At 61.7% G+C, this 55,575-nt stretch carries 55 protein-coding genes and 1 tRNA gene (2 of these 56 cut by a window edge); 31 read left to right on the top strand and 25 right to left on the bottom strand.

Going from position 1 to position 55,575, the window contains the following annotated elements:
• Nucleotides 1-650: the 3' portion of a formate dehydrogenase accessory sulfurtransferase FdhD gene (gene fdhD, locus NE852_RS20315; RefSeq protein ID WP_008527929.1), read on the top strand. 175 nt of this gene lie to the left of the window's left edge; the window shows 650 of its 825 coding nt (coding positions 176-825); the start codon falls outside the window, past its left edge; the stop codon is at nucleotides 648-650.
• A complete protein-coding gene (locus tag NE852_RS20310) occupies nucleotides 640-885 on the top strand; it encodes a formate dehydrogenase subunit delta (RefSeq protein ID WP_008527927.1) in 246 nt (81 codons plus the stop codon). Before fdhD ends, NE852_RS20310 begins: the two co-directional genes overlap by 11 nt.
• A 73-nt stretch (nucleotides 886-958) precedes the next feature.
• On the opposite strand, the gene NE852_RS20305 is transcribed toward NE852_RS20310, so the two are convergent.
• From NE852_RS20305 to rocF, 4 genes are all read right to left on the bottom strand, one after another.
• Entirely contained in the window at nucleotides 959-2,704 is a 1,746-nt protein-coding gene (locus NE852_RS20305) for a PAS domain-containing methyl-accepting chemotaxis protein (protein WP_008527925.1), read from the bottom strand.
• A gap of 301 nt (nucleotides 2,705-3,005) precedes the next feature.
• Nucleotides 3,006-3,482, bottom strand: coding sequence for a chemotaxis protein CheW (locus tag NE852_RS20300; protein WP_007632607.1), 477 nt, complete (start codon nucleotides 3,480-3,482; stop codon nucleotides 3,006-3,008).
• 197 nt (nucleotides 3,483-3,679) lie between these two features.
• The gene (gene rocD, locus NE852_RS20295) at nucleotides 3,680-4,879 is read right to left on the bottom strand and encodes an ornithine--oxo-acid transaminase (protein ID WP_008527919.1); all 1,200 of its coding nucleotides are present in this window, start codon (nucleotides 4,877-4,879) and stop codon (nucleotides 3,680-3,682) included.
• A 42-nt stretch (nucleotides 4,880-4,921) separates the two neighbouring features.
• Nucleotides 4,922-5,857, bottom strand: coding sequence for an arginase (rocF, locus tag NE852_RS20290; RefSeq protein WP_258156005.1), 936 nt, complete (start codon nucleotides 5,855-5,857; stop codon nucleotides 4,922-4,924).
• A gap of 121 nt (nucleotides 5,858-5,978) precedes the next feature.
• Here rocF and NE852_RS20285 point away from each other — a divergent pair, with 121 nt between their 5' ends.
• A complete protein-coding gene (locus tag NE852_RS20285; protein WP_008527906.1) occupies nucleotides 5,979-6,416 on the top strand; it encodes an Lrp/AsnC family transcriptional regulator in 438 nt (145 codons plus the stop codon).
• 6 nt (nucleotides 6,417-6,422) lie between these two features.
• On the opposite strand, the gene NE852_RS20280 is transcribed toward NE852_RS20285, so the two are convergent.
• The 3 genes from NE852_RS20280 to NE852_RS20270 all read right to left on the bottom strand — a co-directional run bounded on the left by NE852_RS20280 (nucleotide 6,423) and on the right by NE852_RS20270 (nucleotide 15,267).
• Nucleotides 6,423-12,845: a translocation/assembly module TamB domain-containing protein gene (locus tag NE852_RS20280; protein ID WP_258156716.1), complete on the bottom strand. Its 6,423-nt coding sequence runs from the start codon at nucleotides 12,843-12,845 to the stop codon at nucleotides 6,423-6,425.
• 66 nt (nucleotides 12,846-12,911) lie between these two features.
• The gene (locus tag NE852_RS20275) at nucleotides 12,912-14,840 is read right to left on the bottom strand and encodes an autotransporter assembly complex family protein (protein ID WP_258156003.1); all 1,929 of its coding nucleotides are present in this window, start codon (nucleotides 14,838-14,840) and stop codon (nucleotides 12,912-12,914) included.
• Between the two features lie 169 nt (nucleotides 14,841-15,009).
• A complete protein-coding gene (locus NE852_RS20270; RefSeq protein ID WP_003582726.1) occupies nucleotides 15,010-15,267 on the bottom strand; it encodes a YMGG-like glycine zipper-containing protein in 258 nt (85 codons plus the stop codon).
• A gap of 90 nt (nucleotides 15,268-15,357) precedes the next feature.
• Between NE852_RS20270 and NE852_RS20265 the strand changes: the two genes are divergently transcribed.
• The 8 genes from NE852_RS20265 (at nucleotide 15,358) to NE852_RS20230 (ending at nucleotide 24,331) form a co-directional block, all read left to right on the top strand.
• Nucleotides 15,358-15,543, top strand: a complete 186-nt coding sequence (locus NE852_RS20265) for a hypothetical protein (RefSeq protein WP_008527892.1) — start codon at nucleotides 15,358-15,360, stop codon at nucleotides 15,541-15,543.
• Nucleotides 15,544-15,593: 50 nt separating this feature from the next.
• Nucleotides 15,594-16,808, top strand: a complete 1,215-nt coding sequence (gene hemA / locus NE852_RS20260; protein WP_258156715.1) for a 5-aminolevulinate synthase — start codon at nucleotides 15,594-15,596, stop codon at nucleotides 16,806-16,808.
• A 358-nt stretch (nucleotides 16,809-17,166) separates the two neighbouring features.
• Nucleotides 17,167-18,129, top strand: coding sequence for a LacI family DNA-binding transcriptional regulator (locus NE852_RS20255; RefSeq protein WP_008527879.1), 963 nt, complete (start codon nucleotides 17,167-17,169; stop codon nucleotides 18,127-18,129).
• Between the two features lie 70 nt (nucleotides 18,130-18,199).
• On the top strand, nucleotides 18,200-19,438 hold the full coding sequence (locus NE852_RS20250; protein WP_008527877.1) for a sugar ABC transporter substrate-binding protein: 1,239 nt from the start codon (nucleotides 18,200-18,202) through the stop codon (nucleotides 19,436-19,438).
• Between the two features lie 75 nt (nucleotides 19,439-19,513).
• Nucleotides 19,514-20,431 (top strand): carbohydrate ABC transporter permease, encoded by a 918-nt coding sequence (locus NE852_RS20245; RefSeq protein WP_008527875.1) that lies wholly within the window; start codon nucleotides 19,514-19,516, stop codon nucleotides 20,429-20,431.
• Nucleotides 20,428-21,291: a carbohydrate ABC transporter permease gene (locus NE852_RS20240; RefSeq protein ID WP_008527872.1), complete on the top strand. Its 864-nt coding sequence runs from the start codon at nucleotides 20,428-20,430 to the stop codon at nucleotides 21,289-21,291. Before NE852_RS20245 ends, NE852_RS20240 begins: the two co-directional genes overlap by 4 nt.
• Nucleotides 21,292-21,311: 20 nt before the next feature.
• Nucleotides 21,312-23,234 (top strand): glycoside hydrolase family 127 protein, encoded by a 1,923-nt coding sequence (locus tag NE852_RS20235; RefSeq protein WP_258156002.1) that lies wholly within the window; start codon nucleotides 21,312-21,314, stop codon nucleotides 23,232-23,234.
• Nucleotides 23,235-23,245: 11 nt separating this feature from the next.
• Nucleotides 23,246-24,331 (top strand): ABC transporter ATP-binding protein, encoded by a 1,086-nt coding sequence (locus NE852_RS20230; protein WP_258156000.1) that lies wholly within the window; start codon nucleotides 23,246-23,248, stop codon nucleotides 24,329-24,331.
• A 20-nt stretch (nucleotides 24,332-24,351) separates the two neighbouring features.
• Here NE852_RS20230 and dxr read toward each other — a convergent pair whose 3' ends face one another.
• The gene (gene dxr / locus NE852_RS20225; protein ID WP_008527847.1) at nucleotides 24,352-25,542 is read right to left on the bottom strand and encodes a 1-deoxy-D-xylulose-5-phosphate reductoisomerase; all 1,191 of its coding nucleotides are present in this window, start codon (nucleotides 25,540-25,542) and stop codon (nucleotides 24,352-24,354) included.
• A gap of 372 nt (nucleotides 25,543-25,914) precedes the next feature.
• Between dxr and NE852_RS20220 the strand changes: the two genes are divergently transcribed.
• The gene (locus NE852_RS20220) at nucleotides 25,915-26,565 is read left to right on the top strand and encodes a hypothetical protein (protein WP_008527845.1); all 651 of its coding nucleotides are present in this window, start codon (nucleotides 25,915-25,917) and stop codon (nucleotides 26,563-26,565) included.
• A 63-nt stretch (nucleotides 26,566-26,628) separates the two neighbouring features.
• Entirely contained in the window at nucleotides 26,629-26,919 is a 291-nt protein-coding gene (locus NE852_RS20215) for a BON domain-containing protein (RefSeq protein ID WP_037171747.1), read from the top strand.
• A gap of 45 nt (nucleotides 26,920-26,964) precedes the next feature.
• Here NE852_RS20215 and NE852_RS20210 read toward each other — a convergent pair whose 3' ends face one another.
• On the bottom strand, nucleotides 26,965-27,117 hold the full coding sequence (locus tag NE852_RS20210) for a hypothetical protein (RefSeq protein ID WP_164841425.1): 153 nt from the start codon (nucleotides 27,115-27,117) through the stop codon (nucleotides 26,965-26,967).
• A gap of 117 nt (nucleotides 27,118-27,234) precedes the next feature.
• A complete protein-coding gene (locus NE852_RS20205; protein WP_008527815.1) occupies nucleotides 27,235-27,519 on the bottom strand; it encodes a hypothetical protein in 285 nt (94 codons plus the stop codon).
• Between the two features lie 248 nt (nucleotides 27,520-27,767).
• Here NE852_RS20205 and NE852_RS20200 point away from each other — a divergent pair, with 248 nt between their 5' ends.
• Both NE852_RS20200 and NE852_RS20195 read left to right on the top strand, forming a co-directional pair.
• A complete protein-coding gene (locus tag NE852_RS20200) occupies nucleotides 27,768-28,286 on the top strand; it encodes a DUF2937 family protein (RefSeq protein WP_008527814.1) in 519 nt (172 codons plus the stop codon).
• Nucleotides 28,287-28,380: 94 nt separating this feature from the next.
• Nucleotides 28,381-28,626, top strand: coding sequence for a DUF982 domain-containing protein (locus NE852_RS20195; protein WP_088689246.1), 246 nt, complete (start codon nucleotides 28,381-28,383; stop codon nucleotides 28,624-28,626).
• A 91-nt stretch (nucleotides 28,627-28,717) separates the two neighbouring features.
• On the opposite strand, the gene NE852_RS20190 is transcribed toward NE852_RS20195, so the two are convergent.
• Both NE852_RS20190 and NE852_RS20185 read right to left on the bottom strand, forming a co-directional pair.
• Nucleotides 28,718-28,794, bottom strand: a tRNA-Arg gene (locus NE852_RS20190).
• 53 nt (nucleotides 28,795-28,847) lie between these two features.
• Nucleotides 28,848-30,011, bottom strand: a complete 1,164-nt coding sequence (locus NE852_RS20185) for a M20 aminoacylase family protein (RefSeq protein ID WP_008527812.1) — start codon at nucleotides 30,009-30,011, stop codon at nucleotides 28,848-28,850.
• Between the two features lie 175 nt (nucleotides 30,012-30,186).
• On the opposite strand from NE852_RS20185, the gene NE852_RS20180 reads away from it, so the two are divergent.
• A complete protein-coding gene (locus NE852_RS20180; RefSeq protein WP_008527811.1) occupies nucleotides 30,187-31,320 on the top strand; it encodes a D-alanyl-D-alanine carboxypeptidase family protein in 1,134 nt (377 codons plus the stop codon).
• Between the two features lie 12 nt (nucleotides 31,321-31,332).
• Nucleotides 31,333-32,496, top strand: coding sequence for a GTP-binding protein (locus NE852_RS20175; protein WP_258155997.1), 1,164 nt, complete (start codon nucleotides 31,333-31,335; stop codon nucleotides 32,494-32,496).
• Here NE852_RS20175 and NE852_RS20170 read toward each other — a convergent pair.
• The 5 genes from NE852_RS20170 to NE852_RS20150 form a co-directional block, all read right to left on the bottom strand.
• Nucleotides 32,493-32,717 (bottom strand): sulfurtransferase TusA family protein, encoded by a 225-nt coding sequence (locus NE852_RS20170; RefSeq protein WP_008527809.1) that lies wholly within the window; start codon nucleotides 32,715-32,717, stop codon nucleotides 32,493-32,495. The two genes, NE852_RS20175 and NE852_RS20170, sit on opposite strands and share 4 nt — an antisense overlap.
• 5 nt (nucleotides 32,718-32,722) lie before the next feature.
• On the bottom strand, nucleotides 32,723-33,949 hold the full coding sequence (locus NE852_RS20165; protein ID WP_258155996.1) for a murein L,D-transpeptidase family protein: 1,227 nt from the start codon (nucleotides 33,947-33,949) through the stop codon (nucleotides 32,723-32,725).
• Between the two features lie 198 nt (nucleotides 33,950-34,147).
• The gene (locus NE852_RS20160) at nucleotides 34,148-35,101 is read right to left on the bottom strand and encodes an acetyl-CoA carboxylase carboxyltransferase subunit alpha (RefSeq protein ID WP_008527808.1); all 954 of its coding nucleotides are present in this window, start codon (nucleotides 35,099-35,101) and stop codon (nucleotides 34,148-34,150) included.
• A gap of 62 nt (nucleotides 35,102-35,163) precedes the next feature.
• Entirely contained in the window at nucleotides 35,164-36,117 is a 954-nt protein-coding gene (xerD, locus tag NE852_RS20155) for a site-specific tyrosine recombinase XerD (protein WP_008527807.1), read from the bottom strand.
• 4 nt (nucleotides 36,118-36,121) lie between these two features.
• Nucleotides 36,122-36,298, bottom strand: a complete 177-nt coding sequence (locus NE852_RS20150; RefSeq protein ID WP_008527806.1) for a hypothetical protein — start codon at nucleotides 36,296-36,298, stop codon at nucleotides 36,122-36,124.
• Nucleotides 36,299-36,446: 148 nt separating this feature from the next.
• Here NE852_RS20150 and NE852_RS20145 point away from each other — a divergent pair, with 148 nt between their 5' ends.
• The 3 genes from NE852_RS20145 to NE852_RS20135 are packed head-to-tail and all read left to right on the top strand — an operon-like array spanning nucleotide 36,447 to nucleotide 39,474.
• The gene (locus NE852_RS20145; protein ID WP_008527805.1) at nucleotides 36,447-37,037 is read left to right on the top strand and encodes a shikimate kinase; all 591 of its coding nucleotides are present in this window, start codon (nucleotides 36,447-36,449) and stop codon (nucleotides 37,035-37,037) included.
• Entirely contained in the window at nucleotides 37,034-38,164 is a 1,131-nt protein-coding gene (gene aroB, locus NE852_RS20140) for a 3-dehydroquinate synthase (RefSeq protein WP_008527804.1), read from the top strand. Before NE852_RS20145 ends, aroB begins: the two co-directional genes overlap by 4 nt.
• On the top strand, nucleotides 38,161-39,474 hold the full coding sequence (locus NE852_RS20135; RefSeq protein ID WP_008527803.1) for an HlyC/CorC family transporter: 1,314 nt from the start codon (nucleotides 38,161-38,163) through the stop codon (nucleotides 39,472-39,474). The genes aroB and NE852_RS20135 overlap by 4 nt, the downstream gene beginning before the upstream one ends.
• A gap of 45 nt (nucleotides 39,475-39,519) precedes the next feature.
• Here NE852_RS20135 and NE852_RS20130 read toward each other — a convergent pair whose 3' ends face one another.
• Complete coding sequence (locus tag NE852_RS20130; protein ID WP_205621944.1) at nucleotides 39,520-39,804, bottom strand: BolA family transcriptional regulator; 285 nt, start codon at nucleotides 39,802-39,804, stop codon at nucleotides 39,520-39,522.
• A gap of 102 nt (nucleotides 39,805-39,906) precedes the next feature.
• On the opposite strand from NE852_RS20130, the gene NE852_RS20125 reads away from it, so the two are divergent.
• From NE852_RS20125 to NE852_RS20105, 5 genes are all read left to right on the top strand, one after another.
• Nucleotides 39,907-40,527 (top strand): J domain-containing protein, encoded by a 621-nt coding sequence (locus tag NE852_RS20125; protein WP_008527800.1) that lies wholly within the window; start codon nucleotides 39,907-39,909, stop codon nucleotides 40,525-40,527.
• A gap of 307 nt (nucleotides 40,528-40,834) precedes the next feature.
• Nucleotides 40,835-41,827, top strand: coding sequence for a cobaltochelatase subunit CobS (gene cobS / locus NE852_RS20120; protein WP_008527798.1), 993 nt, complete (start codon nucleotides 40,835-40,837; stop codon nucleotides 41,825-41,827).
• A 13-nt stretch (nucleotides 41,828-41,840) separates the two neighbouring features.
• Entirely contained in the window at nucleotides 41,841-43,742 is a 1,902-nt protein-coding gene (gene cobT, locus NE852_RS20115; RefSeq protein ID WP_258155994.1) for a cobaltochelatase subunit CobT, read from the top strand.
• 24 nt (nucleotides 43,743-43,766) lie between these two features.
• Complete coding sequence (locus tag NE852_RS20110; protein WP_008527783.1) at nucleotides 43,767-44,765, top strand: esterase-like activity of phytase family protein; 999 nt, start codon at nucleotides 43,767-43,769, stop codon at nucleotides 44,763-44,765.
• Between the two features lie 88 nt (nucleotides 44,766-44,853).
• Nucleotides 44,854-45,420 carry an adenylate kinase gene (locus NE852_RS20105; RefSeq protein ID WP_008527781.1) on the top strand — a complete coding sequence of 189 codons (567 nt, stop codon included), beginning with the start codon at nucleotides 44,854-44,856 and terminating at the stop codon, nucleotides 45,418-45,420.
• 1 nt (nucleotide 45,421) lies between these two features.
• Here the strand turns inward: NE852_RS20105 and NE852_RS20100 are convergent, their stop codons facing one another.
• Together NE852_RS20100 and rpmB are read right to left on the bottom strand one after the other, a co-directional pair.
• Nucleotides 45,422-46,057 (bottom strand): VUT family protein, encoded by a 636-nt coding sequence (locus NE852_RS20100; RefSeq protein ID WP_008527779.1) that lies wholly within the window; start codon nucleotides 46,055-46,057, stop codon nucleotides 45,422-45,424.
• A gap of 109 nt (nucleotides 46,058-46,166) precedes the next feature.
• Entirely contained in the window at nucleotides 46,167-46,463 is a 297-nt protein-coding gene (gene rpmB, locus NE852_RS20095) for a 50S ribosomal protein L28 (RefSeq protein ID WP_008527777.1), read from the bottom strand.
• Nucleotides 46,464-46,704: 241 nt separating this feature from the next.
• On the opposite strand from rpmB, the gene NE852_RS20090 reads away from it, so the two are divergent.
• On the top strand, nucleotides 46,705-47,484 hold the full coding sequence (locus NE852_RS20090) for a DUF3108 domain-containing protein (protein ID WP_008527775.1): 780 nt from the start codon (nucleotides 46,705-46,707) through the stop codon (nucleotides 47,482-47,484).
• 30 nt (nucleotides 47,485-47,514) lie between these two features.
• Nucleotides 47,515-48,402 (top strand): DMT family transporter, encoded by an 888-nt coding sequence (locus NE852_RS20085; RefSeq protein WP_008527773.1) that lies wholly within the window; start codon nucleotides 47,515-47,517, stop codon nucleotides 48,400-48,402.
• Nucleotides 48,403-48,405: 3 nt separating this feature from the next.
• Here the strand turns inward: NE852_RS20085 and NE852_RS20080 are convergent, their stop codons facing one another.
• Nucleotides 48,406-48,828, bottom strand: coding sequence for a cupin domain-containing protein (locus NE852_RS20080; protein ID WP_008527771.1), 423 nt, complete (start codon nucleotides 48,826-48,828; stop codon nucleotides 48,406-48,408).
• Entirely contained in the window at nucleotides 48,828-49,598 is a 771-nt protein-coding gene (gloB, locus tag NE852_RS20075; RefSeq protein WP_258155992.1) for a hydroxyacylglutathione hydrolase, read from the bottom strand. Before gloB ends, NE852_RS20080 begins: the two co-directional genes overlap by 1 nt.
• 53 nt (nucleotides 49,599-49,651) lie before the next feature.
• On the opposite strand from gloB, the gene NE852_RS20070 reads away from it, so the two are divergent.
• The 3 genes from NE852_RS20070 (at nucleotide 49,652) to NE852_RS20060 (ending at nucleotide 52,541) form a co-directional block, all read left to right on the top strand.
• Nucleotides 49,652-50,428, top strand: coding sequence for a class I SAM-dependent methyltransferase (locus NE852_RS20070; protein WP_008527764.1), 777 nt, complete (start codon nucleotides 49,652-49,654; stop codon nucleotides 50,426-50,428).
• A gap of 92 nt (nucleotides 50,429-50,520) precedes the next feature.
• The gene (gene hisC / locus NE852_RS20065; RefSeq protein ID WP_258155991.1) at nucleotides 50,521-51,618 is read left to right on the top strand and encodes a histidinol-phosphate transaminase; all 1,098 of its coding nucleotides are present in this window, start codon (nucleotides 50,521-50,523) and stop codon (nucleotides 51,616-51,618) included.
• Nucleotides 51,615-52,541 (top strand): prephenate/arogenate dehydrogenase family protein, encoded by a 927-nt coding sequence (locus NE852_RS20060; protein WP_258155990.1) that lies wholly within the window; start codon nucleotides 51,615-51,617, stop codon nucleotides 52,539-52,541. The genes hisC and NE852_RS20060 overlap by 4 nt, the downstream gene beginning before the upstream one ends.
• 27 nt (nucleotides 52,542-52,568) lie before the next feature.
• Here NE852_RS20060 and NE852_RS20055 read toward each other — a convergent pair whose 3' ends face one another.
• On the bottom strand, nucleotides 52,569-53,585 hold the full coding sequence (locus NE852_RS20055) for a DUF2125 domain-containing protein (protein ID WP_008527746.1): 1,017 nt from the start codon (nucleotides 53,583-53,585) through the stop codon (nucleotides 52,569-52,571).
• 50 nt (nucleotides 53,586-53,635) lie between these two features.
• On the opposite strand from NE852_RS20055, the gene NE852_RS20050 reads away from it, so the two are divergent.
• Nucleotides 53,636-54,166, top strand: coding sequence for a gamma-glutamylcyclotransferase (locus NE852_RS20050; RefSeq protein ID WP_008527744.1), 531 nt, complete (start codon nucleotides 53,636-53,638; stop codon nucleotides 54,164-54,166).
• Nucleotides 54,167-54,168: 2 nt separating this feature from the next.
• On the opposite strand, the gene NE852_RS20045 is transcribed toward NE852_RS20050, so the two are convergent.
• Complete coding sequence (locus NE852_RS20045; protein ID WP_258155989.1) at nucleotides 54,169-54,969, bottom strand: 1-acyl-sn-glycerol-3-phosphate acyltransferase; 801 nt, start codon at nucleotides 54,967-54,969, stop codon at nucleotides 54,169-54,171.
• Between the two features lie 198 nt (nucleotides 54,970-55,167).
• On the bottom strand, nucleotides 55,168-55,575 hold the 3' portion of the coding sequence (locus NE852_RS20040) for a YdcF family protein (protein WP_008527722.1). Its footprint extends 309 nt past the window's final position; 408 of the gene's 717 nt are visible here — the last part of the coding sequence; its start codon lies beyond the right edge, outside the window; the stop codon is at nucleotides 55,168-55,170.

The raw sequence follows: 55,575 nt of genomic DNA, 5'->3' as shown, positions 1-55,575 counted from the left end.
GTCTGACCGAAGGCATCATCACCGAGCGGGCGGAGGTTTCGGGTGTCGAGATTGTCGAGGGCGAGCAGGGCATCGACGTGCAGGTGAGCCTTGCCGACGACGTCGCCGACAGGCTGCGGGCACGCCGCCGCAGCATGGCCGGGCCAGTCGGCTGCGGGCTCTGCGGCATCGAATCGATCGAGCAGGCGGTGCGGCTGGTGCCCGACGTCTCGGCATCTCTGTTGGCGCTATCGCATGCGGAAATCGTGCGCGCCGTTGCGCTTCTCAACGAAGCACAGCCGTTGCATCGGGAGACACGAGCGGTGCACGGCGCCGGTTTCTATCGACCCGACAAGGGACTGACTGCGGTGCGCGAAGATGTCGGCCGGCACAATGCGCTGGACAAGCTTTGCGGCGCGGTCATCCGCGCCGATGAAAGAGGCGCGGAAGGCGCCGTCGTCGTCACCAGCCGGCTCTCCGTCGAAATGGTGCAGAAGGCGGCGATCCTCGGCAGCCCGGTGCTCATTGCCATTTCAGCGCCGACAGCGCTTGCCATCCGTACGGCCGAAGAGGCCGGCATGACCCTCGTCGCGCTGGTGCGCGGCGAGGACTTCGAGATTTTTACTCACCCCCACCGCATCTCGCCCGGAAGTATCGCCGATGTCGCATGATACCAAGACCAAGCTCGTCTATATGGCGAACCAGATCGCCACCTTCTTCAAAAGCCAGCCGGCCAGCGAGGCTGTGGAGGGTGTTGCCACCCATATCAACAAATTCTGGGAGCCGCGCATGCGGCGGCAATTGTTCGAAATTCTGGAAAAGGACGAAAACGGCCTGGATGCGCTGGTGCTTCAGGCCGCGCCCCTGATCCGCAAACCGGAGGCTGAAGCAAGCCAGGTCCGGTAATCAACCACAAAAGCGCGCCGCTGGTTTTCCGCGGCGCGCTTCATACCGTGCGAATAGACGGGCAGAGTTTAAATCAGAATTCTTCCCAGCTCCCATTGACCGCGGCAGCGCCGCGCATGCCTGTGACACGCGGAACGATATGCAGCGCCGGTGAACTTGACTGCTGCCTCACGGCGGCGACCGCGCCCGGCAGGCGGAATCTCGCCAGCAGGACACGCAGCGTTTCGGCTTCCCTCGCAAGGCTGTGGCTGGCGGCGGTGCTCTCTTCGACCATCGCGGCATTCTGCTGGGTTGCCTGATCAAGCGTGTTGACCGCCTGATTGATTTCCTTGAGCCCGGTTGCCTGTTCTTTCGATGCCTCGACGATCGCCTCGACATTGACGTTGATATCGCCGACCTGCGTGACGATCTCCTCGAGCGCCCTACCGGTCTCGCCGACGAGGCTGACGCCGTTCTTGACGAGGTCGCTCGAGGTGTTGATGAGCGCCTTGATCTCCTTGGCGGCCTTGGCGGAGCGCTGGGCGAGTTCACGGACCTCTTGGGCGACGACTGCAAAGCCCTTGCCGGCCTCACCGGCACGGGCCGCTTCGACGCCGGCGTTCAGCGCCAGGAGATTGGTCTGGAAGGCGATGTCGTCGATGACGCCGATGATGTTGTTGATTTCACGCGAGGACTGCTCGATCTGGTCCATGGCGGCGACCGCATTGCGGACCACGGTGCCGGAATGCTCGGCGCCCTGCTTTGTCTTGGCCACGAGGCGACCGGCTTCGCCGGCCCGGCGGCTGGAATCGTTGACCGTCGTGGTGATCTCTTCCAGCGCGGCCGCCGTCTCTTCGATCGATGCGGCCTGCTGTTCCGTCCGTTTGGAGAAGGAATCAGCCGATGCGCCGATCTCACTCGAGCCTGTGGCGATCGCACTGGCATTCTCGCCAATCGTTCTCATCGTCTCGGCAAGGTCGCCGATGGCGGTGTTGAAATCGTGGCGCAGCTGTTCCATCGACGGGACGAAAGGCGTATCCACCGTCCTTGTCAGATCGCCTTCGGAGAGAAGGCGGAGCGCCGTGCCGAGCATGGAAATGGCGCTCATGCGCTCCGTGACGTCGGTGGCAAATTTCACGACCTTGTAAACCTTGCCGTCGGCATCAAGGATCGGGTTATAGGCAGCCTGGATCCAGATCTGTCGGCCGCCCTTGCCGAAGCGGACAAATTCGTTGGCGATGAATTCGCCCTGCGCCAGCCGCTTCCAGAAGTTGGCGTAGTCCTCCGTCTTGGCATAGGCAGGATCGCAGAACATGCTGTGGTGCCTGCCGGTCACCTCGGCAAGCGAATATCCCATGGCGCTGCAGAAATTGGTGTTTGCGGTCAGGATCTCGCCTGTCGGGGTAAACTCGATGACCGCCTGCGACCGCGAGATCGCTTCCAGCTTGCCGGAATCCTCCACCGCCTTCTTTTTCGCCGCGGTGATGTCAGCCGCAAACTTGACGACCTTGAACGGCTTTCCGCCCTTGAATACAGGATTATAGGACGCCTGGATCCAGATTTCCCTGCTGCCCTTGGCAAAACGCTTGTAGGAACCGGCGTCATATTCGCCGCGTCCGAGGCGGGCCCAGAATTCACGATACTCCTGCGTTGCCGTATAGGCCGGTTCGCAGAACATGCTGTGATGCTTGCCGATGATCTCGCTCAGGTTGTAACCGAGCACTTTGCAGAAATTCTCGTTCGCCGTCAGGATGTTTCCCTTGAGATCGAATTCGATGATTGCCTGCGATCTGGAGATGGCGTCAAGAATATATTTCGAATCGGAAGATAGACTAAACATTTCCTGTCCCTCTGAAATGTTGAGCTTTCGCTGCTTCGGTCTTGCCTCGAGGCAATTCGGGCGAGGAACGTCGGCGCTCGGATACAAACCGTTAATCGTTTGTCGTATCCTGCCTACCAGAAGGCGTATCACCCTCATGCTTCGCAATCATGTTGATAGGCTGGTGGTTAATTTTTGATATAAAAGACATCGCTTATATTCGCGATTGTTGAAAAAAGTGAAGGTTGGCAAGTAAGAGGCGTGTAATGCACAATAAAAAACCGCCCGAAGGCGGCTTTTCGAAATTCAAACCAGCATCGAATCACGCTGCCAATTCATCCGTCTCGTTTTCCTTGAACATCTTGGCGAGGTTCAGGAAGCAGATCATACCATTTTCCGAAGCGATAATGCCTTCGCAATAAGCGCGGTCGAAGGAAGCGGTTACTTCGGGCACCGGCTGGACCTGGCTGGAGGAGATGGTGAGAATATCAGAGACGCGGTCCACGAGCATGCCGATGACCATGCTGTGGACTTCGGCGACGACGATGGCACTGCGCTCGTTGGCAACAGTGCTCTTCATCCCGAGTTTGTAGGCGAGATCGATGATCGGGATGACCGAGCCGCGCAGGTTCATGACGCCGATCACATCGGCCGGCGCATGGGGGATCGGCGTCGAAGGCGCCCAGCCACGGATTTCGCGGATGGTCGTGGTCTTGACGCAGAATTCCTGATCATGCAGGCGGAAGGCAATGATCTCGAGCGTATCGCCGCTGAAGCTAGTGGAATTGATCGTGGCCATAAAATTCTTCCCAACTGTCGTAAGCCAGGGCAGAAGCGGATGCGCCACCATTGGCGCGGACGAGCTTTGCCTTCACACCACGCGATGGCTTTGCGCTCGGCGAAGCATCGTTACGGTTATCGACGACATTAGCGGAAGAGTGTTGCCCAAATCTAAATCGGGAACCGGATTGCGAAGGTTTTCGATCTCGATTTACTTCAGCTGATCGTCTTTTCGATCTGCGAGACGGCCCAATCGACCTGCTCCCTCGTTATGACCAATGGCGGAGCGAGGCGAATCGTGTTGTCATGGGTATCCTTGGCGAGAAGGCCGCGCTCTTTCAACGCATGGCAATATTGCCGCGCGCCGCCGGCCTCGGGCTCCAGTTCGATCGCCATCATCAGGCCGCGGCCGCGCACGTCGCGGACGATGTTCGAGCGGATCGACCTCAGGCCTTCGAGGAAATAGTCGCCCATAACGGCGGCGTTCTCGATCATGCCTTCTTCCACGAGTACCTTGAGGGCGGTGCGCGCCACCGCGCAGGCGAGCGGATTGCCGCCGAAGGTCGAGCCGTGCTGGCCTGGTTTCAGCACGCCCAGCACTTCGGAATTCGAAAGCACGGCCGATACGGGATAGAAGCCGCCTGATAGTGCCTTGCCGATCAGCGTCACGTCGGCCTCGATGCCTTCATGCTCCTCGGCCAGCAGCTTGCCGGTGCGGCCGAGGCCGGTCTGGATTTCGTCGAGGATGAGCGTGACGTTGTTATCGGTGCAGAGTTGACGGATGCGGGTGAAATAACCGGCCGGCGGAATGATGACGCCGGCTTCGCCCTGGATCGGTTCGATCAGGGCAGCCACGGTATTGCCGTTGATCGCGGCCTCGAATGCCTCGGCATCGCCGAAGGGGACGGTGCGGAAGCCCGGCGTATAGGGGCCGAAGCCGGTGCGGGCATCGGGATCGGTGGAGAAACTGACGATGCTCAGCGTCCGGCCGTGGAAATTGTCGGCGCAGACGATGATTTCCGCCTTGCCTTCCGGCACGCCTTTGACCTCGTATCCCCATTTGCGCACCGCCTTGATGGCGGTTTCCACCGCTTCGGCGCCTGAGTTCATCGGCAGGATCTTGTGAGAGCCGGTCAGCGCCGCCAGCTCTTCATAGAGATAGGCGAGTTGGTCGTTGCGGAAGGCGCGGGAGGTGAGCGTCAATCTCCCCGCCTGCTCGACCATGGCGGCGAGGATCTTCGGGTGGCAATGGCCCTGGTTGACGGCCGAATAGGCCGAAAGGCAATCGAGATAGCGATTGCCGTCGGTATCCCAGACATGAACGCCTTCGCCGCGCGTCAGCACCACGTCGAGCGGCTTGTAATTGTGGGCACCGAGCCGCTGTTCCGTGGCGATCAGTTTTTCCGAAGTGTTCATGACCTTCTCCTCCTCAGGCCGGTCGGCCTCAAATCGAATGTTCTAGGCTGCGCGTGTCGGACGATCGAAGATGCGGCGGCCGAAGAGGCTTGCCGTCAGTTCCACCAGAATGCGGGCGCTCTTGCCGCGATCGTCGAGAAACGGATTGAGTTCGACGAGATCGAGCGACGAGACGAGGCCGCTGTCGGAAAGCATTTCCATGACGAGATGCGCCTCGCGGAAGGTCGCGCCGCCGGGCACCGTCGTGCCGACGCCGGGGGCGATATCGGGATCGAGGAAATCGAGGTCAAGGCTGACATGCAGCAGGCCGTTCGTCTTGGCGACGACATCGAGAATATGGCGCATGATCGCGCCGATACCCTGCTCGTCGATCGCGCGCATGTCGAAGACGTTGACGCCGTGTTCGTGGATTTCCTCGCGCTCGCGCGCATCGACCGAACGGATGCCGACTTGAAAGACATTCTTCGGGTCGACGAACGGACGGTCCTTCGGGAGAATCTCCGCGAACTCCGCCTCGCCGCAGAAGAAGGCGACGGGCATGCCGTGAATATTGCCCGAGGGCGACGTGGCGGGAGAGTTAAAATCGGCATGGGCATCGAGCCAAAGCACGAAGAGCGGGCGGCCCTTGCTGGCGGCATAGCGGGCCATGCCGGAGACGCTACCCATGGAAAGGCTATGGTCGCCGCCGAGAATTAGCGGGAAACGACCGGAAGCGGCAACATCGTAGACACTGCTTTCGAGCGCGCGCGTGAAGGCACCGACGATCCTCAGATTATGAGCTTTCGGATGAACCGGCAGGTCCATCGCCGGCACGATGTTGAGATCGCCATTATCGGCAACGTCATGGCCGAGTTCGATCAGTGTCTGGTCGATGCCGGCAATGCGTAGCGCAGCAGGGCCCATGGCCGCACCTCTGCGGCCGGAGCCTTCTTCCAAGGGTGCACCGATGAGGGTGACGGATCGCGATTGAGCGTTCATTCGAGGGCTCCTGTTGAGGCCTGTTTCGGCCGATAGTGTGATAAAGGGCTGGCAGCAAAAAGATGGAAAAATGCCAGAAATGGAATATGATTGCGCAGATTGATAAAGCTATTTTGACAAAGTGATCAGCGTGGACGATCTCGACATCGAACTTTTGAGCGCGCTTCGCCACAATGCCCGGATTTCCGTCTCCTCGCTGGCCGCGATGACTGGCGCATCGCGGGCGACGGTTGCCGCCCGAATCGACCGGCTTGTCGCCAGCGGCACCATCGTCGGTTTTACCGTTCGCACCAGTCATGAGACGCGCTCCGCCGGCGTGCGCGCGATCGTCATGATCGAGGTGCTCGGCAAGCTCGCAGACAGAGTGGCCGATCAGCTCAGGGGCTTGCCGCAGGTGCGTGCGCTCCACAGCACCAACGGCAAATGGGATTTCGTCGCCGAACTCGAGGATCGCGATCTTGCCTCTTTCGACGAGACGCTGCGCCGTATCCGGCTGATCAATGGCATCAATTCGACCGAGACGAATATCCTTCTCAAGACGAGCAAGACAGGTTTCTAAGCCGCCTTAATATTCCCGTTCGTAGACGATGCCCGCTTCACCCTCGCCGTTGCCGCCGGCTCCGCCGCGCAGTTTGACGCCGCGGCCGACATCGAGGTTGATGATGGCCTTGGCGCCTGCCGATCCGCCCTGCTGGAGTTCGAAATAGGTGCGGTCGTTGAGATAGCGGCCGACACTGACGCTCGTCTGGCCCTTGGAATCGGTGCTGACATCGAAATCGTCGACGCCGAGCTGGTTGCGCAGGCCTTCGAACAACGAGGTGGAGCGGTTGCCGGCCAGTTGGCTGACGGCGTCGGCGAGCTGGGCGATCTGTACCGGCGAGAGCTTCGACATCGACTGGCCAAAGATCAGCTGTGCCAGCACCTCGTCCTGCGGCAGTTCGGGCGAGGAGGAGAAGGTGATCGACGGATCGGTAGCGAGGCCCGCAACATCGACGGTCAGCGTCGTCGTGCCGGAGGCCGAGGTCGCTTCCATGTCGAGTGCCGGCGTCAGGTCGCCGGCAAAGGTGATCCTGCTCTTGTCGGAGAAATCCAGACGGCGGTTGAGAATGGTCAGCCGGCCGCGACGCATGGTGAAGCCGCCGGTCACGACAGGGACTGCCGCCGTTCCACGGATCGTCACGCGGCCGCCGAGTTCGGCATCGATGCCGCGGCCGCGCACGAAGATGTGCGAGGGTGCATCGATCTCGAGATCGAGGGTCATCACCGAGGATTTCTCGCCCGGCTTCCGCTCGCCCTCATCGCGCAACTGCGCAAGCACCGCCCGCGGCGCATTCTTATGTTTGATGTCGAGTTCCCGTAGCGAGGTCGGCAATTTTTCCGGAACGGTGATCGAGGTCTTTTCCAGCTGAAGCTTGCCGTTCAGCGTGGCACTCATGATCGGCCCGCGCAGGCCGAGCGTGCCGCTGACTGTGGAGACGACGAGGGTTCCATCGACATAAACCGCCTTGTCGAGCTTGATCGAAATATCGGCGGGAAAGCCGCCGGCCGGCTGAATGCCGATCGTGCCGCTTGCCGAGATCGTACCGCCGCCGCCGAGGTTGCCGCTGAGGCGCGAGATCACCGCCTGGCTGCCGTTGAAGGTCACCGTCGCCGCCAGATTGTTGACCGCAAGATTGCGCCGGACATCGACGAGTTTGGCGCCATTGGTGGCGACCGTGCCATTGATGACGGGCGCGGCGGCCGTTCCACCGATCCTCAGATCGACGGTTGCGACACCATCGGCGACGAAGCCCTGTTCAGCCAGTGGCGCGCCGAGCACGGCGAAGGGAAGATTGCCGTTGAAGTGCATGTCGATGGCGCGATTGCCTGAAATCACGATGCTGCCGCCGCCTTTCAACGACATGCCGGCGTCCCCGGCGAGGCTGGTGTCGACCGTCAGCCTGTTTTCGGCAAGCTTGCCTGAAGCGTCGATGCTAAACGGCGACAGTCCCGCGCCTTTCGTCTGGCTGGTCGCCGCGTTCTTCCAGTCGACCTTGAAGTCGACGGAGGGCGCCGATAACGCGCCGGTGGCCTTCGCGGTCGCCGAGACGGCGCCTTCGGCTGCAAGACCGGGAACGAAGCCGTTGGCGATGGCGGCCGGAACATTGGTGGCGTTCGCCGTAACATCGACCGAGCGGATCGAGGTGCCTGCGATGGCGAGATTGCCGGCGGCTTTCAGGGCAATGCCGCCGCTGCCGCTCAGATCGGCATCGAAATCGAGTCTGTCGCCGGCATATTTTCCCGTCGCCGCCAGCGCGAGGCGGGGGATGCCGGCGGCCTTGGTATGGCTGGTCGCGGCGTCCTTCCAGTCGAACTTGAAATCGACGATCGGATTGGTTGGTGTGCCGGAGGTGACGGCGCTTGCCGAAAGCGTGCCTTCGGCGCCGAGACCGGGGACGAAGGCATTTGCTATATTTGCCGGCAGGGCAGGGATATTTGCATCGACCGAAAGATCGCGGATCGCCGTTCCGGCAATCGTCACGCCGCCCGTCGCCTTGGCCAGCACGCCGTCCTTACCGGCAAGGTTGGCATCGAAATCGACCCTGTCATTGGCGAATTTGCCGGATGCCGCAGCGCTGAGGCCAGAGAGGCCGCTGCTTCTGGTCTGCGCGGTTGCGGCATTCTTCCAGTCAAGCTTGAAATCGACGGCGGGTTTCGGAAGCGCGCCGGAGGCGGATGCCGTTCCCGACACTGTGCCTTCCGCCGCAAGGCCCGGCACGAAACCATTGGCGAGTGCTGCGGGCAGATTGGCGAGATCGGCCTTGACGTCGAGGTTGCGCACCGACGTGCCTTCTATCGCGACATCGCCCACGGCCTTGAGGGAGAGACCGGCTTCGCCGCCGAGATTGGCATCGAAATCGAGACGGTTGCCGGCGAAACGCCCCGATGCAGCAAGAGCGAGGCCCGAGAGATGAGCGCTTCTGGTGTGGCTGGTTGCGGCATCCTTCCAGTCGAGCTTGAAGTCGGCTGTCGGTGCGGCGGGTTTTCCAGCCGCCGATAAGGTGCCCGATATCGTACCGCCGGCGGCAAGATCCAGAACAAAGGCGTTTGCGAGACTGGCCGGAAGATTGGCGATTTCGGCATCGACCTTCATGTTGTCGATCGCCGTGCCGGCAAGAGCGACATTGCCCGTGGTCTTTAGGGAGAGCCCCTTGTCGCCGCCGACCGCCACGTTGAAATCCAGCTTGTTGTCGGCGAATTTTCCTGACGCGTTCACGCCGAGGCCGGCGATGCCTGCGCGTCTCGTGTGGCCTACCGCGGCGTTTTTCCAATCAAGTTCGAAATTGGCAGCGGGCGCGGAAAGGGAGCCCATGGCCGAGAGCTTGCCTGAGACCACGCCTTCGGCGGCGAGATCGGGAACGAAACTGTTTGCGATGCTTGCCGGAACATTGGCCAGCGCCGCGTCGACCTTGACGTTATCGATCGTCGTGCCTGTCACGGCGAGATTGCCGGTTGCTTTCAGCGAAAGGTCGCGTGCGCCTGATACAGCCGCGTCGAAATCGAGCTTGTTGTCAGCGAACTTTCCCGAGGCCTTCACTGCGATATCCGCGAGCCCGGCGCGCTTGGTATGGCTTGTTGCGGCATTCTTCCAATCGATATCGAAATCAGCGGTCGGAGCGGAAAGAGAGCCGCTGGCCGAGAGCTTTCCCGAGATCATGCCTTCGGCGGCGAGATCGGGAACGAAGCTGTTTGCGATGCTTGCCGGGACGTTTGCCAGTGCTGCATCGACCTTGACGTTGCCGATCGTCGTACCGGTCACCGCGACATTGCCGTTTGCCTTCAATGAGAAATTATCGGCGCCGGCGATTCCCGCGTCGAAATTAAGCTTGCTGTCGGCGAACCTTCCCGAGGCCTTTACGGCGAGATCGGCAAGACCGGCGCGCCGGGTGTGGCTTGTCGCAGCGCCCTTCCAATCGAGATCAAAAACGGCGGTTGGCGCACCAAGGGAGCCGGAGGCGGCCACTCTTCCCGTTATCGCACCTTCGGCGGCGAGGTCAGGAACGAAGCCATTGGCGATACGGGCGGGCAGGTTAAGGATCTCGGCCCTGACATCAACCATTGGCGCCTTCGGATCGGCGAGCCCGACATTGCCGGCTGCCTTGAGCGAGAGGCCATCACCGCTGTTGACCGTCGTGTCGAAATCGAGCCTCTTGTCGGCGAATTTGCCGCCGGCGGTGATACCGAGCGGCGCGAGGCCTGCTCCTTTGGTCTGCCCCGTCGTCGCATCCTTCCAGTCGAGCTTGAAGTCGGCGATGGGCGCGGCCGGCGTTCCCGTTACGGCAATCTTTCCGGAAATCGTGCCGCCTGCCGAAAGGTTCGGTACGAAGCCGTTCGCGAGGGCCGCAGGCAGCTCGTGGATATCGGCATCGAGCTTTAATGTCTCACCAGCAGAGCCGGTGACGGAGACCGAACCGGTGCCGGTCTTCAGCGTCAGTCCGTTCAGGTTGGCGACACCGCCGGTGACCGTGACCCGCGTCGGTGCTGCGAGCTCGATAGGAATGTTGCGGGGGCTAGCCGAGAGCCGATCGAGGTTCAGGTCGACCTCACCGTCAGCCGTCTCGATGCTGCCGTTCGCCAGCACGGGATTGCCGTCATAGGCGGCATAGAAATCGAAGTGGGTATTGTTGTGCTGCTTGGCGAAGCCGAGCGAAAGGCCGCCAAGCTTGTTCGTTCCGGCATTCAGCTCGTCAGCCTTGATCGTGCCGTTTGCCGCGAGCGCGCCGAGATCGCTGATAGTAACATCGATAACCGGCTTGACGATCGCAATCGTGTCGCGGCGGATCGCGCCACCTGATGCCAGCAGCTTCAACGCGATTTTGCCGCCGTCGCCGCTGATGCCGAGCGATCCCTTCAGATCACCTTCGGCTTTCTGCCCGCCGAGGGCGGCGAGCAGGCCGATATTGGGGAAATCGAAGGTCAGCGCGCCTGTCGGCTCCAGGGACGGCGACAATTCGAGATTGCCGGTCAGCCGGTTGCCGCCGATATCGGCGGTCAGCGCCGGAATGCTCGTTTTGCCGTCCAGTGAAAGGATATCGCCATTGATGCCGATCGGCTGGCCGTCGATGGTCCCGGTGGCGGCGACCTTGCCCTGCGGTGCCTTGGGATCGGCGATGCCGGACAGGTCGATATTCACATTGGCGAGCGCGCGATCGGCCACCTCAAGGCTGGCAGCCTTGAGATTGGCCGTCACGGAGATTGCCGGCAGTTCGCCCCCGACCCTCACTGCATAACCGGCCCCGCCGCTGGCGCCCGCTATGAGCTTGCCGACATCGGGAAGCCGGCCGGAGAGATCGGCGTTCAACATCGAGCCGTCGAGCGCCACATTACCGGCGGCTTCGAGCGTGCCCGATGTCAGGACGATATTGCTGAATGCGAATTTCGACGGGATGGTCCCGGCCACCTGGCTTTCGAGGGAGATCGGCCCGTCGAACTTGCCTGTCACAGCAACCGGCAGGGCAGCCGGCTCAACGGTGAGCTTGACGTTGCCAGTCAGCGCCTGGTCCGCCATCCGATAGGAGCCGTTGAGGCTGCCGTTGATATTGGCGCTTTCGACGGTGGTGCCGTTGAAGCCGATTCCGGCGGGCGAAATCTGCAGCGGCGAGGCGATCGTCACCGGACCTTTGACGGCGCGATTGAGGTTCGGTTCGGTAAAGGTCACTTCGCCCGCAACGAGGCGCAGCTGGACGTTGCCGGAACGGCCGGCGAGATTGAAGGCGTCGCTCTTTGCCGTCAGCTTGGCGTTGCCGATATCGGCTTGGGGCAGGGTCGCGGAATCGAGCGAACCGCTGACATTCAGCCGGGCAGCCTGCGCATCGCCTGTCAGAGCAAGGTTGAGGCCCGATATCAGGAAGCGCGCTTCGCCGTCGGCAAGCGGCCAGCGGAAATCGACCGGACCGGATGTGCCGAGCAGATTGGCGTTCAGGCTGTTGTTGCCGGCTGGATCGAGCGTGCCCGACGCGGCGATCACGACGCTGCCGGTGGCGAGATTGCCGGTCTGGATGTCGATCTTGCCGCGATTGTCGAAGGTCGCGGCAAGGTCGATATTGGTCTGGCCGGCAAAAAGCGGCCGGAATGCCGATGGGAGAAGCGAGCTCAGGTCGCCGCCGCCTTTGAGGTCGAGATGGTGCACCCCATCCGCGGTGATCGCATGCCGGCCTTCGATCGCGGCGCGCTGCTGTCCGTCGAGGGCGGCCTGCAACTTGCCTTTCCAGTCGGAGATCGGCCCTTCTCCATCGAGATCGATATTGACGGCGGGACTGTCGGGCAGGCCGAGAAGGCCGGCGAGCAGCCCGCCTTTCGGCTCGGAAAGCTCAGCTTTCAGCCGCAGTCGGTTTTCGGCCGGCCTATAGGCGATGTCGGCGGTGAGCCGGGCATCGGGAACCTCGTGACGGCTGACATTGACGACGGCTTCGCCGCCGTTGCTGTTTGCCGACAGATTTCCTTGGGCGGCCAGTGTAAAAGCGCGCCCGGCAAAGGGTGCGGCAAGTTCAATGTCGGGCAGCTCGATGCGGTCTACATCGACCTTGATCGGAAGGCTGAAACCGCCGGAATTTTCGGCTCCGGGCCGCGACGGCAGAGTGCGCACCGGCTTGCGCAGCACGTCTATCGCAGCGATCTCGAAGCGTTTGGCGTGGAAGGTCCCCGTCAGCAGCGCAAGCGGGTTCCAGTCGATCGCAATGCCGTGAATTTCGGCGAAGATGCCTCTGGTATCGGAAAGCGATATTTCGGCGGCGCGAAGCCCGCCGGTCAGCAGGCCTTCCGGTTCGCGCACCGTGATCGTCATGTCCCGGTTGGAAAGGGTGGAAGCGATCCTTTCCGTGACGATGCGGGCGCCGAAAGTCGTGAAGCCGAAGATCGCAAGTGCAATGACGGCGAGAATCAAAATGGCGCCCAGGGCATAGCCGGTGAGCCGTATGATCCAGTTGACGATTTTTGCCAGCATTTGCATCGGCGCGGACACTACCCCGTTTTTATGACGGCTTACAGATCGGACAATATGGCGGTATCGACGACTCTAGAAGGATTGGCCGATACCGGCATAGATTCCATAATCTGTGCCATTTTCGTACTTGTTCAGCGGCACGGCAAAATCAAGTCGCAGCGGGCCGAACGGCGTGGCATATCGTATCCCGGCGCCGGCGCCGGCGCGGATATCGGAAAAACCGGGAAAGGTGCTGTCCGATACCGTACCGACGTCGATAAAGGGCACGATGCCGATCGTATCGGTGATCTTGATGCGCGCCTCCAGCGAACTGGTCACATAAGAGCGGCCACCGGTCGCATCGCCGGCGTCGTTATAGGGCGAGATTTCCTGAAAGCCGTATCCGCGCACCGAGCCGCCGCCGCCAGCAAAGAAACGCTGCGTGGCGGGAATATCCTCGATGCCATCGCCGCCGATCAGGACGCCGGCTGCGAGCTTGCCGGCAAGCACCAGGCCGTCCTCGGCACCGAACGGCAGATAGCCGGAGATCGACCCCTCGAATGCCGCATAGGGCGTGGCGTTGAAAATCTCGTAGCCGGGCTTTGCCGAGAGGGTCGCGCGATAACCTTCCGTCGGGTTGAACTTGTCGTCGCGCGCGTCGCGGTCATATTGGATCGGCAGGGTGAAGGTCAGGTGGTCATTTTGGCCAAAGGCGTCGTCGTCACGCTCCCAACTGATTTCGCCGCTCGCCGAGATGGTGTCCTGGTCGGTCAGTTCGTAGGAAAGACCGAGCGAGGCGGTGACGAGCTTCGCATTATAGGCATCCGGATTTTCGGTCTTGGCGATGATGCCGGCTTTCAGCGTGGCGGCAGGGAAGAAGGCGCCGGGCTTGGTGAAGAGGATGCCGGCGGAATAATCGAGGCTGCCGACGTCCGTCGTCTCGCCGAGCCGCGAGACCGAACCCTCGATCCTCAGCGTCTCGGCTTCACCGAACAGGTTGCGGTGGCCCCAATAACCCTGAATGCCGAGGCCGTCCGTGGTGGAATATTGCGCGCCGACACCGAAATAGCGCCTCTTGCCTTCCGAGACCTCTATCGTCATCGGCAGCGTACCATCAGGCGCCAGCGTATCGCCCTGGTGAATGGTGACGCTCGAAAAGACGCCGAGGGCGCGAAGCCGTTCGCCGGCCTTCTTCAGCGCCTCCGGGGAATAGGCCTCGCCCTTGTTCAGCCGGGAATAGCGCTGGATGAACCCAGGTTTGACGGTTTTTTCGCCGGTGACGCCGACATCGCCGATCGGGGCGACAGGACCGCCTTCGGCAGCAAGCACGATGTCGACCGTATTGCTCTTGTGATCGGCGACAACCTTGCGCTCGGTCAGTTTGGCGAAGGGCCGGCCTTGGCTCTTCAGCTGCTCGACGATCTTGTCGCCGGCCTTGATGATGGCGAGCGAGCCGGCCTCAGCGCCTGGGGCGAGATCGTAGTCGGCCGGGTTGCGATCCGCGGCATCGCCGCCGAACTGGACCTCGTGAACTTTGAAAACCGGGCCTAGAGTGACCTCGACGGTAACGGGGATCGGACCCGAGCGATCGAATGTCGGGTTGGGCGGCAGGTCGTCGATATTCTTGCCGTCGATGGTGATCGCAACCACGCCGCCATAGCGGGCCTTTTCGTACAAGGCGGCGATCAGCCGTTCACGGTCGTCACGCGCCTTGACGACGATGCCGAGATCGCCGGAGACCGGCTGTTTCTGGTCGCTGACAAGGCGGGAGCTGTTCTCCAGCGCTTCTTTCAGGTCGGGATCGGCGGTATCCGCTTTGAGATCGACCTGATAGCGCACAGGATCGGGTACCTGTTCGCCTTCGTCTTTATCCTTGCCGAAGATGGTGATGCCGAAAAGCTTGAAGGCGTAAGCGTCGCCGATCAGGACCGGTGAGAACGCAGCCGCCGCTGCGACCACCATCATGGTGCCTGTTCGCCGATACGCAGTACCTGTTTTCGGGCCTGTCCCTCTGATCCGCATCCGCCGCTTTTGGTTTACGCCTACATGAAGCTTCGTTGCCCAGCCATGAACAGTTTAGCGGCAAAATCGTGCGGGGTGTACCATTTTAAATTGCCAACGCACTAATTTAGCACAAAAAATCCCGGACGTGTGTCCGGGATTCCCTGATCTTACCGGTTTGCGAGTACTCTCAGCGCGGGCAAGTGTCGATGTAGCGGCGGCCGTAGCGGTCACGGTAGTAGCACTGGCCGGGCTGTTCGGCGACGCTGCCGATGAGGGCGCCGGACACGCCGCCGATAGCGGCACCGACCGCCGCGCCACGGACATTGCCGGTAACCGCACCGCCGATCACGGCGCCGGATGCAGCGCCGATGCCTGCACCCTGCTGGGTCGGCGTGCAGCTTGCAATCGACAGACCGATCAATGCGAGTATGACAGCTTTCTTCATTCCATTTCTCCTGGGTTATCGCCCATTGGGCTTAGGCCGTCCCTATCGTTTTTTGTCAGGCTAGCTCGAAAACTATGTCGGAAGAAAGGGTTGTCCACTATCGACACGATTTTTTTGCAGGACTGGCGCGAGGGTGTGGCATGCGGTTCCGCGAATTTCGATCGCCTTCCGTCCATCAAACTTATGGATTATCACGCGCATATTTTTTATCTGGAATCATTCAAAAATCTGGGCCTTTTGCCGCAGTTGATGTTAAAGCAAAGGGGTAAGCATTGACGCGCGGACGTTCGATCAGCAAGAACGATCGCGTGATACTGGAGCATATGATGGATTTCGAAGCGTTTTTCAAAAACGAGCTGGACGGGCTTCATGCCGAGGGCCGTTACCGCGTTTTTGCCGATCTCGAACGTCACCGCGGCCACTTCCCGCGCGCGACGCGCCATACGGCCGATGGCGAAAAGGAAGTCACGGTCTGGTGCTCCAACGACTATCTCGGCATGGGTCAGAACCCGAAGGTGATCGAGGCGATGAAGAACGCCATCGATCACTGTGGCGCCGGTGCGGGAGGCACCCGGAATATTTCTGGCACCAACCATTACCACGTCCTGCTCGAGCGTGAGCTCGCCGACCTGCACGGCAAGGAAGCAGCGCTGATCTTCACCTCGGGCTATGTCTCCAACTGGGCAGCACTCGGCACGCTCGGTGCGAAGATCCCCGGCCTGATCATCTTCTCCGATGCGCTGAACCATGCCTCGATGATCGAGGGCATTCGTTACGCCAAGTGCGACAAGGTGATCTGGAAGCACAATGACATCGCCGATCTCGAAGCCAAGCTTGCCGCCGCCGATCCGAAGGCGCCGAAGCTGATCGCCTTTGAGAGTGTCTATTCGATGGACGGCGATATCGCCCCGATCAAGGAGATCTGCGATCTCGCCGACAAATACGGCGCGATGACCTATCTCGACGAGGTGCATGCCGTCGGCATGTACGGCCCGCGCGGCGGCGGCATTGCCGAGCGCGAGGGGCTGATGGACCGGTTGACGGTCATCGAGGGCACGCTCGGCAAGGCCTTCGGGGTGATGGGCGGCTATATCGCCGCGTCGACGGCGCTTTGCGACTTCATCCGTTCGTTTGCCTCCGGCTTCATCTTCACCACGGCACTGCCGCCGGCGCTGGCCGCCGGTGCGGTCGCCTCGATCCAGCATCTGAAGGTCAGCCAGTTCGAGCGCGCCCGCCATCAGGACCGGGTGCGCAAGCTGCGCTCGCTGCTCGATCAGAACGGCATTCCGCATGTGCCCAATCCGAGCCATATCGTGCCGGTGCTGGTCGGCGATGCGGCGAAGTGCAAGTGGATCTCCGACCTGCTGCTCGATAATTGCGGCGTCTATGTCCAGCCGATCAACTATCCGACAGTGCCGAAGAAGACCGAGCGGCTGCGCATCACGCCGACGCCGCTGCATTCCGACGCCGATATCGCCAATCTGGTCGAGGCGCTGCATTCCCTCTGGTCGCGCTGCGCGCTGGCACGGCATGTCGCCTGATTTTCCCGCAATCGCCTGGGTTTGAATCCAGGAATCGGGACCTCCATCAGAGGTCCCGAGCATCATCGTTTGTTTCCTCGTTCTTTTAGCCGAGTAAGGTTATCCAGTGCGTCGCGCAGGCATCTGTGTCGGCTCCACGGAGAGATGACGCATTGCAATTCGGTCTGAACGATTTGGATCGGTCTTCTCCCACGCCTCCTTCCCGCAGCCCACACATCCTTTGATGTCTGCCGAATTGCATGAGAAAACCTTTTCTCACTTGACAGAAAGCTTGGTAAAAGCTTTTCTCAGACCACTTCAAAAGGAGGAAGGTCTGAACATATCGGGAGGAAAAAGAGGCAGGATCACCATACATGAGGTGGCGTCGGCTGCCGGGGTGAGCATCTCGACGGCGTCGAAGGCGCTCAACGATACCGGCCGAATGGGAGCGGAAACGCGCGAGCGGGTGAAGCGGATCGCCGGCGAAATCGGATATCGGCCGAATGCGCTGGCGAGGGGTCTTCTCAGCAAGCGCAGCTTCACCGTCGGGCTGCTGACGAACGACACCTACGGGCGTTTCACCCTACCTGTGATGGCGGGTATTTCGGACGCTCTCGTCGATCACGGGGTTTCGGTTTTCCTGTGCGCCATCGAAGACGATCCGGCGCTCGCCCAGACCCATGTCGATGCGATGCTGGACAAGCAGGTCGACGGCATCATCGCGACGGGAAAGCGCCTGGACAGGCGTCTGCCCGTCGACCTGTCGAACTTGAATGTGCCCGTCGTCTACGCCTTTACGGAGGGGACGCAGGACAGCGTGACGTTTCGTTCGGACGACGAACAGGGTGCGAGACTGGCCGTCGAATGGCTCATGAAGATCGGGCGGCGGCGGATTGCGCATATCACCGGGCCGGAGGACTTCTTTTCGGTGCGGGAGCGTGCCGGCGCCTATCATCAGGTAGCAGGTCACCGTGAGCCGGTGCTCTACGGCGTCTGGTCGGAAAGCTGGGGCCATGAAGCGATCGAGCAGCTTTGGAAGCGGCCCGGAGAAAAACCGGACGCGATCTTCTGCGGCAACGACCAGATCGCGCGCGGCGCGGTGGATGCCTTGCGCGAGCGCGGCGTCAAGGTGCCGCAGGACGTCTCCGTGATCGGTTTCGACAATTGGGAGATTGTCGCGGCCCAGACGCGGCCGCCGCTGACGACGGTGGATATGGAGTTGAAAGAGCTCGGGCGGCAGGCCGGATTGACGGTTCTGGCGCTCGCGGAAGGCCGGCCTGTCGAACCGGGTGTGCGGAAATTGCCCTGCCGGCTGATCGTCCGGCAGTCATGCGGGGGGTGAGGCCCCCAAGGAATGGGAATAAGGGAATGAACAAAGGCGCAGGGAGATGCGCCATATCGGGAGGAATGTCATGATCAAGCGTCTATTGGCGGCGACCGGCATCGCTACCTTGTGTCTGGTGTCGGCCGCATCAGCCGCCGAAAACGTCGAAATGTGGGTTCGCACGGGCATCGGCGACGCTTTCAAGAAGGTCGTCGAAGCCTATAATACCAGCCACGACAACAAGGTCGTGGTGACCGAAGTGCCGTTCTCCGAACTCGTGCAGAAATATGCGACGGCGATTGCCGGCGGGCAGGCGCCGGACGCACTGTCGATGGACCTGATCTACAATCCCGCTTTTGCCGCGGCCGGCCAGCTGGAAGACCTGACGGACTGGGCGAAATCGCTTCCCTATTTCAATTCGCTTTCGCCCTCGCATGTTCGCCTCGGCACCTACCAGGATCGGGTCTACGGCCTGCCGCTTTCTGTGGAAACGTCAGTCTTCGCCTGGAACAAGGATCTCTACAAAAAGGCCGGCCTCGACCCGGAGAAGGCGCCGGCGAGCTGGGACGAAATCACCGCCAATGCCGAGAAGATCCGCGCATTGGGTGACGATACCTACGGTTTCTATTTCTCCGGCGGCGGCTGCGGCGGCTGCATGATCTTCACTTTCACGCCGCTCGTCTGGGGCGCGGGCGCCGACATCCTGTCGGCCGACAGCAAGACGGCGACGCTCGATACGCCTCAGATGCGCAAGGCCGTCGACATCTACCGCAACATGGTCAAAAAGGACCTCGTGCCGGCGGGTGCGGCCAGCGACACCGGCGCCAACTTCCTGACCTTCACCAACGGCAAGATCGGCCAGCAGAGCCTCGGTGCGTTCGCCATCGGAACGCTGGTCACCCAGCATCCGGACATCAATTTCGGCGTGACGCTCATCCCGGGTGTCGACGGGAAGCCTTCGTCGTTCGCCGGCGGCGACAATTTCGTCATCACCAAGGGCACGAAGAGGATCGACGCGGTGAAGGAGTTCCTCGAATATATCTATTCGATGGACGGCCAGAAGATCATGGCGAAATACGGTAGCCTGCCGACGCGCGGCGATATCGCCGACAAGGTGCTGGATGGCCTCGATCCGCGCTTGCAGGTCGGTCTCAAGGCGATCAGTGTGGCCAAGACGCCCTATACGCTGCAGTTCAACGACCTGATCAACAGCGCCAACGGCCCGTGGGCAAGCTTCACCAACGCAGCGATCTTCGGCGACGATGTCGGTGGTGCGTTTTCGAGCGCCCAGTCGGAAATGCAATCGATCATCGACAGCGGCCAATAACTCTCCCAAGGCCGCGGCCGGGGAGCGGTGGCAGCTTCCCGGCCTATTTCAATTTGACAGATGCGGAGCGTTTCGATGACCGGTTCCGGTTCGAACACCCTATTGCCTCGACGCGAGCGACGGCGCAGATCGAACTGGCGCGGCCCTCTCTACATCGCACCGGCCATGGCGCTGGTCATCGTCTTCTTCGTCATGCCGGTTCTCTTCACGGGATGGATGAGCCTTCATAACTGGCCGCTGATGGGGGCATCGCGCTGGATCGGCTTCAACAACTATTTCCGCATGGTGAACGATAGCCGCTTCATGGCGGCACTGAATTTCACGGCCTATTACACCGTGATCGTTACCATCGCGATCTTCGCCGTCGCCTTTCCGCTGGCGATCTTCGTCGAAAAGGAACGGCAGTTCGTCAGCGCCTACCGCACGATCATCTTCCTGCCCGTGGTCGTCGGTCTTGCCACGGCCTCACTGCTCTGGGTCTGGCTCGCCAATGTCGACAGCGGCTTTATCGGTCCGGCCTTGAAAGCGCTCGGTCTTCTGGAAAAGAGCCCCAACCTGCTTGCAACCTTCGACACCGCGTTTCTGACGATCATTGTGATGGTCGTCTGGAAGATCGCCGGTTTCACCATGATCATTCTTCTGACCGGACTTCAGGCCATTCCGTCCGAGCTGACGGAGGCCGCCCGCATCGACGGCGCCGGCCGCTGGCAGCGCTTCCGGCATCTGACGCTGCCGCTGATGCGCAAGACGATCGCGCTGGCGCTGATCGTCTCCGTCACCGGCTCGATCCTCGCTTTCGACCAGTTCTACATCATGACGTCGGGCGGGCCGCAGAACAAAATGATCTCGGTGGTCTATTACATCTTCAACCAGTCCTTCGTTTCCTTCAACCTTGGCTACGGCGCAGCGCTCTCGATCGCCCTTCTCGCCATCCTTGTCGCCATCAGCATCGTGCAGCTCTGGCTGCTTCGCGTCGGAGAGGAGCGCCCATGACCACCTCAAGGGAGCGCCGCACACGCAAGGCCATCCGCGCGAAATCGGCCTATCATCTCACCGGCATGGCGATCTCGATCTTCTTCCTTGCGCCCTTCGCGGTGACACTGCTCGCCTCGTTCCGGCGGGGGACCGAAGCCAGCCAGCCGCCCCTGCCCCCATGGCCAACATCCGGCGTCAGCTTCGATGCCTATGCCTTGCTCGACACGTTCGGTGCCGGCATCTGGCAGCACATGATCAATTCACTGTTCGTCTCGGTCGCCACGGTGGTGCTGACCGTCGTCGTCAGCCTGCTCGCCGGTTACGGCTTCTCACGTTACCGGTTCCCGATGAAGAATGCGCTTTTCGTGCTGATCATCGCGACGCTGATGATCCCGTTCCAGTCGATCCTGACGCCGCTCTTCATCATCCTGGCAAAGCTCGGCCTCAACAATTCGCTGCTCGGCCTGACGCTCGTCTATGTGACGCTGCAGCTGCCCTTCTCCGTCTTCATGATGCGCAACGCCTTTGACGCCGTGCCGAAGGAAATCGAGGAGGCGGCGCGCATCGACGGGGCGCGCGATCTGAGGCTTCTCGCGCGCGTTCTCCTGCCGCTGGTGCTTCCAGGCGTGGCGACGGTCGCGATCTTTGCCTTCCTCAATGCCTGGAACGAGTTTCTCGCCGCACTCGTCCTGCTCTCCAGCAATGAGAAATACACCCTGCCAGTGCTGATGACGGCGGTTCGCGCCGGACGGCTCGGCGCCATCAACTGGGGAGCGGTGCAGGCCGGCGTCGTCGTCATGACGATCCCCTGCCTGATCGTCTTCCTACTCTTGCAACGCTACTATATGCGCGGGCTGATGGCCGGCGCCGTGAAATGATCTTAGGGAAAGTGGAGCCCATGACCATGCCAAGCAATGACCGCCAGTTCCGTCCCGTCGCCGTTCCCGATGTCGAACTCGGCGGGTTCTGGGGCAAATGGCAGGATGCCGTCTGCAATTCGACCGCCGAGACCCTGCTCGACCGCTGCGTCGAGGCCGGCATGCTCAAGGCGATCGACGTCAGCCAGCCAAGCCCCGGCGTCGTCATTCCCATTCAGCCATGGGGCGGGACGACGCAGATGTTCTGGGATTCCGACCTCGGCAAATCGATCGAGACCATCGCCTATTCGCTCTATCGCCGGCCGAACCCGAAGCTGGAGGCGCGGGCCGATGAGATCATCGACATGTATGAGAAGATGCAGGACGAGGACGGCTATCTGAACGCCTGGTTCCAGCGCGTGGAGCCAAGCCGCCGCTGGACCAACCTGCGCGACCATCACGAACTCTATTGCGCCGGCCATCTGATGGAAGCGGCCGTCGCCTATTATCAGGCGACCGGCAAGCGCAAGCTGCTCGATATCATGTGCCGCTTTGCCGATTACTTGATCAAGATTTTCGGACACAGCGAAGGCCAGATCCCAGGCTATTGCGGCCATGAGGAAGTCGAGCTTGCGCTGGTCAAGCTTGCCCGCGTCACCGGGGAGAAGAAATATCTCGAACTTTCGAAATATTTCATCGACGAACGCGGCACCGAGCCTCATTTCTTCACGGCGGAGGCCGCGCGCGACGGCCGCGCGCTCTCGGAGTATCATCAGAAGACCTATGAATATGCGCAGGCGCATCAGCCGGTGCGCGAGCAGACAAAGGTCGTCGGCCATGCCGTGCGGGCGATGTATCTCTATTCTGGGATGGCCGACATCGCCACCGAATACAAGGACGACAGCCTGACGGCAGCGCTGGAAACGCTCTGGGACGATCTGACGACCAAGCAGATGTATATCACCGGCGGCATCGGGCCGGCTGCATCCAATGAAGGTTTCACCGATTATTACGACCTGCCAAACGCCACCGCCTATGCCGAGACCTGCGCTTCGGTGGGCCTGGTTTTCTGGGCGAGCCGCATGCTCGGACGCGGGCCGGACCGACGCTACGCCGACATCATGGAGCAGGCGCTTTACAATGGCGCGCTGCCTGGCCTTTCCACCGATGGCAAGACCTTCTTCTATGACAACCCGCTCGAAAGTGCCGGCAAGCACCACCGGTGGAAATGGCACCATTGCCCCTGCTGCCCGCCCAACATCGCCCGGCTGGTGACGTCAATCGGCTCCTATATGTACGCCGTTGCCGACGATGAGATCGCCGTGCATCTCTACGGCGAAAGCACCGCCCGGCTGAAGCTTGCCAACGGTGCCGAGGTGGAGCTGGAGCAGGCCACCAACTATCCGTGGGACGGCGCTGTCGCCTTCACCACCAGGCTGACGAAGCCAGCTCGATTCGCGCTGTCGCTGCGCATTCCGGATTGGGCGGAAGGTGCGACGCTCAGCGTCAACGGGGCGATGCTCGACCTCGGTGCGCATGTTCGCGACGGCTATGCGAGGATCAATCGCGAGTGGGCGGATGGCGACCGCGTCGCCCTCTACCTGCCGCTTGCGCTTCGCCCGCAATATGCAAACCCGAAGGTGCGCCAGGATGCCGGCCGCGTCGCCTTGATGCGCGGCCCGCTCGTCTATTGCGTGGAAACAACGGACAATGGCGCAGATCTCAACGCCATCGTGCTACCCCGTGAACTGCCGGCCGCCGAAACGGTCGTGCTGAAGGACCTTAACGATGCCGTCGCTCTCGATCTCAAGGTCGAGCGCGAAGAAACATCCGATTGGGGCAGGCCGCTTTATCGCAAGGCTCCGGCCGAAAGGCAGGTCGCCACGGCGCGTTTCGTGCCCTATCATCTCTGGGACAACCGCGCGCCCGGAGAGATGCTCGTCTGGGTCCAGTCGGGCAAATAGGTCGCTTGGGGATGACGAACGGTATGGGTAACAAGAGCGTCGTGCTCCAGGACGTGCGGAAAAGCTATGGCAGTCTTCAGGTGGTCCACGGGATCGATCTGACGATTGCGGAAGGCGAATTCGTCGTCTTCGTCGGCCCGTCCGGCTGCGGAAAATCGACGCTGCTTCGTATGATCGCGGGCCTCGAGGACGTCACCGACGGAGAGATAGAGATCAAGGGGCGCCTCGTCACCGATCTCGATCCATCCGAGCGCGGCATCGCCATGGTCTTCCAGTCCTACGCGCTCTACCCGCATATGAGCGTGCGCGACAACCTGGCCTTCGGGCTGAAGATGGCGCGCACCAGTCCCGCCGACATAGAGACCCGCGTCAAGGCCGCTTCCGCAATCCTGAAGATCGACCATCTTATCGACCGGCGGCCCGGACAGCTCTCCGGCGGCCAGCGCCAGCGCGTGGCGATCGGCCGGGCGATCGTGCGCAAGCCTGACGTCTTCCTGTTCGACGAGCCACTCTCCAATCTCGATGCGGAACTGCGCGTTTCCATGCGCATCGAGATCGCCCGTCTTCACCGCGAACTCGGCAACACGATGATCTATGTCACTCATGACCAGACGGAAGCGATGACGCTCGCCGACAAGATCGTGGTGCTGCGCGACGGACGCGTCGAGCAGGCCGGAACGCCGCGGGAAATCTACGAGGACCCAGCCAATACTTTCGTGGCGGGCTTCATCGGCTCACCTCGGATGAACCTCCTGAACGCCCGCTGGGGCGAGAGAGGCCTCGTGGACGTCGCCGGCTCTCGTATCGAGAGCGGCTTAAGCAGGACAGACGGGCCGGCCGGAAACGCGTTGACGCTCGGCCTGCGGCCGGAGCATCTGAAGGTGGCGTCCGACCGTTCGGGTAAACTGACGGCGACCGTCGATTTCTCGGAATATCTCGGGGGAACGCAATATCTCTATTGCCAGCTGGCCGATGGTCAGTCGCTGACTGTCGAGCACCGTTCACCGGTCAGCATCGCCGCAGGAGAAGAGGTCAGCCTGCTGTTCGAGCCATCGGATTGCAGGTTGTTCGATGAGGGCGGCAAACGGCTGCGGTAATCATCGCGCGTCCGAAAGCTTCAGCTGGCGGCATCGAGCCTCATTAGCTCGGCGGCCCTGTGCCGGGCCTGCCTGTCGGCAGCGAAGACATCGTCCATGCCGGATGCCGCCGGCAGGTGGGCGAGATCATCCATGACCTTTTCGGTGATGTCGGCCATGGCAAGGAAGGATAGCCGCCTCTCGATGAAGGCCTCGAGCGCCACTTCCTTCGCGCCGTTCAGAACCGCGCCCTGAACGCCGCCGCGTGTCATTGCAAGCCGTGCAAGCCGCAGAGCCGGAAAGCGCCGCTCGTCCGGCGCCTCGAAATCGAGCCGCGCAAGCTTGGCAAAATCCAGCCGCTCGACCGGCAGGTTCGGCCGGCGCGGAAAGGAGAGCGCATAACCGATGGCTGTGCGCATGTCGGGGGCGCCGAGCTGCGCCAGAACCGAGCCGTCGGTATAGCCGACCATGGAATGAATGATCGACTGCGGGTGGAAAATCACCTCGATCTGTTCGGGCTTGAGCCCGAAAAGGTGCCGGGCCTCGATCATCTCAAGCGCCTTATTGAACATCGAGGCGCTGTCGATCGAGATCTTCAATCCCATCGACCAGTTCGGATGGGCGCGCGCCGTTTCCACCGTCACGCCGGCCATCTCCTCCAGAGATGCGGTGCGGAAGGGGCCGCCCGATGCGGTCAGGATCACGCGCTCGATGGCGGGGCGTTGGTTTTCTTCCAGCACCTGGAAAATCGCATTGTGCTCGCTATCGACAGGAAGCAGCCTGCCGCCGCCTTGATGGATCGCCTTGATGAAGAGATCGCCCGCCGAGACCAGGCATTCCTTGTTGGCAAGGGCGATATCGGCGCCGCGGCGCGCGGCCGCGAGGGTCGGCGCCAGACCCGCCGTGCCGACGATTGCCGCCATCACCCAGTCCGCTTCGCGGTCAGCCGCTTCCATGAGGCCGGATTTTCCGGATGCGACGGCAATGCCGCTGCCTGAGAGTTCATATTTCAGGGATTCGTAATGCCGGTCGTTCGCGGTAACCGCCAGCCCTGCGCCGAAGGATCTGGCCTGGCGGGCAAGCAGCTCCACGTTGCCGTTGCCGGTCAGCACGGAGATTTCGAATTTCTCCCGTCCGCCCAGATGTTCGACGACATTGAGGGTGTTGCGGCCAATCGAGCCGGTCGAGCCGAAGATGCTGAGGCGCCGCGGCGCGGTGTTGCCGGTCATCATTTAGAATTTCGCGAAAAATTGCTCTCGTAGGCTCAGGCTCTACTAGGCTTTGGAGGGAGCGGCAAGTGTGCGGTGCAGCAGATTTCAACCGCCAAGGGGTTTACAGAGCGCCGGCTGGATGTGATCCTTACAGCATTCCCAAGGGAATCGAGCTTCCCAGCGGTCGTCACGGCCGTCAGGATATCGGGGGCGCTGCGGCGTCCGTCAAAGGCACGTCAGTGTCATAGGCCTCCGGCCAACATTAAATCGAGGATGAAACCGGGATGGACGGCTTGGCCGCAATCCCGCCCGTGCGCGTTGCGAGCGCTTTCCCATAAACCGCGCGCCGGTTTCGGCGCCGCCGTCAGTGTCAGGTCAAAACGATCGGATCTCATGAAGATATTCAAAACAGCATGCATTCTTTTCGCCATCCTGCCTTCGGCGGTGCCGGACGCAAAGGCGGACGACCTGTTGATCTGGTCTCCGGCCAAGCTTTCGGAGCGGTCCTACAAGGCGACGATGGGTTTTCGCCTGCCGGCAGAGTGGGAAACGAGCGCCGGCGCCGATATCGGTCTTGCCTCGACCAAAGGCGGGGCGCCGCTGCCCGAATCCGGACAAGCCATGCTTTGGGGCAAGATCAGTAAGACGACCGTCACCCCGGCAGGCCAATCGCAGGAGGGCGCGAGTGTCAGGGTCGATACGTTGCGCGGCAGCGGCGCGCTGATCCTCAGCCGCTCACGCAGCTGGATCCTCTCGGAGTCGCTCGACATGCAGTCGAGCCGGTCCATCAGTGTCCAATATGACACCGTCGATGCGCGGCAGGCTTCGGTAACGGCGTCGCAGGCGCTGAAGCTCATCCATCCCTGGACGGGAACTTCGCTTTCGGCGGGAACGGGCGTCAGCAACGCCGGCGGCGACTTCTCGAGTACGGTGGCGGTCAGCCAGGCCATTTTGCCGAACCTCAATCTCGATGCCTCGGTGAATAATCCGTTTTCGGGAGGCGAGGCCGGCAGCGTCAATCTGCGTTATCGCGTGCAGTGGTAGCGGCACTGAAACCAAACTCCGTCGAACGGCGTTTGCTAAGCAGATTTCACGGAGAAGCGGATCATGGTTTTCAAGGAACAGACATTTCACGGGCTCGAGCCTGAGATAGACGCGGAAATCGCCAATCGTGCATCGCTCGAGGCTGCCGTTGCCAATGCGCTGGCGATCGCCGGCGGTATCGATGCCTCGGATGTGGAGGTGACGATGGAGGAAAGCCAGATCGTGCTGACCGGCACCGTCGGCACGGTGGGCGAAATCGAGCGGGCAACTGTCGTCGCCAGGGCTGTCGAAGGCGTGCAATCGGTGCACAACCGGATTCTGCTTGGCGGAGCTGGGATCAGCGACGCGCATTGACCGCCGAAGCACACGCCCGAGATGTGCGTGCGGAATGCGCGTTCATCAACCGGCGAAGCGCTCGACCAGGAAGGAAGAGCCCGCCAGGCGATCCGTCTTCCCGGTGGTAACCGGCCCCTGCGGCTGATGGGCTATGGCAAGCAGCAGGGCGCTGACGGCGACATAGGCGATCGCCAAAAGAGTCATCTTGATACGCATGATGAATCCTCCTGTTTCGCGGGTAAACGCGGCTGATATTGCGAAGTTCCTCATGGCGAAATCAGACGGAAAGCCCGGCCGGGGAGGATCGGCCGAGCGTTTCATATGTGCATTCCCTTATCGGCAGATTCGGGTTTCCTTGATGACCGTATGGCCATGGCGGCGGATCCTTTCCGTCTTGGTGAAGCACTCCTCCGAGACGCGGCGCGACATCATGTGATGACGGTAATAGGGGCTGTAGCGGTAATAGGGACGTTCCGAATCGCGGTAGTAGGAACGTTCCGGATCGCCGTAATAAGGACGTGCGTTATCCGTGGTGATGGTGACGCTCGCCGCCTGGGACGGCATTGTGGAAAAGACGGACGCTGCGGCGAGCGTGCAGGCGAGGATAAACTGTTTCATGACGGCTCTCTCTTTCTGAGTTGGTCATAGTCTCAACTCGACCGAAGCCTTGTCGTTCAATCACATAGCGTTACCGATTGTGTCGAAGGTGGAAACCTTTGCCGCGCCTGCTCGTTAGAGCGCCATGGGTTCTTTCGGACGCACAAAGGACGCTCTAACACTTTGAAACTGCGCATCGAGCTTTCCGAAAATCGATTCCGCTTTCGGGCCGATGCGCTAGCGCAGGTGGACAGCCGGAGGCATCGATCATGAGACCGATTGCAAGGATCATCGCCGTCGCAGCCGGAGTTGTGGGCGGGATGGTCTTCTCGCAGGCGCCGGAATTTGCCCAGCAATACCGCCAGCGCATCGGCGGGGCGATCGACGAACTGCGCGTCATCGTCGAGGATTTCAGCCAGCAGGCCGCCACACACCATCTCGACCGCCAGGAGGCGCTGAACGCCTATGCGCAATCCTCGGACGACTTCCTGCGCGACCGCGGCGTCTCGATGCAGAGCACGATTACTCGCTACGAGACGCTGCTGTCGCAGCAGCAGAAACTCGGCACAGCGGCTCCCGTCGCCAAGCCTTTCGTGCTGGTGGGGAATGCGGACGATGTGGTGTTCGCCAATACCTGGCGCGATTTCGTGCCCGGTGTGCCGGTGAGCTTTGCGGGTCTTGTCTGGGGTGCGATCGGCTTTATCGGTGGATGGGTTGTCGCAGCGGTGCTGGGATTGGGAACGCGGTGGGTTGTGAGAGGACGACGAGCCCTTCGTCAGGTGCTGTAAGTCAACACGAAAGACAATGTGGCTCGGTGCCGATTTGCAAAACGAGACTGGTCATTCTAACTACTCCCGCAGCACGCGAGGAAGGCCAAGGACAATGCAAACCATTTGGAAAAAGCCGGTGACGATCGCCCTTGAAGGGCCGGATCAATGGGTGGTGATTCAGACCACCCAGGCTGCGACCTGGGCGCTGATTGAAGACTGGCCGACAGATGAAGGTCCCGCCCTGGATCGAGCTTGCGCCGTCTGCGCGGATGTCATGTCTGGAAAGCGAAGCCGAGAGGAGGCGCGGCAGGCATTCATAGAGGCTGCGATTGAAGCAGGAATTCCGATCAAGGAATGAGAGAAGACGCCTCGACTGGCTTCTGCCGCCTGGTTTGCGCGGCGCACGCCGACGTCGAGTTCCCATCTGCTCAGGTGAGGCGCTGAAAAAATGGTGATCCCGGCGCGATTCGAACGCGCGACCCCCAGATTAGGAATCTGGTGCTCTATCCTGCTGAGCTACGGGACCACTGGACGCCATGCATACAAAAGGCTTGGCGCGAAGCCAAGCCTTAATTCTTGTCAGAGGCCGAGGCGTTGTTCGGCGAGGCGGACCCAGTAGGAGATGCCGTGCGCGATGACGTCGTCGTTGAAGTCGTAGGCCGGGTTGTGCAGGCCGGCGCTATCGCCATTGCCGATGAAGATGAAGGCGCCGGGACGGGCGTTCAGCATGTAGGAGAAATCCTCGCCGCCCATCATCGGATCGATCTCGGGATTGACGTTGCCCTCGCCGGCGATGGCGCTTGCGACGGCGACCGCATGTTCGGTCTCGTCGGGATGGTTGACGGTGACGGGATAGTTGCGGTGGAAGCTGATCTCGGCCTCAGCGCCGTGGGCCGCGACCAGGCCCTCGACAATTTGCCGGAACCGCGTTTCAGCCAGCGTGCGCACTTCGGGGTCGAGGGTGCGGACGGTGCCGGCGAAGGTGGCGTCGTTCGGAATGACGTTATGGGCGAAACCCGCATTGAACTTAGTCACCGAGACGACGACCGAGCGCAGCGGATCGGCGGTGCGCGAAGCGATCATCTGCAGATTGGCGACGATCTGGGCGCCGATGACGATCGGGTCGATGGTGCGGTGCGGCTGGGCGGCGTGGCCGCCGCGACCCTTGATGGTGACGGTGAATTCGTCGGTCGCCGCCATGATCGCGCCCTTGCGAATAGCAAACTGTCCCACGGGCAGGCCCGGCAAGTTGTGCATGCCATAAACCTCTTCGATGCCGAAGCGCTCCATCATGCCGTCCTTGACCATCAGATTGCCGCCGCCGCCGCCCTCTTCGGCAGGCTGAAAGATGACGGCGATATTGCCGTTGAAATTGCGGGTCTCGGTCAGGTATTTCGCCGCGCCAAGCAGCATGGCGGTATGGCCGTCATGACCGCAGGCATGCATCTTGCCTGGTGTCTTCGAGGCCCACGGCTTGCCGGTGATCTCCGTCAGCGGCAAGGCGTCCATATCGGCGCGCAGCCCGATCGTGCGGCTGCCTTCGCCCTTGCCCTTGATCAGGCCGACGACGCCGGTGCGGCCGATGCCGGTGACGATTTCGTCGACGCCGAATTCCTTGAGTTTTTCAGCGACGAAAGCGGCCGTGTTTTCCACCGCGAAGAGAAGTTCGGGCCGCGCGTGAATATGGCGGCGCCATTCGGCGACTTCGTCCTGCAGTTCGGCGGCTCTGTTCAAAATCGGCATATCGGCGTTCCTGTTATCAAATACATTCCTGTTACGGAATCCTGGCAATCGTTGATCGCTTCACAAGGGCGTGAGGCTCATGCAAATTACTTCGTCAATGACCTTTGCCATGTCATAGCCATATAGGCTAGATAGATGAAGCTTTCGAGATTTCCTGATATCTGAAGGATGAGCCGTGCCGACGAGCCACTTTGGTTTATTTGCCGCTTCGCGGCAGCTTAGCTTCATAGTTGCCGCGACTGCCGGTTTTCTTGCCTCCGTCCCGCTCGCCCAGGCCAATCCGCATATTCTCGTCGACGTGCAGTCCGGCCGCGTGCTGGAACATGAAGAAGCCTTCCGCAAATGGTATCCGGCCTCGCTCACCAAGCTGATGACCGTCTATACGGTGTTCGATGCGATCCGCGCCGGTCAGATCAGCCTCGATACGCCTATCGTCATGAGCAAGCGCGCTGCCGCGCAGCCGGCCGCCAAGATGTATTTCAAGCCGGGCCAGAAGCTGACGCTCGACAGCGCCCTGAAGATCCTGATGGTGAAGTCGGCCAACGACATAGCCGTCGCGGTCGCCGAAGCCGTCGGCGGCACGCAGGAAGCTTTCGTCACGCGGATGAACGGCGCGGCGCTGAAGCTCGGCATGACGGATTCGCATTTCATCAATCCCAACGGCCTGCCCGGCAAGGGGCAGTATACGACGGCGCGCGACCTGGCGGTGCTGACGGTGGCGCTACGCCGTGATTTTCCGCAGTATGCCGGCTATTTCTCGCTGGAGGGCTTCACGACAGGCCAGCAGAACGTGCCGAGCCTCAATCTGCTGATCGGCCGTTTCGCCGGTGCTGACGGCATGAAGACCGGTTTCATCTGCGCCTCGGGCTTCAACCAGATCGGTTCTGCGACGCGCAACGGCCGCACCCTCGTCTCGGTCGTGCTCGGCACGGACAGCCTGGCTGCGCGCGCCGATGCCACCGCGAACCTCTTGCAGAAGGGCTTTACCACGCAGCCCACCGCGGGTGATACGCTCGGTTCGCTGAAGCCTTACGGGCAGGGACGGGATCAGGTCGCTGATATTACCGCCGATATCTGCAGCGCCAAGGGCGCCAAGATACGCAGCGAAACGCGCGACGAAGTCGGCCGCATGAAGATTCAGTCGCCCTACATCCAGGAAATGGATCACGAGCCGCAATTCGTCTTTGCCGGCCTCATTCCGGGCCAGGATCCGCAGCCGGCTCCGCAGCCGGAAAAAGTGGCGGGCGGCGATACGGCAGGAACGATCGCCAACGTGCCGGTGCCGTTGCCGCGCCCGACAGCTTTCTAAGGTAAAATCGACATGAGCGCGCTCAACGACAGAATTCCGGTCACCATCCTGACCGGCTTTCTCGGCGCCGGAAAATCGACGCTGCTCAACCGCGTCCTCAAAGACCCTGTCATGAAGGACGCGGCCGTTATCATCAACGAGTTCGGTGATGTCGGCATCGACCATCTGCTGGTCGAAAGCTCAGGCGATCTGATCATCGAGCTGTCGGACGGCTGCCTCTGCTGCACGGTGCGCGGCGAGCTTGTGGATACGCTGGCGAACCTGATGGATGCCGTGCAGACAGGCCGTGTCAAAGCGGTGAAGCGGGTCGTCATCGAGACGACGGGGCTCGCCGATCCCGCCCCGGTCATGCAGGCGATCATGGGAAATCCTGTGATCGCGCAGAATTTCGAACTCGACGGCGTCGTCACGGTCGTCGACGCGGTGAATGGTCTGCAGACGCTCGACAATCATGAGGAAGCGCGCAAACAGGCCGCGGTGGCCGACCGGCTGATCATCTCGAAAAAGTCGATGGCCGGGCAAACGGATGCCCTGGAAAAACGCCTCCGCGCGCTCAATCCGCGCGCCGCGATGATGGATGCCGACGGCGCCGAGGCGGGCAGCGCTGCAGTGCTGGTGAACGGGCTCTACGACCCCGCGACGAAGATCGCCGATGTCGGCCGCTGGCTGCAGGATGAGGATGCGCATGAGGCGCATCACAATCACGACCACGGTCATGATGGACATCACGATCACCATGGTCATCACCACCACCATCATCATCATTCGGATCAGGATCCGCACGACGTCAACCGGCACGATGCCTCGATCCGGTCCTTCTCCATTATCGAAGAGAAGCCGATCGATCCGATGGCGCTCGACATGTTCGTCGATCTCCTGCGCTCGGCCCATGGCGAAAAGCTGCTCCGGATGAAGGCGATCGTTTCCGTCTCCGACCGGCCGGAGCGGCCGCTGGTGCTGCACGGTGTCCAGAGCATCTTTCATCCGCCGGTGCGGCTGCCGGCCTGGCCAGACCCGCAAGACCGGCGCACGCGCATGGTGCTGATCACCAAGGACCTGCCCGAAGCCTTCGTGAAGGACCTTTTCGACGCCTTTCTCGGCAAGCCCCGTATCGACAGGCCGGATCGCCAGGCGCTGTCAGATAATCCGCTTGCCATCCCGGGATTACGAATTTAGCCCTTACGGATCAGGAAGCGGTGGCCGTTTTCGGTCTTTTCCGTTTCGACCAGTTCGTGACCGTCTTCATTGCAGAAATGCGGCATGTCGATCACCGCTAGCGGATCGCTGGTATCGACGAGGATGAGCGTGCCGCTCGCCAAGTCGGCAAGCTTCCTGCGCGTCTTCATGACAGGGAGGGGGCATTTCAGGCCGCGAAGATCGTAGAGAACGGGGTTCAAACCGTTCAGTTCCGCGCCCAGAACTTCCAGAACGGCTTCTTTGCCGCGGCTTCGGCTGTTTCCTGCGGTTCGGGCGCCGCAAAGGCCAGCGGGTTCTGTTGCGGCACCGGCACAACGGCAGGTGTTGCGGCAGCGACTGCCATTGCTGGCGGTTCGGCAGGCGCTGCGGGGGTGGCGCCCGCGGCGGCCTTGGTCGTGAGGCTCTGGGCGGTGCGCTTGGCCATCAGGTCTTCGAGTTCGGCGACCTTGACCATGCGGCCGGCTTCGAGCGACGTGCCGGTCGGCGCGAAGGCGAGCTCGCGGCCCTTGCGTGTCTTGGCGACCACGGCTTTGCGCTCGGCTTCGCTGGGATCGTACCAGGCCATGCCGTCGAATTTGCTCATCGCCTTGGCATAGTCTGCATCATAGGTCTTGCCGTAGGAGGCAAGGGCGGCCGTCAGCGCCGGGGGCGTCGACATGGCCGGGCACTTGCCGCCGGCGTTGAAGGCGCCGCCATCGGTTGCCTGCTGGTTGAAGACGTATTTCTTCTCGCAGACGTTCACCTCTGGCGGGCGCTTCGTCACTTCGAAATTGTCGTAGCCGACCTTCAGCATCTTCCAGAAGTCGTAGCTCGGATCGAGGCGATGCTTGACCATGTTTTCCGCCGTCATGCGGAACGGGAAGGCCTGCAGCTGCACTGTCGACTGGCCGCCCTTGAAGGCGTCGCGGGCGAAAGCATAGATTTCGAGCACCTGCTGGTCGGTCATCGAATAGCAGCCCGACGACGAGCAGGCGCCATGAATCATCAGATCGGAGCCCGTGCGGCCGTTCACCGCGTCGTAGCGGTTCGGGAAGCCGGTGTTGATCGCCAGATAATATTTCGAATTGGGGTTCAGGTTGGCACGCGTCAGCTCGTAGAAGCCTTCCGGCGCCTGCCGGTCGCCGGTCTTGACCTTGGGACCGAGACGGCCCGACCAGGCACAGATCTTGTAGCCGGCGATCTTGTCGAAACGGTTGTCGGTCTTCGCCTTCCAGATCTCGAGCGCGCCTTCTTCCTTGAAGATGCGGATCATGATCGGCGAATTGCGGTCCATGCCCTTGGCGGCGATGTCGGCAAGAATATGGGCCGGAAGCGGCTGCTCGACCTTGTTCTTGACGGTGGAGAGATCGACCTGTGCGGTTTCCAACGCATCGTTGCAGCCGGAAAGTGCCAGCGCCATGAGCGAAACATAGGCAAAATGACGTATGCGCATCCAAACTAGCCCGTAAAGATTATGCTACCCCGGTCCGCCTATCGAGTCCGGGCACGAAGCGGAATCATAAGCGGCTTATACTTCACAAATCCTTACCAGCCTATGACGTGTCAGGAACGCCCCCGCAAGCGCAAATGTTAGAGATAACATTAATGTGGCCAAGGTTTGGCCTCAATCCCCAAGGGGCGCGGTCTTATCCTAGAGATTGCGGCCCATGTTGAGGAATTTCTGGCGCCGTTCGTTGCGCAATTGCTCGCCGGAACGCGATGCCATTTCGCCGAGCGCATTGGCGATCACATCGCCGGTTGCCGCAATCACGCTGTCGGGATCGCGATGCGCGCCGCCGAGCGGCTCGGAAATGATGCCGTCGATGACGCCGAGCGATTTCAGGTCTTCGGCAGTGATCTTCATGTTGGTCGCCGCTTCGCGGGCGCGGGTGGAATCGCGCCAGAGGATCGAGGCTGCGCCTTCCGGCGAGATGACGCTGTAGATCGAATGCTCGAGCATGTAGACCCGGTTGCCGGTGGCGATCGCGATCGCGCCGCCCGAGCCGCCTTCGCCGATGACGACGGAAACGAGGGGAACCTTGACGCCAAGGCACATTTCCGTCGAGCGGGCGATCGCCTCGGCTTGGCCGCGCTCCTCGGCGCCGACGCCTGGATAGGCGCCTGCCGTATCCACCAGCGAAATGACGGGCAGGCCGAAACGGTCGGCCATTTCAAGGATGCGGATCGCCTTGCGGTAGCCTTCCGGGCGGGGGCTGCCGAAATTGTGCTTCAGGCGGGTCTTGGTGTCGTTGCCCTTTTCCTGGCCGATGACGGCGACGGGCTGGCCGCGGAAGCGGGCAAGGCCCGCCTGGATCGCGGCATCCTCGGAAAACTTCCGGTCGCCGGCGAGCGGCGTGAATTCCTGGAACAGCGTCTTGGCGTAGTCGACGAAATGCGGGCGCTGCGGATGGCGGGCGACCTGCGTCTTCTGCCAGGCGTTCAGCTTGGAATAGATCTCGACGATCGCCTCACGGACGCGAACCTCCAGCCTGCCGATTTCATCGGTGGTGTCGATGCTCTCGTCTTCCGTTGCGAGCTTCTTCAGCTCGATGATCTTGCCTTCGAGGTCGGAGATCGGCTTTTCGAAGTCGAGATAATTGTGCATGAGGTGCGTTTCCGTTCCTTGTGCCCGGGGCGTTTTCCTGGCTCCGCCCCATGTCGCCGGTCCTATTCGTGCTTTTTCGCCTGTTTGGCAAGGGGGTGATGCATCTGGACGAGCTGCTGCAGCCTCTCTTCGAGGACATGTGTGTAGATCTGAGTGGTCGAAATGTCCGAATGGCCGAGGAGTTCCTGCACGACGCGCAGATCGGCACCATTGGCAAGCAGGTGGCTTGCAAAGGCGTGACGCATGACGTGCGGCGAAATCAGCGACGGCGTCAGGCCGGCGCGGATCGCAAGGTTCTTGAGGTCCCGGGCGAAAACCTGGCGCGGAAGGTAGCCCTCCTTGGAGGCGGCGGGAAACAGCCAGGGGCTTTCCCGCGGTTCCTTGGCCGCTGCGTTTTCCGCCGCCAGCAAGCGCCCGTAGGATTTGAGAGCCGATATCGCCGATTGCGACAGCGGCACCAGCCGCTCCTTGTTGCCCTTGCCTCGGATCATCAGGAAGCGGCCCTCCTGATCGAGCACGCGGGCGGGAAGCGAAACGAGTTCGCTGACGCGCATGCCGGTGGCATAGAGCAGTTCCAGAAGCGCCAGCATGCGCAGGCGCTGCAGCTGGCCGGGCGCCGGATCGTCTGCCTCAGCCTCGGCCTGCGAAAGCAACCGGCTCACTTCCTCCACGCCCATCGTCTTCGGCAGGGGGCGTCCCTTCTTCGGCGCGTCGAGAATGCCTGTGGGATCGTCGGTGCGAATGCCTTCGGCATAGAGGAACTTGTAGAATTGGCGCATGGCCGCAAGCCGGCGCGCCTGCGAGGAGGGTTTGAAGCCCTGGCGGGCGAGCGAGGAGAGATAGGCAGAAAGATCGGCGGAGGCGGCTTCGATGAGCCTTATGCTGCGGCCGTTCAGGAAGGAGAGGACGTCTTCGAGATCGCGCTCGTAGGATTGCAGCGTGTTGGCGGCCGCGCCGCGTTCGGCGCTCATCATTTCCAGGAAGGATTCCACGTGGATGCGGCCGAGATCCCTCATATCCTCACTTCCTCGTCGCGTCGATCGTGCCCGTCGCAGGCGGGTTGACTCGCTCCGACGGGATGCGGATCGTCACGTCGCGCTGCCGCGGTTCGACGAAGGTGACAAGCGCCCACATCGCTCCGTAGACCGTTCCGGCGAGGATCGCGCAGAAGAACAGGAAACGGAACAGGGTCGGCATCCGGCAACTCCTTCATGCTCTGGTTCTGTTATAAGAAGCGTATTCGCAAGTGCAAGAAGCGCTCTTCAAGCCATGATTCCCTTGTCCGCGACTTGACGCTCCACCTGCATTTGTCGATACGGTTTGCAAACAAAGTGTGAATGGACCGATGAGTGACCCACTGCTGACCGTTGCCGACAGCCTGAAAGACAGAGTTCGCGCTGCGCTCGGTTCACGCAATCTGATCCTCGTCGGCCTGATGGGTGCTGGAAAATCCGCCGTCGGGCGCATCGTTGCCAGCCAGCTCGGCATTCCCTTCATCGACAGCGATCACGAAATCGAGCGTGTTTCGCGCATGACGATCGCCGAACTTTTCGCGGCCTATGGTGAGGAAGAGTTCCGGGCGCTGGAGACGCGGGTGATGAAACGGCTCCTGAAAAGCGGGCCGCGCGTCGTCTCCACAGGCGGGGGCGCCTTCATCAACGAGCGGACGCGCAAGCATATCAAGAAGGGCGGCCTTTCCGTCTGGCTGAAGGCGGATCTGGAGGTGCTCTGGGAGCGGGTCAACAAGCGCGACACGCGGCCGCTGCTCAAGACCGAAAACCCGAAGCAGACGCTCGAAAACCTGATGACTGCGCGTTATCCGATCTACGCGCAGGCTGATATCACCGTGCTCTCGCGCGACGTGCGCAAGGAAATCATGGCCGACGAGGTGCTGAAGGCCGTGATCGAAGCTCAGAAGGAAAGTGCAGCGTCATGAATGCGATACCCTCCGCCCCCGCCGCCCAGACGGTGCATGTGCCGCTCGGCGAGCGCGCCTACGATATCCTGATCGGGCCGGGGCTGATCGCGCGCGCCGGCGCCGAGATCGCCTCCCGTCTCAAAGGCCGCAAGGCGGCTGTTATCACCGACGAGAATGTGGCGCCGTTCTACCTCGACGCTCTCGTCGCGAGCCTCGATGCAGCTGGCATCGTTTCTGCCGAAGTCGTCCTGCCGGCCGGCGAGAAGACCAAGAGCTTCGAACATCTGGTCAATGTCTGCGACAAGGTGCTCGAGGCCCGCGTCGAGCGTAACGATTGCGTCATTGCGCTCGGCGGTGGCGTCATCGGCGACCTCTCGGGATTTGCGGCCGGCATCGTGCGGCGCGGCGTGCGCTTCGTGCAGATGCCGACTTCGCTGCTGTCGCAGGTCGATTCCTCCGTCGGCGGCAAAACCGGCATCAACTCCCGCCACGGCAAGAACCTGATCGGCGTCTTCCATCAGCCGGATCTGGTTCTTGCCGATACGGATGTGCTGAATTCGCTCAGCGAGCGGGAATTCCGTGCCGGCTACGCCGAGGTCGCGAAATACGGGCTGATCGACAAGCCTGACTTTTTCGCCTGGCTGGAAGCCAACTGGAAGGCGGTTTTTGCGGGCGGCTCCGCGCGGATCGAGGCGATTGCCACCAGTTGCCAGGCAAAGGCAGACGTCGTCGTCGCCGACGAGCGCGAGAACGGCCAGCGGGCGCTGCTCAATCTCGGTCATACGTTCGGCCACGCGCTGGAAGCGGCGACCGCCTATGACAGCCGCCGCCTGGTGCATGGCGAAGGCGTTTCGATCGGCATGGTGCTGGCGCATGAATTCTCCGCCCGGATGAACCTCGCAAGCCCCGACGACGCGCGGCGCGTCGAAAAACATCTGAAGGACGTCGGCCTTCCGACCCGCATGTCCGAGATTCCGGGCGACCTGCCGCCCGCCGAAACGCTGATGGACGCGATTGCCCAGGACAAGAAAGTCAAGAGTGGCAAGCTCACCTTCATCCTGACGCGCGGCATCGGCCAGTCCTTCGTCGCCGACGACGTTCCTGCCTCCGAAGTGATCAGCTTTCTCCGGGAAAAACATCCTTGACGACAATCGAAGGCGCTCTGGCATTTCTAGCGGCATATTGGCCGGAGATTCTTTCGATCACGGCGCTCGTTCTGATGTCCGCTTTTTTTTCCGGCTCCGAGACCGCGCTGACGGCCGTTTCGCGCAGCCGCATCCATACGCTGGAGGCAAACGGCGACGAGCGCGCCGGCCTCGTCCGGCAGCTGATCGAGCGGCGTGACCGGCTGATCGGCGCGCTGCTCATCGGCAACAATCTCGCCAACATCCTTTCCTCCTCGATCGCCACCAGCCTTTTTCTCGGACTGTTCGGCAATTCCGGCGTGGCGCTGGCGACGCTGGCGATGACCGTCATCCTGGTCATCTTCGCGGAAGTGCTGCCGAAGAGCTGGGCGATTTCGACGCCTGACCGTTTTGCGCTTGCAGTGGCATTTCCGGCCAGGCTCTTCGTTGCCGTCGTCGGCCCGGTCTCCTCCTTCGTCAATGCGATCGTGCGGCAGATTCTTTCGCTGTTCGGCATCAATCTGTCGCGGGAGGTGTCGATGTTGACGGCGCATGAGGAGCTGCGCGGCGCCGTGGATCTCCTGCACCGCGAGGGCTCGGTCGTGAAGGCCGACCGGGACCGTCTGGGCGGCGTGCTCGATCTCGGCGAGCTTGAGCTCTCCGACATCATGGTCCACCGCACCGCGATGCGGGCGATCAACGCCGACGATCCGCCGGAAGCGGTGGTGCGCGCCATCCTCGAAAGCCCTTACACGCGCATGCCGCTGTGGCGCGGCACGATCGACAACATCATCGGCGTCGTCCACGCCAAGGATCTCCTGCGGGCGCTTGCCGAGCCGAACATGGAGCCGCAGAACCTCGATATCGTGAAGATCGCGCAGAAGCCGTGGTTCGTGCCAGACAGCACCAACCTCGAAGACCAGCTCAACGCTTTCTTGCGCCGCAAGCAGCATTTCGCCGTCGTCGTCGACGAATATGGCGAGGTGCAGGGCATCGTGACACTGGAGGATATTCTCGAAGAAATCGTCGGCGATATTTCCGACGAACACGATATCGAGATGCAGGGCGTGCGCCAGGAGGCGGACGGCTCGGTCGTCGTTGATGGCGGCGTGCCGATCCGTGACCTGAACCGCGCGCTCGACTGGAACCTGCCCGACGAGGAGGCAACGACGATCGCCGGCCTTGTCATTCACGAATCCATGACCATTCCCGAAGAACGCCAGGCCTTCACCTTTTACGGCAAGCGTTTCGTCGTCATGAAGCGGGAGAAGAACCGCATCACCAAGCTGCGCATCCGCCCTGCGCAGGAAGACGACACGAAATCCGGCTGACCTCGCTTGGATTGCGGGCGGCCGATATCCATATAGGCTGTGCCGCTACCAGCGGGTCGGTTCATCGGGTGCTGCCGGTTCGACGGCGAGCGCATGCAGTCCGGCATCAAGCTCGGGTTTCAACAGGTCGGTGATCGCCCGGTGGCGCGCCAGCCGCGACATGCCGGCGAATTTTGCCGAAACGATCCTTACCCGCATGTGGGTTTCGCCGGTGCCTGTCATGTCGGGCTGATGGCCGGCATGCAGATGGCTCTCGTCGATGACGCTCAGGCGTTCGGGGGCGAAAGCTTCGACAAGTTTTTCTTCGATGCGGGTCCGCAGGGTCATCATTCGGTCTTGCTGCTTCGCGAAAAAGGTTCCCACCAAGCCAGCAACAATTCCATTTGTCAATTCTTGTTGTCGCTTCGCGACAGTCCCATAATTAGCGCCGTCATGAGACTCGATTCCAAATATTTCGACCGCATCCGAACACGCCGCAAACGCGAGCAGGAGGCAGAGCAGGCGCCGCCTACCTGCCAGTGGGACGGCTGCGACAAGAAAGGCGCGCATCGCGCTCCCGTGGGGCGCAATGCGGAAGGCCAGTTCTTCTTGTTCTGCTTCGAGCATGTCAAGGAATACAACAAGGGCTACAACTATTTCTCCGGCCTTTCGGACGGAGAGATCGCCCGATACCAGAAAGAGGCGATCACCGGCCATCGGCCGACATGGACCGTCGGCGTCAACAAGTCAGCCAAGGACAGCCCGCTGCATTCGGAAGTCCGTTCCGGCGCCTATTCGCGCGTTCGCGATCCCTTCGGCTTCGTGAAGGAAGGCGGCGGCAAGGGCAGCGGGCCGCGTTTTCCCCAGGCGCGCAAGCTGAAATCGCTGGAGAGCAAGGCCTTCGACACGATGGGCCTTCACGCCAATGCGACGTCGGCCGAGATCAAGAGCCGCTACAAGGAACTGGTCAAGAAGCACCATCCCGATGCCAATGGCGGCGACCGCGGCTCGGAGGAGCGCTTCCGCGCCGTCATCCAGGCCTATCAATTGTTGAAGCAGAACGGTTTTTGTTAATTCCCGTCCTTGCTCTTGGGCTTCAATCGGGTATGGTCCAAATCGGCTGAGGCCGCAGGCAAACGCGGCGCATATTTGCGTGTTCTCCTGACATCGCCTCCGCCGACCTTCCGGACGCGGCGTTTCTTGTCCGGGACTCTTTCAAGAATGCTCGCAAGCGGTCATTATCCCGCCGAGGTTTCGTTTCAGTCCCGGAGAAGTATCGCCGACGTTCCGACCTGGACGGGCGCGGAAAAATCGCGGCGTCACGGTTGCGACATGGCCTGAGACAGTATGGCCGGGTGGCTTCACCCGCCTTGGAGACATGATGAGCAAGATCGACCTCGATATTTCACAACTGCCCGACACTACCGTTTCGGTCCGCGAAACCTTCGGCATCGATTCCGACATCCGCGTTCCCGCCTACAGCAAGGGCGACGCCTATGTGCCGGACCTCGACCCCGACTACCTGTTCGACCGCGAGACGACGCTCGCCATTCTCGCAGGCTTCGCGCATAACCGCCGCGTGATGATCTCCGGCTATCACGGCACGGGCAAGTCCTCGCATATCGAGCAGGTGGCGGCTCGCCTCAACTGGCCGTGCGTGCGCATCAACCTCGACAGCCATGTCAGCCGTATCGATCTCGTCGGCAAAGATGCGATCGTCGTCAAGGACGGGCTGCAGGTCACGGAATTCAAGGACGGCATCCTGCCCTGGGCCTATCAGCACAATGTTGCGCTCGTCTTCGACGAGTATGATGCCGGCCGCCCCGATGTGATGTTCGTCATCCAGCGCGTACTGGAATCCTCCGGCCGCCTGACGCTGCTCGATCAGAGCCGCGTCATCCGGCCGCACCCGGCGTTCCGTCTGTTTGCGACGGCGAACACGATCGGTCTCGGCGACACGACCGGCCTCTACCATGGCACGCAGCAGATCAACCAGGCGCAGATGGACCGCTGGTCGATCGTGACGACGCTAAACTACCTGCCGCATGATCACGAAGTGAATATCGTCGCCGCCAAGGTGAAGAGCTTCGGCAAGGACAAGAACGGCCGCGAGACGGTTTCCAAGATGGTGAGGGTCGCCGACCTGACACGCGCCGCCTTCATGAACGGTGATCTCTCGACCGTCATGAGCCCGCGCACGGTCATTACCTGGGCAGAAAACGCCGAGATCTTCGGCGACCTCGCCTTCGCCTTCCGCGTCACCTTCCTTAACAAGTGCGACGAGCTGGAGCGCCCGCTGGTGGCCGAGCACTATCAGCGCGCCTTCGGCGTCGAGCTGAAGGAAAGTGCCGCCAACATCGTTCTCGGAGCCTGAGGCCCGACCGATCATGGCAGCTCGCGGTGACAATTCGAAAGCAAAGCCCGGTGCGCCCGTCGACGTCGAGCCGCTGCGCCGGGCGATCTCAGGTTGCGTGCGCTCGATCGCCGGCGACGGCGATGTCGAGGTGACCTTCGCCAATGAACGGCCGGGTATGACCGGCGAGCGCATTCGGCTGCCGGAGCTTTCCAAGCGGCCGACGGCGCACGAGCTGGCGGTCACCCGCGGGCTCGGCGATTCCATGGCGCTGCGCCTCGCCTGTCATGACGAAAAGGTGCATACGACGATGGCGCCGCAGGGCTCGGACGCCCGGGCGATCTTCGATGCGGTCGAGCAGGCGCGTGTCGAATCGATCGGCACGCTGCGCATGGAGGGCGTGGCGGCGAACCTGCGCTCCATGACGGAAGAGAAATATTCCAAGGCGAATTTCACCGGCATCGAGCGTCAGGAAGACGCGCCGATCGGCGAAGCCGTCGCCATGATGGTGCGCGAGAAGCTGACCGGCCAGCGGCCGCCTGAAACCGCCGGCAAGGTGCTCGACCTCTGGCGTTCCTTCATCGAGGACAAGGCGGGTCCGGAGCTCGACAACCTCACGAATGCGATCAACGACCAGCAGGCCTTCGCCAAGGTCATCCGCAACATGCTGTCGGCCATGGAGATGGCCGAGGAATACGGCGACGACGACAGCGAAGCCGACAATGACGACCAGTCGGAGCAGGAAGACCAGCCGAACGGCGACGAGCAGGACCAGGACGAGGTCGACGAGGATGCCGGCACCGATGCCGCCCCCGTCGAGGACAGCGAAGTCTCCGACGAGCAGATGGAGGACGGCGAAACCGAAGGCGCCGAAATCTCCGACGACGACATGATGGAAGAGGGTGAGGACGATTCGGAAACGCCGGGCGAGACCCGCCGTCCGAACACGCCTTTCGCCGATTTCAACGAGAAGGTCGATTATCACGTCTATACCGAAGAATTCGATGAGATCATCACCGCCGAAGAGCTTTGCGATGCCGCCGAGCTGGAGCGCCTGCGCGCCTTCCTCGACAAGCAGCTTGCGCATCTGCAAGGGGCGGTCGGTCGTCTTGCCAACCGGCTGCAGCGCCGTCTGATGGCACAGCAGAACCGCTCGTGGGATTTCGACCTGGAGGAGGGCTATCTCGATCCGGCCCGGTTGCAGCGTATCATCATCGATCCGATGCAGGCGCTTTCCTTCAAGATGGAGCGCGACACGCAGTTCCGCGATACCGTCGTCACCCTGCTCATCGACAATTCCGGCTCGATGCGCGGCCGGCCGATCACGGTTGCCGCCACCTGCGCCGACATTCTCGCCCGTACGCTGGAGCGCTGCGGCGTCAAGGTCGAGATCCTCGGCTTCACGACGAAGGCCTGGAAGGGCGGGCAGGCGCGCGAAACCTGGCTCGCCGGCGGCAAGCCGCAGACGCCGGGTCGCCTCAACGACCTGCGCCACATCATCTACAAATCGGCCGACGCACCCTGGCGGCGGGCACGCTCCAATCTCGGGCTGATGATGCGCGAGGGCCTGCTCAAGGAAAATATCGACGGAGAGGCGCTGATCTGGGCGCATAATCGCCTGCTCGCCCGTCGCGAGCAGCGCCGCATCCTGATGATGATCTCGGATGGCGCGCCGGTCGACGATTCGACGCTGTCGGTCAATCCGGGCAACTATCTGGAGCGGCACCTTCGCGCCGTCATCGAGCAGATCGAAACTCGTTCGCCTGTGGAACTGCTGGCGATCGGTATCGGTCACGACGTGACGCGCTATTATCGCCGCGCCGTGACGATCGTCGATGCCGACGAGCTGGCCGGTGCTATGACCGAGCAGCTTGCCTCTCTCTTCGAAGATCAATCCGCCCAGCCGCGCGGCGGCCGGCTACGCCGTGCCGGCTGACGCCGCTGGAAGGGAATGCATGGGATGACTGCCAAGCGCCTTTGCCGCGCGGCGGCGGTTGTCCTTTCCATCGCGGCCGGCGCATCCAAGGCATGCGCCGGCGCCGAGATACCGGTCATTAGCCGGCAAATCTCGGATTTCAGGATCGGCTCGTCCGAGACGAAATTCGGCCCGCTGGAATTTCTCGGCGGACTGGAAATGGTTTCCAGCAAGGCGTTGTTCGGTTCGCTCTCCTCCATTCGCTTCCGCCCGGACCAGAAACATTTCGTCGTCGTGCTCGATACCGGCCAGTGGCTGACCGGCAGCATCGAACGCGATGCCAAGAGCAGGCTTTCCGGTCTTTCGAATGTCGAAATCACTCCGATGAAGAACCGCTCCGGGCGCAGCTTTGAGGGTAAGGGTCAGATGGATGCGGAGGGCCTGGCATTCGACGCAGACCGGGTCCTGGTTTCTTTCGAGCAGATTCATCGCGTCGATATCTATCCCGATCCAGGTTTTGCCGAATCGGGCGCGATCGGCACCCTGCCGATCCTCATCCCTCGGAAGATGCTGAGCGACAATCGCGGCATCGAAACCATCGCCGTCGCGCCTGAAACCAGCCCACTCAAGGGCGGTGTGGTCATCGTCTCCGAGCGCGGTCTCGACAGCGAGGGCAACCGGATGGCGGCCATTCTCAGTGGCCCGCTGAAAGGGCTTTTCTCAGTCAAGCGGGACGGAAGCTTCGACGCCACGGATGGCGCCTTCCTGCCGAATGGCGATCTGCTGCTCCTGGAGCGCCGTTTCAACATGGCCGAAGGCATCGGAATGCGCCTTCGGCGCATCAAGTGCGCCGATATCAGGCCCGGCGCCGTCGTTGACGGCGAACTTTTGCTCGAAGGCGATTTCAATTCGCAGATCGACAATATGGAGGGACTTGACGCTTTCCAGGCAGCTGACGGCACGACCCACATCATCATGGTGTCGGACGACAATCACTCGATCCTGCAGCGCAATCTGATGCTGGAATTTCGACTGACCGAATAGCTTGACGCTCGATGCGTCAGACTGATGTCATATGCCTTGGCTATCGGAATGAGCCGCAAATCGGAAAATCAGCATTCGGAGAGAAATCTTGGTGCATATCCATGTCATGGGCGCGTCCGGCTCCGGCACGACATCGCTCGGCCTTGCGCTTGCCGAAAAGCTCGATATCGCCCATCTCGACACCGACGATTTCTTCTGGTTGCCGACCGACCCGCCGTTCACGACGCCGAGGGATGCCGATGAACGCATCCGGCTGCTCCTCGAGGCGGCGGCGCAGTATGACGGGTGGGTGCTCTCCGGATCGGCGCTGAAATGGGGGAGGCAGATCGAGCCGTTCTATGACCTGATCGTGTTCCTGAGGATCGAGCCGGACCTCCGGATGGCGCGAATCCGTGCGCGGGAGATCGCCCGATATGGAGAGAGGATCGGGCCTGGCGGCGACATGGAAGTCAAAAGTGGGGAATTCATGGAATGGGCGGCAAGTTACGATACATCAGGTCCCGAACGCCGCAGTCTTACTGCGCATGAGCAATGGCTGGAAACGCAGACCGCGCCGGTCTTGCGCCTCGACTCGTCGCGAGAGATCGATGGTCTGGTCGCTGAGGTGCTTCTGCATCCCGCAATCGCCGCCGGTGCGGTCCGGCGGCGTCGATAATTTAGCTGGCGCGGGCGGCCTGCATCGGCCGCAGCACATTCATCAGCGCGCCGTATGGCAGCAGCATGACCAGGCCGACGATCATCTTCACGGCGAAATCGCCGATCGCCCAGGAAATCCAGCGTGGGGCTTCAGCAGCCAGAACGCCGAGGATCGGTGCCGACTCGAGCGCGAAAGGCTCGTTCGGACCGAGGAAGACGAAAAACGCGGCAAAGGAAAGCGAGAAGAACATCACCGTATCGAGCGCCGAGCCGATCAGCGAGCCGACGAGCGGCGCGCGCCACCAGGCCTGGCGACGAAGGCGGTTGAAGACGGCGATATCGAGCAGCTGGCCGGCGAGATAGGCCGAGCCGGAGGCGACCGCTATGCGCGGCGCCGAGGTGAAGAAGGAGAGGGTGACGCCGACGACGAAGCCGGCAAAGACGACCTTGCGGGCGGCCTGCGGACCGAACTGGCGGTTGGTCAGATCGGTGATCAGGAAGGCAACCGGGTAGGAGAAGGCGCCCCAGGTCAGAATATCGGCGAGATTGATGCCGGCGACTTCGGCGTTCAGCGGGAACTGGACGAGGAAGTTTGAAGCGACGACGACGAGCGTCATCAGCGCGACATAGGCAAGGGTATAGCGGGTCTTCAGCATTTTTTTATCCTGGGTGATGCCACCAGTTGGAGTGCTCAGGCAAAGCAAAAGGCTTGTCCGGTATTACCCGTTCAAGCCTTTTGAAGCCGTATGAAAGAATGGCAGAAGCTTACGCAGCAGCGGCTTCGGCAGTCTTCTTGACGATCTGACGGCGCAGCAGGCGCGCACGCATCGACAGTTCGTTCTCGCTTGCCTTGATCAAGAAGGCATCGAGGCCGCCACGGTGCTCGACGGAGCGAAGAGCGGCAGCCGAAACGCGAAGACGATAACGCTGGTTCAGCGCGTCGGAAATCAGCGTGACCTGGCACAGGTTCGGCAGGAAACGGCGCTTGGTCTTGTTGTTGGCATGGCTGACATTGTTACCAGTCAGGACGGCCTTGCCGGTCAATTCGCACACGCGGGACATGGAACACCTATTCTTGTTTTTCTCGGGCCATCGAATTGCCATTCCCGGCAAAACCGGGCTCGCAATCCAACAGGCATGATTGGAAAGTTGCGGTTCTATAGTCAGAGAGCCTGCTCGCGTCAAGCCAAACCTTGGCCTTTCCCGCAATTCTGTCAAAAAGCTGCTGTTTTCTTCCCTTCACGGCGGGAGTATAGAGCGCTCAGCATGGGCTGCCTGCGCCCGGTAAAACAAGGCTTTGTTCATGGCTCATTCGGGCAGACGAATTTTCATTTCGGCCGTCGCCGCGCTTCTTGCCATACCGGCATCGGCGGCCGAGATCCAGCATCGGACGGAATATCGGGTGGCGCTCGCCGGCCTGCCGATCGCGCGCGCAGCGTTCCTGACGCAGATCGAGGACGATCACAGCTACAAGATCGCCGGCGACATCAATTCCTCCGGCCTTGCCGACCTCGTCACCAAGATCCAGGCAAAAACCAGCGTCACCGGCGTCGTGCGTAACGACAGGCTGCAGGCGCTGAAATATTCGCTTTACTACAAGAGCGGCAAGAAGGCCCGCGTCTACGAAGTCAGCTACCGCGACGGCAACATCATCTCAGCGACGACGACACCACCGCCGAAGCGCCCGAAGAACTGGATCGACGTCACGCCGCGCGACATGCGTTCGGTGCTCGATCCCATCTCCGGCCTTGTCTTCACCGGGGATACCAAGGTCTGCTCGCAGACGCTGCCGATCTTCGATGGCGAGACGCGCATGGATCTGGTGCTTTCGCCGAAGGGCGACGAGGATTTTTCGACCGATGGCTTCAAGGGCAAGGCGGTCGTCTGCAGCGTGCGTTTCGTGCCGCGGTCCGGCTACAAGAAGGGCCGCAAGGACATCGACTATCTCAGCAAGAGCGACCGTATGGAAATCTGGTTTGCCAAGTCGGAGGCGGCCAATGTATATGCTCCGGTCTATGTGCGCATTCCCACGGAATATGGAATGGTGACGATCACGGCCGTCAAATATGGCAGTGTCGGCTGACGGAGCTTTCGCCTCCGTGAAGGGGGACAGATGAAGCTTCGCGCGACGGCGATCGGTTTTGCGGCCATTCTGATGTGGTCGTTCCTGGCGCTCCTGACGGCTTCTTCCGGCAAGATGCCGCCATTCCAGCTTTCGGCCATCTGCTTTGCGATCGGCAGCATTCCGGGCCTTGTCGTGCTGATCCTCAACCCCGCGCGGCGGGCGCTGCTGAAGCAGCCCGCCCGGGTCTGGATCACCGGTATTGCGGGTCTCTTCGGCTATCACTTCCTCTACTTCACCGCGCTCAGGAACGCGCCCGCAGTGGAGGCAGGGCTGATCTCCTATCTGTGGCCGCTTCTGATCGTCGTCGGCTCGGCGCTTCTGCCGGGAGAGCGGCTGCGCTGGTATCACGTGGCGGGCGCGCTTGCCGGGCTTTGCGGCACCTTTCTGATCGTCGGTCGCAACGGCATCGATTTCGATGGAGCTTACGCGGTCGGTTACGGCGCCGCCTTCCTCTGCGCCTTCACATGGTCGGGCTATTCGCTGCTGACACGGCGTTTCGAGGCCGTCTCCACGGATGTCGTCACCGGCTTCTGCCTTGCGACCTCCATCCTGTCTTTCTTCAGCCATCTTGGCCTGGAGGCGACCGTCTGGCCGGAAACCAGCGTCGAATGGGTCGCCGTCGTCGGGCTCGGCCTCTTCCCTGTCGGGGCGGCCTTCTATGCCTGGGATTACGGCGTCAAGAATGGCGATATCCAGATTCTCGGCGCGGCAAGTTATGCCGCGCCGCTGCTTTCGACGCTCATCCTGACGCTGTTCGGATTTGCCGAGCCGAGCTGGCGCATTGCTCTTGCCTGCCTGCTCGTCACCGGTGGAGCGGTGCTGGCTGCCCAGGAAATGTTCCGCCGCAAAATTCCGGCGCAGTCTGCGGCGGCGTAGCCCTCAGCCGCCGGGCTTCCAATCCGGCGGGGCCATCTCGAAGCTCGAAAATACGAAGCCGGGAGAGACGGTGCAACCGACCAAGGTGAAATCGCCGAGGGTTTCTGCCGATTGCCACCAATTGGCGGGAATGATCGCCTGTGGCCGCTCGCCGGCGGAAAGGTTCGTTCCGAGTGTCAGGATTTCGCTTGCCCTCCCGTCTTCCGAACGATGCAGCGCCAACGGCGCGCCGGCGTAATAGTGCCAGACCTCGGCCGCGTCATGGACGCGATGCCAGTGCGAGCGTTGTCCCTTGGTCAGCAGGTAATAGATCGCCGTCGAATAGCCGCGCTCCCCGCCCGAGACATCGCGGAAGGTCTGGACGTACCAGCCCCCTTCCGGATGCGGCTGCATACCGAGTTCGCGGATGATCTCTTCCGGCGACATCAGAAATTATCCTTGCGCTTGCGGATCTCGGCAAAGACCTCCTCGTTCGTCTTGCCTTCCATGACCAGATTACGGCGGATCACCGGATCGCCGGCGCGCAGGAACGGGTTGGTTTCCTTTTCCAGGCCCAACATCGTCGGAATGGTGAATTTGCCTTCGGCGCGCAGGGCCTCGATCTCGGCGGCCCGGCTCTTCAGGCGCTCATTGTCGGGATCGACCGTGAGCGCGAAACGGGCGTTGGAGAGCGTATATTCGTGGCCAAAATACACGGCGGTCTCATCCGGCAGCACGGCGAGCTTCTGCAGGGAATGCCACATGTCGGCGGCGGGGCGTTCGAACAGGCGGCCGCAGCCGAGCGCAAACAGCGTATCGGCGGCAAAAAGCAGCTTGTCGTCGACGAAGTGATAGCAGATATGGCCCGCGGTGTGGCCGGGTGTTTCGATGACATTGACCGTGTGGTCGCCGAAAAGGAACCTGTCGCCGTCGGCCATCGTCCGGTCGAGGCCGGGAATGGCGACCGCCTCGTTGATCGGACCGATGATTTCGCAGCCGAACCGCTCCTTCAGCGCCAGGTTGGCGGCGACGTGATCGGTGTGGTGATGGGTGGTGAAGATATGGGTGATCTTCCAGCCGCGGCGCGTCACCGCTTCCAGGATCGGCGCCTCCTCCGGCGCATCGATCGCCGCGGTAAAGCCTGTTTCCGGATCGTGCACGAGAACGCCGAAATTGTCGGTGCGGCAGAGAAAAACGTCTAATTCCAAAGGTTTCATCTTCAAATAATCCCTTGTCCCACGACTCTCGCGGGAATGTAGAGAGTCCGGCCTTGAAGTCCAACCGCCCGCTGATAACATTTATCGCAATGCACGCCGATATTGTCGACCTACGTCAGTTCTATCACTCCGAGCTCGGGCGCCTTGCCGAGCAGTCGATCGCCATGGCGCTGTCCTCGCTCTGGGTGCGGCTACCACAGGAGCGTCTGGTCGGCCTCGGTTATGCCGTGCCCTTCCTCGACCGTTTCCAGGCCGATACCGAGCGCACCTTCGCCTTCATGCCGGCCGGGCAGGGCGCGGTGAACTGGCCGATGGGCTCGCTTTCGTCGACGACGCTTGTTTTCGATGAGGAACTGCCGCTGCCGGATTCATCGATCGACCGGGTGCTGATGGTGCATTCGCTGGAATTTGCCGAGAGCCCGCGCGAGACGCTGAAGGAACTCTGGCGGGTGCTGGCGCCCGGCGGACGGCTGATCATCGTCGTGCCGAACCGGCGAGGGGTCTGGGCGCGCATGGAGCATACGCCCTTCGGCTCGGGCCGACCCTATTCGCGCGGCCAGCTGACGCATCTGCTGCGCGAGACGAATTTCACCCCCGGAGCAACCGCCGAGGCGCTGTTCTTTCCGCCTTCCAAGCTCAGAGCCATCTTGCGGCTTCGCCGCGCCTTCGAGCGGATCGGCCGGACACTGTGGCCTGCCTTCTCGGGCGTCATCATCGTCGAGGCGCAGAAGCGGCTCTACCAGGGGCTGCCGGTCGCCGCGCGCGCCTCGCGCCGCGTCTTCGTGCCGGTTCTCGCACCCCATGGCGTACCGACAACGCGCAGCCGGTGATGCCGTTCCCGGCACTCGACAAGAACGGCATTCCGCTTTAATGGCACTGGGTCATTTTCCGGAAAATCCAAGGTCGACCCATGAGCGTTGAGATGAGCAAGCCCGTTCCGCGTCCCGGTATTCTCGATATCGCAGCCTATGTGCCGGGCAAGGAACATGCGCCGGGTGTTGCCCGCGTCTACAAGCTTTCGTCCAACGAAACGCCGCTCGGCGCGAGCCCGAAGGCGATCGAAGCCTTCAAGGCGGTCGCCGATAATCTGGGGCGTTATCCGGACGGGCAGGCGATCGAACTGCGCGAGGCGATCGCCGCCGTGCATGGCCTCAATCCGGCAAACATCCTCTGCGGCAACGGTTCCGACGAACTCCTCGGCCTGCTCTGCCATGTCTATCTCGGCGCCGGCGATGAAGGCATCATCACCGAGCACGGCTTCCTCGTCTACAAGATCCAGATCCTGGGCGCGGGCGCGACCCCCGTCGTCGTTCGGGAAAAGAACCATACCGTCGATGTCGACGCGATCCTTGCCGCGGTAACGGAGAGGACGAAGATCGTCTTCATCGCCAATCCCGGCAATCCCACGGGCACCTATGTTCCCGTCAGCGAAATCCGCCGCCTGCAGGCCGGGCTGCCGAAACATGTCGTGCTCGTGCTTGATGCGGCTTACGCCGAATATGTGCGCCGCAACGATTATGAGGCCGGCATCGAGGTCGTGTCCTCCAACGCCAACGTGGTGATGACCCGCACCTTCTCGAAGGCCTACGGTCTTGCGGCGCTGCGCGTCGGCTGGATGTATGCGCCTGCCGATATCGTCGATGCGGTGAACCGCGTGCGTGCTCCGTTCAACCTGAATGCAGCGGCGATCGCCGCCGGTGCGGCGGCTATTCGCGACCAGGCCTTCGTCCAGCAGGCCGTCTCTTTCAACCAAATGTGGGTGGAGACGCTCACGCAGGCCCTCGAAGCAATCGGGCTGAAAGTGACGCCCTCCGTCGCCAATTTCGTCCTCATCCATTTCCCCGAGATCGACGGCAAGCGCGCGGCGGATGCCGACGAGTTCCTGACGCGCCGCGGCTACATCCTGCGCGCCATGCGCGGCTACGGCTTTTCCAATGCGCTGCGCATGAGCGTCGGGCCGGAAGAGGCCAATCGTGGTGTCATGGCCGCCCTCGGCGAATTCATGGGACGTCAGGCATGAGCGTGCAGTTCGATCGCATCGCGCTGATCGGCATCGGCCTGATCGGCTCTTCGCTCGCCCACGACATCCGGCGGCTCGGCCTGACGAAAGAGATCGTCGTTGCGACACGCAGCGCTGATACGCTGAAGCGTGCGGAAGAGCTCGGCCTTGGCGACCGCTACACGACGTCCTCGGCGGATGCCGTCAGGGATGCCGACCTCATCATCGTTTCGGTTCCGGTCGGCGCTTCGGAAAGCGTGGCGAAAGAGATCGCTGGAAGCCTGAAGCCGGGGGCGATCGTTACCGATGTCGGCTCCACCAAGGCTTCCGTCATCGCGCAGATGCAGCCGCATATGCCTGAGAATGTGCATTTCATCCCCGGCCATCCTCTGGCCGGCACGGAGAAATCCGGCCCGGATGCCGGCTTTCCCGGCCTCTTCGAAGGCCGCTGGTGCATCTTCACGCCGGTTGCCGGCACTGACGAAGCGGCGCTGAAGCGGCTGCGCGGTTTCTGGGAGGCGCTCGGCTCGAAGGTCGACGAGATGGATGCGGAGCATCACGACAAGGTGCTGGCAATCGTTTCGCACCTGCCGCATATCATCGCCTACAACATCGTCGGCACCGCCGACGATCTGGAGACGGTGACCGAGTCCGAGGTCATCAAATATTCAGCCTCCGGCTTTCGCGATTTCACCCGTCTCGCCGCCTCTGATCCGACGATGTGGCGCGACGTCTGCCTGCACAACCGCGATGCGATTCTCGAAATGCTGGCGCGCTTCTCGGAAGATCTCGCCTATCTGCAGCGCGCGATCCGCTGGGGCGAGGGCGACAAGATTTTCGAACTTTTCACCCGCACACGCGCCATCCGCCGTTCGATCATCCAGGCCGGCCAGGATGTCGACGCACCGGATTTCGGCCGCCCCCATCCACTTGATAAGAAGTAGCGGCCAACGCTTGAGAGGCCGGATCGGCTAGATCGGCGGAATCCGGCCGAGCGGGATGAAGCCGCTGACGGTGGCGTTGCCGTGATCGACGACGAGATCGACCGAGACCTTGTCGCTGCCGTTGGCGAGCGCCTTCAAGAGCTTCGTCGCCGTGTTCACCGTCGAGGCGATATCCGGGAACGCCTGTTTCAGGCTATGGCCCCAGGGGCCGAGCTGTTCGATCTCCAGTTTGAATTTTCCCGACAGGAAGCCCTGTTCGTCGAAGGAGAAGGGGCCGGTCAGCGTCATGACCTTTCCGTCGCCGATGTCGGCCACGATACGGCGCAGTTCGCCGTTGGCGCCATTGAGGCCGTTCGGATCACTGCCGTCGATCAGGCCGGCCTTGCCGGCGACGGTCAGATCGATGCTGGCGGAAAGTTTCGGGAATACCTGCGGCCAGTCCTTGATCGCGGTATTTGCATCCTCAACGGAGATCGCGCCATCGAGATCGGCTCCGTTCTGGCGGAGATGAATTTCGGTGTGGGCGGCATCGAAACTGATGGTCTGGCCGGTGAAGGAGGAGACTGCCGTCGCCTTCAGACCCTCGATGACCGTTGAGCTGCGGTCGATGCCCTTCAACCTGGTCGCGAGGCTTGATTGCAGGTTTGCCCATTGAGCCGAGATCGAAAGGCCGTTGGTTGTGCGGATTTCCGCGGGCGAATCGAGCTCCCAGACGATATGGCCGGGCGCATAGACCTGTGCTGCCGAACGGAGCGCCCCGAAGGTGGCCGAGACGCCGTTGACGTTGTCGTCGACGTCGATCTTGGAGCAGAACAGGCCGATGCGGAAGGGATAGCCGCGGAACTCGATATCGGCGCATTCGCCGCTGACGCCCGCCGGATTGCCTGGCGCGATCGCTTTCAGCACCGTCGTCTTCAGTGCCGATGCCGCATAGAACCAGCCGCCGGTATAAAGTGCTATTACCAAGAGGATGCCGCCGCCCAGCAACCAGAATTTCTTGCCGCTGCCAGATTCGCCGCTGCCGGATCGGCTTGACGCTGCCATGATGTTCTCCAATGGTGAGTCGCAAATGTGATTCCGGTCTGGCGTGCGATATGGACGAATTTTGGGTATTTGGCTACGGCTCACTGATGTGGAATCCGGGCTTCGAGTTTTTGGAAAGGGCAGAGGCTCTGGTGCATGGCTACAGGCGTTCGCTCTGCGTTCGCTCCTTCGTCCACCGAGGCACCCGGGACAATCCCGGCCTCGTTCTCGGCCTCGACCGGGGCGGGGCCTGCCGCGGCATGGCGTTCCGCATTTCGCCGAAAAATTGGAACGAGGTGATCGACTATCTCCGCGCCCGCGAACTCGTCACCAATGTCTATCTGGAGCGCCGGGTGCGGCTGCAGTTTGCCGGTGGCCGCAAGATAGAAGCGGTCTCCTACATCGTCGATCGCGACCACGAGCAATATGCGGGCAGCCTCGATGCACTGGAGGCGGCCCAGGTGGTGAATGTCGCCAAAGGCCAGTCCGGCCCGAACGATGCCTATGTCTTCAACACGCTCGCGCATCTGAAGCAGATGGGCATTCGCGACCATTGGCTGGAGCAGGTTGCCAGCGAAGTGGAGCGGTTGCGCGCCGCCTGATCTCAAGCCGTCGCGGCTGTCTTCAGCTTGCGCAGTTCGGTGAGCCTTTCGACTGCCGTTGGCGGCAATGGCAGATGCGGATTGCGCTCGACGGTATCGATGAGGAGTTCGTCGCTTGCCCGCTCCGTCACCTCGATCAACTGAGCGAAGAAGGCATCCGGGTCCATCCCCGGCATGATCGGCGGCAGGATCTTCACCTTGAAGTGGCCGGGATAGCGCCGGAAGCTCCGCCGTGGCCAGAAAAGGCCGGGATGCATTGCAATCGGCACGACGGGGAGGCCGAGATCGCGGTACATGCGCGCGATGCCGTATTTATAGACCGGCTCGGCGCCCGGCGGGCGGCGGGTGCCCTCGGGATAGATGATGAGCTGGCGGCCGGTCGAAAGCTCTTCCTTCGTGCGTTTCAGCACCTCGACCATCACCTTGCCGCGGGCGCCGCGGTCAACCGGGATCATGCGCTGCTTCTTGGCATACCAGCCGAAGAGCGGAATCCACATCAGCTCGCGCTTCAGGATATAGACCGGGTCCTTCAGTCTTGGCAGCAGCGCATAGGTATCCCAGAAGGATTGATGCTTCGGCGCAAGGATGTAGCTTCCATCAGGTAGGTTTTCCAGGCCTTCGATCTCGAAGGTGGTGCCGACGATGATGCGCATCAGCCAGTGGTTGGAGCGTGCCCAGTTCTTCGGGATCGCATAGGCCGTCAGGCGCGGTGCCACGAAATAATAGGGCGAGAGCACGATCATCCGGATGATGAGGTTGGCATAGAAGATCGTGTTGAAGAGAATGGAACGCAGGGCGATCATGAAGTTTTCCCGAGGCATGCTCACGCGACCGGCCTACACGATATTGACCGTCATAAAAAGCGTTTGATGACGCGCCGGAACAGGATTCAGATTTCAGGACAGGCCCAAAATCTGAATCCTGTTCTAAATTAAAGAGTTGGAGCATGATGCCGTCCGAAAACCGCTCACACTTTTCGGCGTCATGCTCCGGCAAAAGCCTCAGTCCGAATCGGAAAGACTTGCCGAGCGCAGCCCGGTGTGGCGCCCGAAGCCGGTGACGTTGCGGGCGCCGGCCAGCAGCACCTTCACATATTCGGCGAGCATGACGCGCATCGCGTTCGGATCGGTGAACCAGTTGCGCGTCTTCAAATCCGAATTGACCACCGGATAGGGGATGAACTCGATGTCGGGATCGACGTAGGAGAGCTCGGCGAGGCTGCGCGGCATATGATAGTTGTTGGTGACGACGATGACACTCCTGTATCCGTTGGCATGGATCCAGTTGGAGGCCTCTTCGGCGTTGCCGATCGTGTCTATGGCGTCGTGGCCGATATCGACGCAGCAGGAGAAGAGATCGGCCGAACCCTGCGTCATCTTGCGGATCTGCCTCGGCGTCGTCGTCGGGTG

This window comes from Rhizobium sp. Pop5 (assembly GCF_024721175.1).
In the GTDB taxonomy this organism is placed as follows: domain Bacteria; phylum Pseudomonadota; class Alphaproteobacteria; order Rhizobiales; family Rhizobiaceae; genus Rhizobium.
This window is presented reverse-complemented; position numbering and strand designations above follow the sequence as displayed.

What these genes read in the sequence shown, in the direction of transcription:
- NE852_RS20205 (WP_008527815.1), bottom strand. Translation starts at nt 27,519, where the DNA reads ATGAAACAGTTTATCCTCGCCTGCACGCTCGCCGCAGCGTCCGTCTTT.
- rocD (WP_008527919.1), bottom strand. Translation starts at nt 4,879, where the DNA reads ATGAACACTTCGGAAAAACTGATCGCCACGGAACAGCGGCTCGGTGCC.
- NE852_RS20210 (WP_164841425.1), bottom strand. Translation starts at nt 27,117, where the DNA reads ATGCGTATCAAGATGACTCTTTTGGCGATCGCCTATGTCGCCGTCAGC.
- rocF (WP_258156005.1), bottom strand. Translation starts at nt 5,857, where the DNA reads ATGAACGCTCAATCGCGATCCGTCACCCTCATCGGTGCACCCTTGGAA.
- NE852_RS20165 (WP_258155996.1), bottom strand. Translation starts at nt 33,949, where the DNA reads ATGCGCATACGTCATTTTGCCTATGTTTCGCTCATGGCGCTGGCACTT.
- NE852_RS20160 (WP_008527808.1), bottom strand. Translation starts at nt 35,101, where the DNA reads ATGCACAATTATCTCGACTTCGAAAAGCCGATCTCCGACCTCGAAGGC.
- NE852_RS20100 (WP_008527779.1), bottom strand. Translation starts at nt 46,057, where the DNA reads ATGCTGAAGACCCGCTATACCCTTGCCTATGTCGCGCTGATGACGCTC.
- NE852_RS20310 (WP_008527927.1), top strand. Translation starts at nt 640, where the DNA reads ATGTCGCATGATACCAAGACCAAGCTCGTCTATATGGCGAACCAGATC.
- NE852_RS20235 (WP_258156002.1), top strand. Translation starts at nt 21,312, where the DNA reads ATGACCATGCCAAGCAATGACCGCCAGTTCCGTCCCGTCGCCGTTCCC.
- NE852_RS20055 (WP_008527746.1), bottom strand. Translation starts at nt 53,585, where the DNA reads ATGGCAGCGTCAAGCCGATCCGGCAGCGGCGAATCTGGCAGCGGCAAG.
- NE852_RS20250 (WP_008527877.1), top strand. Translation starts at nt 18,200, where the DNA reads ATGATCAAGCGTCTATTGGCGGCGACCGGCATCGCTACCTTGTGTCTG.
- NE852_RS20305 (WP_008527925.1), bottom strand. Translation starts at nt 2,704, where the DNA reads ATGTTTAGTCTATCTTCCGATTCGAAATATATTCTTGACGCCATCTCC.
- NE852_RS20200 (WP_008527814.1), top strand. Translation starts at nt 27,768, where the DNA reads ATGAGACCGATTGCAAGGATCATCGCCGTCGCAGCCGGAGTTGTGGGC.
- cobT (WP_258155994.1), top strand. Translation starts at nt 41,841, where the DNA reads ATGGCAGCTCGCGGTGACAATTCGAAAGCAAAGCCCGGTGCGCCCGTC.
- NE852_RS20230 (WP_258156000.1), top strand. Translation starts at nt 23,246, where the DNA reads ATGACGAACGGTATGGGTAACAAGAGCGTCGTGCTCCAGGACGTGCGG.
- NE852_RS20240 (WP_008527872.1), top strand. Translation starts at nt 20,428, where the DNA reads ATGACCACCTCAAGGGAGCGCCGCACACGCAAGGCCATCCGCGCGAAA.
- hemA (WP_258156715.1), top strand. Translation starts at nt 15,594, where the DNA reads ATGGATTTCGAAGCGTTTTTCAAAAACGAGCTGGACGGGCTTCATGCC.
- NE852_RS20215 (WP_037171747.1), top strand. Translation starts at nt 26,629, where the DNA reads ATGGTTTTCAAGGAACAGACATTTCACGGGCTCGAGCCTGAGATAGAC.
- NE852_RS20145 (WP_008527805.1), top strand. Translation starts at nt 36,447, where the DNA reads ATGAGTGACCCACTGCTGACCGTTGCCGACAGCCTGAAAGACAGAGTT.
- NE852_RS20050 (WP_008527744.1), top strand. Translation starts at nt 53,636, where the DNA reads ATGGACGAATTTTGGGTATTTGGCTACGGCTCACTGATGTGGAATCCG.
- rpmB (WP_008527777.1), bottom strand. Translation starts at nt 46,463, where the DNA reads ATGTCCCGCGTGTGCGAATTGACCGGCAAGGCCGTCCTGACTGGTAAC.
- NE852_RS20175 (WP_258155997.1), top strand. Translation starts at nt 31,333, where the DNA reads ATGAGCGCGCTCAACGACAGAATTCCGGTCACCATCCTGACCGGCTTT.
- NE852_RS20060 (WP_258155990.1), top strand. Translation starts at nt 51,615, where the DNA reads ATGAGCGTGCAGTTCGATCGCATCGCGCTGATCGGCATCGGCCTGATC.
- hisC (WP_258155991.1), top strand. Translation starts at nt 50,521, where the DNA reads ATGAGCAAGCCCGTTCCGCGTCCCGGTATTCTCGATATCGCAGCCTAT.
- NE852_RS20085 (WP_008527773.1), top strand. Translation starts at nt 47,515, where the DNA reads ATGAAGCTTCGCGCGACGGCGATCGGTTTTGCGGCCATTCTGATGTGG.
- NE852_RS20150 (WP_008527806.1), bottom strand. Translation starts at nt 36,298, where the DNA reads ATGCCGACCCTGTTCCGTTTCCTGTTCTTCTGCGCGATCCTCGCCGGA.
- NE852_RS20220 (WP_008527845.1), top strand. Translation starts at nt 25,915, where the DNA reads ATGAAGATATTCAAAACAGCATGCATTCTTTTCGCCATCCTGCCTTCG.
- NE852_RS20090 (WP_008527775.1), top strand. Translation starts at nt 46,705, where the DNA reads ATGGCTCATTCGGGCAGACGAATTTTCATTTCGGCCGTCGCCGCGCTT.
- NE852_RS20045 (WP_258155989.1), bottom strand. Translation starts at nt 54,969, where the DNA reads ATGATCGCCCTGCGTTCCATTCTCTTCAACACGATCTTCTATGCCAAC.
- NE852_RS20300 (WP_007632607.1), bottom strand. Translation starts at nt 3,482, where the DNA reads ATGGCCACGATCAATTCCACTAGCTTCAGCGGCGATACGCTCGAGATC.
- xerD (WP_008527807.1), bottom strand. Translation starts at nt 36,117, where the DNA reads ATGAGGGATCTCGGCCGCATCCACGTGGAATCCTTCCTGGAAATGATG.
- NE852_RS20280 (WP_258156716.1), bottom strand. Translation starts at nt 12,845, where the DNA reads ATGCAAATGCTGGCAAAAATCGTCAACTGGATCATACGGCTCACCGGC.
- gloB (WP_258155992.1), bottom strand. Translation starts at nt 49,598, where the DNA reads ATGAAACCTTTGGAATTAGACGTTTTTCTCTGCCGCACCGACAATTTC.
- NE852_RS20110 (WP_008527783.1), top strand. Translation starts at nt 43,767, where the DNA reads ATGACTGCCAAGCGCCTTTGCCGCGCGGCGGCGGTTGTCCTTTCCATC.
- dxr (WP_008527847.1), bottom strand. Translation starts at nt 25,542, where the DNA reads ATGATGACCGGCAACACCGCGCCGCGGCGCCTCAGCATCTTCGGCTCG.
- NE852_RS20185 (WP_008527812.1), bottom strand. Translation starts at nt 30,011, where the DNA reads ATGCCGATTTTGAACAGAGCCGCCGAACTGCAGGACGAAGTCGCCGAA.
- aroB (WP_008527804.1), top strand. Translation starts at nt 37,034, where the DNA reads ATGAATGCGATACCCTCCGCCCCCGCCGCCCAGACGGTGCATGTGCCG.
- NE852_RS20080 (WP_008527771.1), bottom strand. Translation starts at nt 48,828, where the DNA reads ATGTCGCCGGAAGAGATCATCCGCGAACTCGGTATGCAGCCGCATCCG.
- NE852_RS20275 (WP_258156003.1), bottom strand. Translation starts at nt 14,840, where the DNA reads ATGCGGATCAGAGGGACAGGCCCGAAAACAGGTACTGCGTATCGGCGA.
- NE852_RS20270 (WP_003582726.1), bottom strand. Translation starts at nt 15,267, where the DNA reads ATGAAGAAAGCTGTCATACTCGCATTGATCGGTCTGTCGATTGCAAGC.
- NE852_RS20245 (WP_008527875.1), top strand. Translation starts at nt 19,514, where the DNA reads ATGACCGGTTCCGGTTCGAACACCCTATTGCCTCGACGCGAGCGACGG.
- NE852_RS20125 (WP_008527800.1), top strand. Translation starts at nt 39,907, where the DNA reads ATGAGACTCGATTCCAAATATTTCGACCGCATCCGAACACGCCGCAAA.
- NE852_RS20195 (WP_088689246.1), top strand. Translation starts at nt 28,381, where the DNA reads ATGCAAACCATTTGGAAAAAGCCGGTGACGATCGCCCTTGAAGGGCCG.
- NE852_RS20130 (WP_205621944.1), bottom strand. Translation starts at nt 39,804, where the DNA reads ATGATGACCCTGCGGACCCGCATCGAAGAAAAACTTGTCGAAGCTTTC.
- cobS (WP_008527798.1), top strand. Translation starts at nt 40,835, where the DNA reads ATGAGCAAGATCGACCTCGATATTTCACAACTGCCCGACACTACCGTT.